The organism is Klebsiella sp. HMSC16A12 (genome assembly GCF_001808265.1).
Taxonomy (GTDB): domain Bacteria; phylum Pseudomonadota; class Gammaproteobacteria; order Enterobacterales; family Enterobacteriaceae; genus Klebsiella; species Klebsiella pneumoniae.
Genome location: NZ_KV792568.1, coordinates 34,508 through 90,198, shown reverse-complemented (window position 1 = coordinate 90,198; position 55,691 = coordinate 34,508). Strand labels below are relative to the sequence as shown.

At 60.3% G+C, this 55,691-nt stretch carries 53 protein-coding genes; 26 read left to right on the top strand and 27 right to left on the bottom strand.

The genetic code is table 11. The annotated features are described in order from the left end of the window. Positions 1-19: 19 nt before the first annotated feature. From HMPREF3140_RS08065 to HMPREF3140_RS08025, 9 genes are all read right to left on the bottom strand, one after another. Complete coding sequence (locus HMPREF3140_RS08065; RefSeq protein ID WP_002915035.1) at positions 20-874, bottom strand: metal ABC transporter permease; 855 nt, start codon at positions 872-874, stop codon at positions 20-22. Next, the gene (sitC, locus tag HMPREF3140_RS08060) at positions 868-1,716 is read right to left on the bottom strand and encodes an iron/manganese ABC transporter permease subunit SitC (RefSeq protein WP_004145794.1); all 849 of its coding nucleotides are present in this window, start codon (positions 1,714-1,716) and stop codon (positions 868-870) included. Before sitC ends, HMPREF3140_RS08065 begins: the two co-directional genes overlap by 7 nt. Continuing rightward, on the bottom strand, positions 1,713-2,534 hold the full coding sequence (locus tag HMPREF3140_RS08055) for a manganese/iron ABC transporter ATP-binding protein (RefSeq protein ID WP_032412227.1): 822 nt from the start codon (positions 2,532-2,534) through the stop codon (positions 1,713-1,715). The genes sitC and HMPREF3140_RS08055 overlap by 4 nt, the downstream gene beginning before the upstream one ends. Further along, positions 2,531-3,448: a metal ABC transporter substrate-binding protein gene (locus HMPREF3140_RS08050; RefSeq protein WP_032412225.1), complete on the bottom strand. Its 918-nt coding sequence runs from the start codon at positions 3,446-3,448 to the stop codon at positions 2,531-2,533. Before HMPREF3140_RS08050 ends, HMPREF3140_RS08055 begins: the two co-directional genes overlap by 4 nt. A gap of 178 nt (positions 3,449-3,626) precedes the next feature. Then, on the bottom strand, positions 3,627-4,589 hold the full coding sequence (locus HMPREF3140_RS08045) for a LacI family DNA-binding transcriptional regulator (protein ID WP_002915031.1): 963 nt from the start codon (positions 4,587-4,589) through the stop codon (positions 3,627-3,629). Between the two features lie 56 nt (positions 4,590-4,645). Next, entirely contained in the window at positions 4,646-5,560 is a 915-nt protein-coding gene (locus HMPREF3140_RS08040) for an ROK family protein (RefSeq protein ID WP_070552912.1), read from the bottom strand. 50 nt (positions 5,561-5,610) lie between these two features. Next, positions 5,611-5,925, bottom strand: a complete 315-nt coding sequence (locus HMPREF3140_RS08035) for a PTS lactose/cellobiose transporter subunit IIA (RefSeq protein WP_002914983.1) — start codon at positions 5,923-5,925, stop codon at positions 5,611-5,613. Between the two features lie 23 nt (positions 5,926-5,948). Continuing rightward, positions 5,949-7,271: a PTS sugar transporter subunit IIC gene (locus HMPREF3140_RS08030; RefSeq protein ID WP_070552911.1), complete on the bottom strand. Its 1,323-nt coding sequence runs from the start codon at positions 7,269-7,271 to the stop codon at positions 5,949-5,951. A gap of 9 nt (positions 7,272-7,280) precedes the next feature. Beyond that, on the bottom strand, positions 7,281-7,595 hold the full coding sequence (locus tag HMPREF3140_RS08025; protein WP_032412222.1) for a PTS sugar transporter subunit IIB: 315 nt from the start codon (positions 7,593-7,595) through the stop codon (positions 7,281-7,283). A 177-nt stretch (positions 7,596-7,772) separates the two neighbouring features. On the opposite strand from HMPREF3140_RS08025, the gene HMPREF3140_RS08020 reads away from it, so the two are divergent. The 4 genes from HMPREF3140_RS08020 (at position 7,773) to HMPREF3140_RS08005 (ending at position 14,300) form a co-directional block, all read left to right on the top strand. Next, entirely contained in the window at positions 7,773-9,044 is a 1,272-nt protein-coding gene (locus HMPREF3140_RS08020; RefSeq protein ID WP_032412219.1) for a PTS sugar transporter subunit IIC, read from the top strand. Between the two features lie 262 nt (positions 9,045-9,306). After that, complete coding sequence (locus tag HMPREF3140_RS08015; protein ID WP_002914972.1) at positions 9,307-10,644, top strand: maltoporin; 1,338 nt, start codon at positions 9,307-9,309, stop codon at positions 10,642-10,644. Positions 10,645-10,656: 12 nt separating this feature from the next. Beyond that, the gene (locus HMPREF3140_RS08010) at positions 10,657-12,849 is read left to right on the top strand and encodes a CBM35 domain-containing protein (RefSeq protein ID WP_032412216.1); all 2,193 of its coding nucleotides are present in this window, start codon (positions 10,657-10,659) and stop codon (positions 12,847-12,849) included. A 50-nt stretch (positions 12,850-12,899) separates the two neighbouring features. Further along, entirely contained in the window at positions 12,900-14,300 is a 1,401-nt protein-coding gene (locus HMPREF3140_RS08005) for a glycoside hydrolase family 1 protein (RefSeq protein ID WP_002914970.1), read from the top strand. Between the two features lie 53 nt (positions 14,301-14,353). Here the strand turns inward: HMPREF3140_RS08005 and flhA are convergent, their stop codons facing one another. The 6 genes from flhA to hypA all read right to left on the bottom strand — a co-directional run bounded on the left by flhA (position 14,354) and on the right by hypA (position 20,274). Next, positions 14,354-16,426, bottom strand: coding sequence for a formate hydrogenlyase transcriptional activator FlhA (flhA, locus tag HMPREF3140_RS08000; protein WP_004185384.1), 2,073 nt, complete (start codon positions 16,424-16,426; stop codon positions 14,354-14,356). 236 nt (positions 16,427-16,662) lie between these two features. Next, positions 16,663-17,673 (bottom strand): hydrogenase expression/formation protein HypE, encoded by a 1,011-nt coding sequence (gene hypE / locus HMPREF3140_RS07995; RefSeq protein ID WP_004174678.1) that lies wholly within the window; start codon positions 17,671-17,673, stop codon positions 16,663-16,665. Continuing rightward, the gene (gene hypD, locus HMPREF3140_RS07990) at positions 17,670-18,791 is read right to left on the bottom strand and encodes a hydrogenase formation protein HypD (protein ID WP_032412213.1); all 1,122 of its coding nucleotides are present in this window, start codon (positions 18,789-18,791) and stop codon (positions 17,670-17,672) included. Before hypD ends, hypE begins: the two co-directional genes overlap by 4 nt. Next, a complete protein-coding gene (locus HMPREF3140_RS07985; RefSeq protein ID WP_002914934.1) occupies positions 18,791-19,063 on the bottom strand; it encodes a HypC/HybG/HupF family hydrogenase formation chaperone in 273 nt (90 codons plus the stop codon). Before HMPREF3140_RS07985 ends, hypD begins: the two co-directional genes overlap by 1 nt. Beyond that, positions 19,054-19,926, bottom strand: a complete 873-nt coding sequence (gene hypB / locus HMPREF3140_RS07980) for a hydrogenase nickel incorporation protein HypB (protein ID WP_004890205.1) — start codon at positions 19,924-19,926, stop codon at positions 19,054-19,056. Before hypB ends, HMPREF3140_RS07985 begins: the two co-directional genes overlap by 10 nt. 3 nt (positions 19,927-19,929) lie before the next feature. Then, the gene (gene hypA, locus HMPREF3140_RS07975) at positions 19,930-20,274 is read right to left on the bottom strand and encodes a hydrogenase maturation nickel metallochaperone HypA (protein ID WP_004145778.1); all 345 of its coding nucleotides are present in this window, start codon (positions 20,272-20,274) and stop codon (positions 19,930-19,932) included. Between the two features lie 209 nt (positions 20,275-20,483). Here hypA and hycA point away from each other — a divergent pair, with 209 nt between their 5' ends. The 9 genes from hycA (at position 20,484) to hycI (ending at position 28,288) form a co-directional block, all read left to right on the top strand. Next, positions 20,484-20,933, top strand: coding sequence for a formate hydrogenlyase regulator HycA (gene hycA, locus HMPREF3140_RS07970; protein ID WP_070552910.1), 450 nt, complete (start codon positions 20,484-20,486; stop codon positions 20,931-20,933). Positions 20,934-21,015: 82 nt separating this feature from the next. Then, the gene (locus HMPREF3140_RS07965; RefSeq protein WP_004151047.1) at positions 21,016-21,624 is read left to right on the top strand and encodes a 4Fe-4S dicluster domain-containing protein; all 609 of its coding nucleotides are present in this window, start codon (positions 21,016-21,018) and stop codon (positions 21,622-21,624) included. After that, on the top strand, positions 21,621-23,447 hold the full coding sequence (gene hycC / locus HMPREF3140_RS07960) for a formate hydrogenlyase subunit 3 (protein WP_004890213.1): 1,827 nt from the start codon (positions 21,621-21,623) through the stop codon (positions 23,445-23,447). Before HMPREF3140_RS07965 ends, hycC begins: the two co-directional genes overlap by 4 nt. A gap of 2 nt (positions 23,448-23,449) precedes the next feature. Further along, positions 23,450-24,373 carry a respiratory chain complex I subunit 1 family protein gene (locus tag HMPREF3140_RS07955; RefSeq protein ID WP_004149485.1) on the top strand — a complete coding sequence of 308 codons (924 nt, stop codon included), beginning with the start codon at positions 23,450-23,452 and terminating at the stop codon, positions 24,371-24,373. Between the two features lie 16 nt (positions 24,374-24,389). Continuing rightward, positions 24,390-26,099: a formate hydrogenlyase subunit HycE gene (hycE, locus tag HMPREF3140_RS07950; protein WP_070552909.1), complete on the top strand. Its 1,710-nt coding sequence runs from the start codon at positions 24,390-24,392 to the stop codon at positions 26,097-26,099. Between the two features lie 9 nt (positions 26,100-26,108). After that, a complete protein-coding gene (locus HMPREF3140_RS07945; protein ID WP_032412212.1) occupies positions 26,109-26,651 on the top strand; it encodes a formate hydrogenlyase complex iron-sulfur subunit in 543 nt (180 codons plus the stop codon). Next, positions 26,651-27,418: an NADH-quinone oxidoreductase subunit B family protein gene (locus HMPREF3140_RS07940; RefSeq protein WP_002914891.1), complete on the top strand. Its 768-nt coding sequence runs from the start codon at positions 26,651-26,653 to the stop codon at positions 27,416-27,418. Before HMPREF3140_RS07945 ends, HMPREF3140_RS07940 begins: the two co-directional genes overlap by 1 nt. Beyond that, positions 27,415-27,825, top strand: a complete 411-nt coding sequence (locus HMPREF3140_RS07935; protein WP_002914887.1) for a formate hydrogenlyase maturation HycH family protein — start codon at positions 27,415-27,417, stop codon at positions 27,823-27,825. The genes HMPREF3140_RS07940 and HMPREF3140_RS07935 overlap by 4 nt, the downstream gene beginning before the upstream one ends. Continuing rightward, entirely contained in the window at positions 27,818-28,288 is a 471-nt protein-coding gene (gene hycI, locus HMPREF3140_RS07930) for a hydrogenase maturation peptidase HycI (RefSeq protein ID WP_032412209.1), read from the top strand. Before HMPREF3140_RS07935 ends, hycI begins: the two co-directional genes overlap by 8 nt. Here the strand turns inward: hycI and HMPREF3140_RS07925 are convergent. The 3 genes from HMPREF3140_RS07925 to ascF all read right to left on the bottom strand — a co-directional run bounded on the left by HMPREF3140_RS07925 (position 28,285) and on the right by ascF (position 31,668). Next, positions 28,285-28,593 carry a SymE family type I addiction module toxin gene (locus tag HMPREF3140_RS07925; protein ID WP_002914883.1) on the bottom strand — a complete coding sequence of 103 codons (309 nt, stop codon included), beginning with the start codon at positions 28,591-28,593 and terminating at the stop codon, positions 28,285-28,287. The genes hycI and HMPREF3140_RS07925 overlap by 4 nt on opposite strands. 181 nt (positions 28,594-28,774) lie before the next feature. Continuing rightward, positions 28,775-30,199 carry a 6-phospho-beta-glucosidase gene (locus tag HMPREF3140_RS07920; RefSeq protein WP_023286813.1) on the bottom strand — a complete coding sequence of 475 codons (1,425 nt, stop codon included), beginning with the start codon at positions 30,197-30,199 and terminating at the stop codon, positions 28,775-28,777. A 26-nt stretch (positions 30,200-30,225) separates the two neighbouring features. Then, positions 30,226-31,668 carry a PTS cellobiose/arbutin/salicin transporter subunit IIBC gene (ascF, locus tag HMPREF3140_RS07915; protein WP_002914879.1) on the bottom strand — a complete coding sequence of 481 codons (1,443 nt, stop codon included), beginning with the start codon at positions 31,666-31,668 and terminating at the stop codon, positions 30,226-30,228. Positions 31,669-31,935: 267 nt separating this feature from the next. Between ascF and HMPREF3140_RS07905 the strand changes: the two genes are divergently transcribed. The 4 genes from HMPREF3140_RS07905 to HMPREF3140_RS07890 all read left to right on the top strand — a co-directional run bounded on the left by HMPREF3140_RS07905 (position 31,936) and on the right by HMPREF3140_RS07890 (position 36,866). Continuing rightward, positions 31,936-32,949, top strand: coding sequence for a LacI family DNA-binding transcriptional regulator (locus HMPREF3140_RS07905; protein ID WP_032412204.1), 1,014 nt, complete (start codon positions 31,936-31,938; stop codon positions 32,947-32,949). 136 nt (positions 32,950-33,085) lie between these two features. Then, positions 33,086-33,613: an electron transport protein HydN gene (gene hydN / locus HMPREF3140_RS07900; RefSeq protein WP_002914875.1), complete on the top strand. Its 528-nt coding sequence runs from the start codon at positions 33,086-33,088 to the stop codon at positions 33,611-33,613. Positions 33,614-33,621: 8 nt separating this feature from the next. Next, positions 33,622-35,856: a carbamoyltransferase HypF gene (gene hypF / locus HMPREF3140_RS07895; protein WP_032412202.1), complete on the top strand. Its 2,235-nt coding sequence runs from the start codon at positions 33,622-33,624 to the stop codon at positions 35,854-35,856. Then, positions 35,853-36,866, top strand: a complete 1,014-nt coding sequence (locus HMPREF3140_RS07890; protein WP_032412200.1) for a HoxN/HupN/NixA family nickel/cobalt transporter — start codon at positions 35,853-35,855, stop codon at positions 36,864-36,866. Before hypF ends, HMPREF3140_RS07890 begins: the two co-directional genes overlap by 4 nt. Positions 36,867-36,962: 96 nt before the next feature. Here HMPREF3140_RS07890 and norW read toward each other — a convergent pair whose 3' ends face one another. Together norW and norV are read right to left on the bottom strand one after the other, a co-directional pair. Continuing rightward, entirely contained in the window at positions 36,963-38,096 is a 1,134-nt protein-coding gene (gene norW, locus HMPREF3140_RS07885; RefSeq protein ID WP_009485496.1) for an NADH:flavorubredoxin reductase NorW, read from the bottom strand. Beyond that, a complete protein-coding gene (gene norV / locus HMPREF3140_RS07880; protein ID WP_032412197.1) occupies positions 38,093-39,535 on the bottom strand; it encodes an anaerobic nitric oxide reductase flavorubredoxin in 1,443 nt (480 codons plus the stop codon). The genes norW and norV overlap by 4 nt, the downstream gene beginning before the upstream one ends. A gap of 187 nt (positions 39,536-39,722) precedes the next feature. Here norV and norR point away from each other — a divergent pair, with 187 nt between their 5' ends. Continuing rightward, a complete protein-coding gene (norR, locus tag HMPREF3140_RS07870) occupies positions 39,723-41,273 on the top strand; it encodes a nitric oxide reductase transcriptional regulator NorR (RefSeq protein WP_004890240.1) in 1,551 nt (516 codons plus the stop codon). Here norR and gutQ read toward each other — a convergent pair. The 7 genes from gutQ to HMPREF3140_RS07835 form a co-directional block, all read right to left on the bottom strand. After that, positions 41,236-42,201 carry an arabinose-5-phosphate isomerase GutQ gene (gene gutQ, locus HMPREF3140_RS07865; protein ID WP_023158607.1) on the bottom strand — a complete coding sequence of 322 codons (966 nt, stop codon included), beginning with the start codon at positions 42,199-42,201 and terminating at the stop codon, positions 41,236-41,238. The two genes, norR and gutQ, sit on opposite strands and share 38 nt — an antisense overlap. Continuing rightward, positions 42,194-42,967 carry a glucitol operon DNA-binding transcriptional repressor SrlR gene (gene srlR / locus HMPREF3140_RS07860; protein WP_002914817.1) on the bottom strand — a complete coding sequence of 258 codons (774 nt, stop codon included), beginning with the start codon at positions 42,965-42,967 and terminating at the stop codon, positions 42,194-42,196. The genes gutQ and srlR overlap by 8 nt, the downstream gene beginning before the upstream one ends. A gap of 66 nt (positions 42,968-43,033) precedes the next feature. Continuing rightward, a complete protein-coding gene (gene gutM / locus HMPREF3140_RS07855) occupies positions 43,034-43,393 on the bottom strand; it encodes a transcriptional regulator GutM (RefSeq protein ID WP_070552908.1) in 360 nt (119 codons plus the stop codon). A gap of 157 nt (positions 43,394-43,550) precedes the next feature. Beyond that, positions 43,551-44,330 (bottom strand): sorbitol-6-phosphate dehydrogenase, encoded by a 780-nt coding sequence (srlD, locus tag HMPREF3140_RS07850; RefSeq protein ID WP_002914815.1) that lies wholly within the window; start codon positions 44,328-44,330, stop codon positions 43,551-43,553. Positions 44,331-44,342: 12 nt separating this feature from the next. Further along, entirely contained in the window at positions 44,343-44,705 is a 363-nt protein-coding gene (gene srlB, locus HMPREF3140_RS07845; RefSeq protein WP_004174693.1) for a PTS glucitol/sorbitol transporter subunit IIA, read from the bottom strand. Between the two features lie 13 nt (positions 44,706-44,718). Next, positions 44,719-45,699, bottom strand: a complete 981-nt coding sequence (locus tag HMPREF3140_RS07840; RefSeq protein WP_004890251.1) for a PTS glucitol/sorbitol transporter subunit IIB — start codon at positions 45,697-45,699, stop codon at positions 44,719-44,721. After that, on the bottom strand, positions 45,696-46,259 hold the full coding sequence (locus HMPREF3140_RS07835; protein WP_002914812.1) for a PTS glucitol/sorbitol transporter subunit IIC: 564 nt from the start codon (positions 46,257-46,259) through the stop codon (positions 45,696-45,698). The genes HMPREF3140_RS07840 and HMPREF3140_RS07835 overlap by 4 nt, the downstream gene beginning before the upstream one ends. 276 nt (positions 46,260-46,535) lie before the next feature. Here HMPREF3140_RS07835 and mltB point away from each other — a divergent pair, with 276 nt between their 5' ends. From mltB to alaS, 8 genes are all read left to right on the top strand, one after another. After that, positions 46,536-47,615 (top strand): lytic murein transglycosylase B, encoded by a 1,080-nt coding sequence (gene mltB, locus HMPREF3140_RS07830; RefSeq protein ID WP_004174694.1) that lies wholly within the window; start codon positions 46,536-46,538, stop codon positions 47,613-47,615. A gap of 340 nt (positions 47,616-47,955) precedes the next feature. After that, entirely contained in the window at positions 47,956-48,666 is a 711-nt protein-coding gene (locus HMPREF3140_RS07825; protein WP_072201132.1) for a metal ABC transporter ATP-binding protein, read from the top strand. Further along, a complete protein-coding gene (locus HMPREF3140_RS07820; protein WP_002914775.1) occupies positions 48,663-49,526 on the top strand; it encodes a metal ABC transporter permease in 864 nt (287 codons plus the stop codon). The genes HMPREF3140_RS07825 and HMPREF3140_RS07820 overlap by 4 nt, the downstream gene beginning before the upstream one ends. 7 nt (positions 49,527-49,533) lie before the next feature. Beyond that, complete coding sequence (locus tag HMPREF3140_RS07815; protein ID WP_004174698.1) at positions 49,534-50,412, top strand: metal ABC transporter substrate-binding protein; 879 nt, start codon at positions 49,534-49,536, stop codon at positions 50,410-50,412. Between the two features lie 139 nt (positions 50,413-50,551). Continuing rightward, the gene (pncC, locus tag HMPREF3140_RS07810) at positions 50,552-51,049 is read left to right on the top strand and encodes a nicotinamide-nucleotide amidase (protein WP_002914771.1); all 498 of its coding nucleotides are present in this window, start codon (positions 50,552-50,554) and stop codon (positions 51,047-51,049) included. A gap of 90 nt (positions 51,050-51,139) precedes the next feature. Next, positions 51,140-52,198, top strand: coding sequence for a recombinase RecA (recA, locus tag HMPREF3140_RS07805; RefSeq protein WP_002914769.1), 1,059 nt, complete (start codon positions 51,140-51,142; stop codon positions 52,196-52,198). 67 nt (positions 52,199-52,265) lie between these two features. Beyond that, positions 52,266-52,766, top strand: a complete 501-nt coding sequence (gene recX / locus HMPREF3140_RS07800) for a recombination regulator RecX (protein WP_004181008.1) — start codon at positions 52,266-52,268, stop codon at positions 52,764-52,766. 250 nt (positions 52,767-53,016) lie between these two features. Further along, entirely contained in the window at positions 53,017-55,644 is a 2,628-nt protein-coding gene (alaS, locus tag HMPREF3140_RS07795) for an alanine--tRNA ligase (protein WP_004174700.1), read from the top strand. The last annotated feature ends 47 nt before the right edge of the window (positions 55,645-55,691 follow it).

Below are 55,691 nucleotides of genomic sequence, written 5' to 3'. Positions count from 1 at the left end.
TTGTAGCCCCGGCAAGGCGTTAGCCGCCACCGGGGATAATTGCTGAAGTTTTCTGTTTCTGACTATCGCGGATCGTGCTTGCGACAAAGGCGACCACAAACAGCGCGGTAAACAGCACTACGATAGTCGGCGCTGGCGCGCTGTCGAGATAGAACGCCAGCCACACCCCTCCCGCCGAGCAGCCGATGGCCACCGCTACCGCCAGCAGCAGGGCGTGGATAAAGCGTCTCACCAGCAGAAGCGCGATCGCCCCGGGGGCAATCAGCAGCGAAATCGACAGAATAATCCCCACCGACTGCAGCGTCGCGACGATGGTCAGGGCGATCATGCACAGCAGGCCGTAGTGCAGCAGTCCGCCGCGCAGGCCGCTGGCTTTGGCCTGCGTCGGGTCAAAGGCGTGCAGCAAAAAATCCCGCCATTTGAGACCGATAATCAACGCAATCACCAGTGCGATCGCCGTCGTTTGCCCAATATCGCGGAGGGATATTCCCAGCATATCGCCGAACAGGATATGGTCGAGATGAACATCGGACTGGATCGCTACGTACAGCACCAGTCCGGCGCCAAACATGCCGGAGAAGACAATCCCCATGATGGTATCGCGCTTGAGTCGGCTGTTATCGTCGAGAAAACCGGTCGTCACGGCGCACAGCAGACCGGCGATAAACGCGCCGATGGCGAAGGGGATGCCGATAATGTAGGCCAGCACCACGCCCGGAAAGACCGCGTGGCTCATGGCGTCGCCCATCAGCGCCCAGCCTTTGAGCACCAGAAACACCGACAGCAGCGCGCAGGGAATGGCGACGACGATCGATATCGCTATCGCATTGACCATAAAAGGAAACTGGAACGGGGCCAGGAACAGGTTCAGCATGCGGCCTCCCTGGCGCGGCGGCGGCTGGCCAGCAGGCCGTGCTTCGGCGCGAAGATAAAGGTGATGAGGAACAGCAGCGTTTGCGCGACCACGATAATGCCGCCGGTGGCGCCGTCGAGATAGTAGCTGAGCCAGGCGCCGAAGAAACTGGTCAGGCTGCCGATAGCCACGGCGATAGCCAGCAGGCGCGGGAAGCGATCGGTTAACAGCCACGCGGTGGCCCCGGGAGTGACCACCAGGCAGATGACCAGAAAGGCGCCGACGGTCTGCAGCGCCGCCACGGTGCAGGCGGCCAGCAGGGTAAAGAACAGCAGCTTCAGGCCGCGGGTGTTCAGGCCAATCGAGCGGGCGTGGTGTTCATCAAAGAAGGTCACCATCAGGTCTTTCCATTTCAGCAGCAGAATCGCCATTGAGATAAAGCCGATCGCCGCCAGCTGGATAATATCCTCCGGGGCGATGGCCAGAATATTGCCGAGGATGATGGTCTGAATATTCACCGACGTCGGATTCAGCGACACCATAAACAGCCCGATCCCGAAGAAGGAGGAGAAGATCAGCCCGATAATAGCATCCTCTTTTAGCCGCGAGCGCTGCTGCAAAAACAGCATGCTGCCTGCCGCCAGACCGCCGGAGAGAAATGCGCCGAGCGCGAAGGGCAGGCCGAGCATATAGGCCCCGGCGACGCCGGGTACAATCGAGTGGGAGAGGGCGTCGCCAATCAGCGACCAGCCTTTGAGCATCAGGTAGCAGGAGAGAAAGGCGCAGACGCCGCCCACCAGCGCCGACACCCACATCGCATTGAGCATATAGTGATAGCCAAACGGCTCCAGCAGCCAGCTCATCGTGGGCCTCCCGCCGCGCGCCGGCTGATAAACGGCCGCTCGTCATCGGTGATAACCTGCGCTTCCCCGCCTGTGAGCGCGACGTGGCGCAGCACGCCGCTGAAAGCCCGCTCCAGATTCTCGGCAGTGAAGGTGGTTTCTGTCGGGCCGCTGGCCAGCACGGTGCCTTTCACCATCACCGTATAATCACAAAATTCACTCACTGACCCGAGGTTGTGGGTGGAGACCAGCATGGTACAGCCCTCATCGCGGAGCTCGCGCAGCAGGCTGATGATCCGCGCTTCGGTCTGCACATCGACGCCGGTGAAAGGTTCATCCAGCAGGATCACCTGACCCTGCTGAGCGATGGCGCGGGCAAGAAAGACGCGCTTTTTCTGCCCGCCGGAGAGCTCGCCAATCTGCCGATGGCGGAACTCGCTCATGCCCACGCGGGCCAGCGCGGCATCGACAATCTCGCGATCGCGCGGCTTTGCCCGCCGCAGCCAGCCCATATGGCCGTAGCGGCCCATCATCACCACATCCTCCACCAGCACCGGGAAGGACCAGTCCACCTCTTCCGACTGCGGGACATAGGCGACCAGGTTTTGGCGCAGCGCGCGGTTGACCGGCTGGTCGAGTATGGCGATCTCGCCGTGACCAACGCGGACAAAGCCCATCAGCGCTTTAAACAGCGTGGATTTACCCGAGCCGTTAACCCCCACCAGCGCGGCAATGGAGCCGCGCGGCACGCTGAACGAGGCGTCGCGCAGGGCAGTGTGGCCGTTGCGCCAGGTGACGGTGAGCTGGTCGACATACAGTCCCGCTTGCGCTGCATTCATGGCTGCTTCCTCATCCCGTCCTGGATACCGTTGACGATGGTTTCGGTGGTGACGCGCAGCAGGTCGAGCCAGGTCGGCACCGGGCCGTCGGCGGCGCTCAGCGAATCGACATACAGCACGCCGCCGTAGTGGGCCCCGGCTTCCCGCGCCACCTGACGCGCCGGTTTATCGGAGATGGTGCTTTCGCTGAAGATGGTCGGGATGCGTTCTTTCTTCATGGTGTCGATAACCTTGCGCACCTGTTGCGGGGTGCCCTGCTGATCGGCATTGATCGGCCACAGATACAGTTCGCGCAGGCCATAGTCGCGGGCCAGATAGGAGAAGGCTCCCTCGCTGGTGACCAGCCAGCGCTTATCCGCCGGCAGCTGCGCCAGTCTGGCCTGCAGCGGCGCCATCGTCTGACGGATCTTCTCTTTGTAGGCCTCGGCGTTACGGCGATAGGTGTCGGCGTGAGGCGGATCGTACTTCACCAGCGCATCGCGAATGTTATCGACATAGATCAGGGCGTTATCTGCCGACATCCAGGCATGGGGATTGGGCTTCCCGCTATAGGGGCCCGCGCTGATGCCCATCGGCTGGATCCCCTCGCTGACCACCACCTCCGGAACGCCCTGTAAGTGCTGATAAAAACGGGCAAACCACCGTTCGAGATTAAGCCCATTGCTGAGGATCAGCTGCGCCCCCTGCGCGCGTTTGATATCGCCGGGCGTGGGCTGGTAATCATGGATCTCCGCGCCCGGTTTAGTAATGGAGCTGACGACGGCGGCGTCGCCGGCCACGTTCTGCGCCATATCGGCGATAACCGTGAAGGTGGTGATAACCCTGAATTTCTCCTGCGCCGAGGCCGGCGTCGCGGCCAGCAGAGCCAGCGCGTTGGCCAGCAGCAATGATTTCAGCGATGTCAGGTGTAGCATAGGATCCCTCGCAATGGTGTGGTTAATTTCCCAGCGTTTATAGCCATTGCTATGTTATATAGCACAAGCTATTTATAAATGAAAATAATTCTTATTTGCATGCGTGGGTAATAATGAGCCGGGAAACGAAAGCGCGAAAAGGGGAGGTAAGTCTGGCCCGGCGCCAACCGGGCGAAGATCAAGAGATATCGGCGACCGACTGGCGCGGGATCAGGCGGCCAGCCAGCGAGCGGCCCTCGGCGGTGAAGGTTGGCCGGTCGTCAATCAGGCTGCGAATACGCTGAATACAGTTATCCAGCAGCGCCTCCAGTGGCCAGGAGATGCAGGTCAGCGGCGGGTAGAGCAGCGAGGCGAGCGGGGAATCCTCAAGGCTCAGCAGGGAGACCTCCTGCGGGACGGCGATGGTGAATTCGCGCAGCAGACGCATCGCCTCTGCCGCGTAGCGGTCGCGTTTAACGATGATGACTGAGTATTTACTGAAGCTGTTAATTAAGGTCAGCAGCGCCTGCTCGACGTCATCGTTGGCCGTCAGCACTAGCTGGCGGTTAAAAGGAATGGAGTAGTTCTGCAGGACGTTGCGGTAGCCTTCCAGCATCTGACGGCTGGCATCGTCGCTATCGCTGTCCACCAGCAGGGCGATGTTGCGGTGTCCCTTGCCAATCACATAGCGGCAGGCGCTTTCGGTGGCAAAGGCGAAGTCATAGCCCTGGCTGTTGCTCCCGGCGACGCCGAAGCGGTCAAAGGCGATAACGTTGCGCGGCGCGTCGGCGGCAACGGCGCCCAGCACCACCACCGCCACGCACTGGCGCTGCAGATCGTCGATTACCGCCGCCTGCTCTACCGGGTCGCTGACGTACTGGACCAGCAGGCTTTTATTCAGCCCTTTCAGCGCCTGAGAGAGCAGCGGCAGCAGACGTGCGCCGTGGCTTTCGTCCTGCGCGGAAATCACCAGACCAACGTGGCTGGATGTCTGACTGGCGAGGTTTTGCGCGGCAAAGCTCGGGCGATAGTTGAGTTCTTCAACGGCCCGCAGCACAGCTTCCCGGCTCTCTTCGCGCACGCCCCGGGTGCCGGTCAGCACGCGGGATACCGTCGCTCTTGAGACATTCGCTAATCTTGAAACATCATCAATCGTTGGCATGGCTTTTTCTGTCTGAACATTTTCGCCTAGCTTAACATACCTGCTGAAAAAAGTGTCTACCGCTGCCCTTGCGCGGCGCCGGGAAGCCGGGGCAGCCAGGCCGCGCCGCGCACGCCGCTGGCGTCGCCGAAACGGGCCGGTTTGATCTGCGTGCGGCAGGTGTCGGAGAAGATCCACGGCACGATGGCGGCAGGCAGATCGCGATAGATCTGGCTGACGTTGGACAGACCGCCGCCCAGCACAATCACCTGCGGGTCGAGAATATTGATCACCGACGCCAGGCTGCGGGCAAAGGCATCGATAAAGTGTCGCCAGTGGGCCAGCGCGCGCGGATCGCCGTTTTGCGCCGCGGCGACAATGGCTTCCGCACGGGCTTGTTCCCCATAGCGGCGGGCGAAGCCGGTGCCGGAGAGAAAGCTTTCGATGCAGTTCGTTTTGCCGCAGTAGCAGGGCTGCGGCGGGCCATCGCGCTCAGGAGTATAGCCCGGCAGCGGATTATGCCCCCACTCCCCGGCGATAGCGTTGGGGCCGCTGAGCAGCTGTTGATGAACGGCGATCCCGCTGCCGCAGCCGGTACCGATAATCACCCCGAAGACGGTGGTAGCTCCGGCGCCGGCGCCATCCACCGCCTCCGAAAGGGTGAAGCAGTCGGCATCGTTTGCCATCCACACCGGCTGGCCAAGCTGCTGCATGATATCCCGGCGCAGATCGTGACCGTTGAGCACCAGGCAGTTGCAGTTTTTAATGCGTCCGCTTTGCGGATCGATAGCCCCGGGCAGGCCGATCCCCAGGGTGAACGGCTGCGGGCTGACCGCGCGAATATCGGCAATCAGGGTCAGCAGCTGACGCATAAAGGCGTCATAGCTCTCTTTGTGGGTCGGCCGGCGCAGGCGCTGGACGCATTCGCCCGCCGGGTCCAGCAGTACGGCTTCCATTTTGGTGCCGCCAATATCTATTCCAAGATGTAACATAGTGACCTCGGGGAATCAGGCCCGGCCAGCGCGTCTGGCCGGGCAAGGCGCTAGGCGTGAAGCGGCTGCGCGCGGTAAATCGCAATCAGTTCGGCAATCAGCTCTTTCGCCAGAATGGATGTCATCAGGTGATCCTGAGCATGGACCATTACCAGCGTCATTTTGGTTTTTCCCTCGCCTTCGTCAGCTTCGATAAGCTGGGTCTGTACAAGGTGAGCTTCGCGGGAATAGTGCGCCGCTTCCTGCATTTTGGCGTCGGCGGTGGCGAAATCACCCGCTTTAGCGGCGTGCAGCGCTTCGTAGCACAGGCTACGTGACTGGCCGGCATTGATGATGATCCCCATCACCTGTTCTTCTAATTCCATGATTATCCTCTGAATCGTTAGCGTTAAGCGGTCTGCGCCGCGTTGTCAGCCTGGCCGACGGCGTTTTCACGCTCCTGGGCCAGCAGCTGTTTTTCGTAAGCTTTGAGAAATGGCAGGTAGATCACCATGGCGGTAGCCATACAAATGAGGCACAGGATCACCGGGCTAAAGCTCCAGTTCGCCGCCCACGAGGCGCCGATAGGCGCCGGCGTTGTCCACGGCGTCATCGACACTACGCGGCTGACCAGGTCCAGCTTCAGCGCGAAGTACGCCAGGGTCGCGTTGACCATCGGTACCAGCACGAACGGCAGGAAAAACAGCGGGTTCATGATGATTGGCGCGCCGAAGAGGATCGGTTCGTTGATGTTAAATACGCCCGGCACGACCCCCATCCGGCCGATCGTCCGCAGATGCACGGCCTTGCTGCGCAGCAGCATCAGCGCCAGCGGCAGGGTGGAGCCGACGCCGCCGATCAGCAGATAGTGATCCCAGAAGCCCTGGACATAGATGTGCGGGATAGCGGTGCCAGCGGCCATGGCCGCCTGATTGACCGACAGGTTGGCCATCCAGAACGGGTTCATGATCCCGGTGACGATCAGCGCGCCGTGGATCCCGGCGAACCACAGCACCTGACAGACCAGCACCGACAGCAGGATCGCCGGCAGCGTATCGGAAGCCGCGACCAGCGGCTTCACCAGCGACATGATCGCTTCCGGAATGATCATCCCCAGCTGGGCTTCGATAAACAGGTTCAGCGGATGCAGCGTCAGAATGATCGCCAGCACCGGGATCAGGATTTCAAACGAGCGCGCCACCCCGGCAGGCACTTCCGGCGGCAGGCGAATGGTGATGTTATGCCGTTTGAGGAAGGCGTACAGCTCGGTGGAATAGATGGCCACCAGAATGGCGGTAAAGATCCCCTGACCGGAGAAGTAGGCAGTAGAGATCTGGCCATCTTTCAGAGGCGCGGCTACCAGCAGAAACGACATCAGCGACAACATCCCGGCGGTCAGCGAGTCCAGATGATGGTGTTTGGCGAGGCTGGCGGCGATCCCGACGGCGATAAACAGGGTCATCACCCCCATGCTGAAGTTGAACGGCAGCATCAGCGCATCGCGATGATCGAGCGAAAATTGCAGCCAGGCGCGGGCAAACCCCCACGTCGTATCCGGAGAAAACGGCGGGAAGATAAACACCAACAGGAACGAGCCGACGATCATAAAGGGCAGGGCAGTGATAAAGCCATCGCGGATCGAGGTGACATATTTTTGCTGGCCGATCGCGCCGGCCAGCGGCGTGATCTGCCGTTCGATCACGTCGATCAGTTTAGCGTACAGAGAGCTCATGATCTTTCCTTAGTTCTTTTTTTCGATAAGGGAAAGGGCGAAATCAAGGACCGCGGCGCCTTTTTGCATGCCGTAGTCCATCATATTGATGGGTTCGACGCGGATACCGTATTTATCCGCCTGTTTTTGCAGGTCCTGCTGCATGTATTTCACCTGCGGCCCCAGCAGCACCACCTGATAATGGCCGACCTGTTCGGCAAACTCCGCTACGCCATAGGCGTTGATCTCTACCGGCAGGCCCCGCTGTTCGGCTTCCGCAATCATTTTTTTCATCAGCAGGCTGGTGGACATGCCTGCCGAACAACACAACATAATTTTTTTCATAATTACCGCTCCTGATGAGGTTGGATGAGCGGACTATAGTCAAAATGGATGCATTACGGAAAGCGCTTTCCGTTTGTGGATTTATTAATTGTGACCATGATCACCTATGGCAGGCTTTCACTTTCCGGTGTTGTGGGCGATCATCCCGGCGAGACAACCATTCGCAAAGGTAGGAGTATGAACATTCAGTTAATGAATGTGGCCGTGGACATCATCGAGCAGCGGCTGGCGCCGCTGGCGAATGTTCTGACGCGCAACAACCACATTACGGCGATGCGCGATAGCTTTGCGCTGGCTATGCCCTTTGTGATTGTTGGCAGCCTGTTAGTTCCCATTTTGTTTCCGCCCGTTTCCATCGACGGCGCCTCGCGTTTCGGCCAGGTCTATTTGCTGCTGCGGCCTATCCTGCAGCCGACCTTTCAGCTAACTATTGGCCTGGTGGCGCTGATTGTCGCCTTCGGCGCCAGCGCCAGTCTCGCCAAGCAGTACCGTCTGCCGGAACGGCTCTGCGGTTTAACCGGGTGTCTGGCTTTTCTGCTGTTTATCGGCTTTCGCGAGACTGCGGTGAGCAATGTTTATCTCGGCGGTATGGGGATATTTACCGCCCTGATATCCAGCACCTATTCCATTGAGATAATTCGTTTTTTCTACAAAAAAGGCTGGTGCATTCGCTTGCCTGATGAAGTGCCGCTGATGACCCGCAATGGCTTTCAACTGCTGATCCCGCTGCTGGTGGTGATGCTGTCGATAAGCGTGATGAATGCCATACTGCTGCAGACCACCGGACGCATCGTACCGGAGTTGATCAGCGAAGCGGTGCGGCCGCTGGTGCTGGCGTCCGACACGCTGATGGCGGTACTTATCTCTTTATTTATCTGTAACTTACTCTGGTTTATCGGTATCCACGGCGCGCTGATCATCACCGGGATCATGAACCCCTTCTGGATGACCTATCTGTTTGAAAATCAGCAGGCGCTGGCGGCGGGTTCGCCAACGCTGCCGCATATTTATCTGCAGGGGTTCTGGGATTTTTACCTGCTGATCGGCGGTATTGGCTCCACTTTGCCTCTGGTGCTGATGGCGATGCGCAGCCGCTCGCGGCAGCTGAAAAGCGTGGCCAAGATTGGCCTGCTGCCGTCGCTGTTTAATATCAACGAGCCGATACTGTTTGGTTTTCCGGTGATCATGAACCCGGTTTTTTTACTGCCGTTTCTCTTTGTTCCCCTGATAAACGCCTGTATCGCATGGTATTTAACTCAGCTGGGTATCCTCGATCGCGCGGTGGCGATGCTGCCATGGTCGATGCCTTCCCCGCTGGGGGCGGCATGGTCGGCGAACGGCAGCTGGAAAAATTTGTGCATGAGCCTGTTCGCGATGTTTAACGCCTGGATGCTCTATCGCCCCTTCTTCAAAGTGTACGAACGTCAGCTCGCGGAAATCGAACGCTGATCCTCTCGCCGTCGGCGGCTTATCCCCCGGCGGCACCTGCTCATCTCCTCCTCCTTCCGCTCCACTGCTGGCTCCCGGCGTCATTCTTGTAATTTTATGTGATCAGTCTCACGAATATATTCGCCGCAGAGCTAATTTTGTGAACCAGATAGGCAATTATGGAAAGCGCTTTCCGTAAGTGGATGTACATTTCCGTTTTTGATCCGTAAATTTCCCCTCCGTTATCGGTTCGTGTTAACAAACATAACGTGGGAAAAAAATAATGATAAAGCTGAAACACTCAATACCTCTGGCTCTCCTCTCGCTGGCAGGGGCCAGCAGCCCGGCCTGCGCCGATCCGAAGTATGATTTTGCGCTGCATGGCTATATCCGCTCCGGGATCCTGGCGAACTCCGATGGCAACCGCGCGGACTCCGTCGGCCTGATGCCGGACGGTAAGTGGCGACTGGGCAACGAAGAAGACACCAAGATCGAACTGATCCCCACCGTGACGCTGACGGCGGACAGCGGCGTGGTGGCGAAAGTGCAGGCCAACCTCACTCACCAGTCGAAATGCACCTCCGACTGGAACTGTCAGGATGACGATGGCCATGACGTACAGTTTCGTGAAGGGTTCGCCGAGCTGAGCAATCTGGATTTTGCGCCGGAGATGACCTTCTGGGCCGGTAAGCGCTATAGCAGCTCCAACACCTCCAGCCATCAGTTCGACTGGGAGTACATTCAGTACAACGGCACCGGAGGCGGCTTCGACAACATGGATCTCGGCTTCGCCCGCTTCGACGCCGGGGTGTACGCCTTTTCACCCACCGATGAAACCAAAGCCTACCCGGTGGATAAGGGAGATCAGGGCTACCCGGATGACTATTCTCTCAACCTGTGGCTGAAAAAGATCGCGGGGACAGGCTTCGATCTGGAGCTGATCGGCCACCACATGAACCGTAACGAAAACCATCCAACTTCCGCCGAGAAGGGCTATGGCGTGACCGGTATTTATAACTTTGACGGCTTCTATGGTCTGACCGGAGGATACTCCCGCCTCGCATTGCAGTACGGGAAAGGGCTGGCGGCGGGTGACTCGCTGGGTAAAAACGGCTGGGGCTGGGCCAACCTGGAAAACACCCAGTCCTGGCGAGTGGTGCTGGATAGCGTGGCCTCGATGGGCGACCTGGAGATCTCGACCTTCGCTTTCTGGCAGAAAGATAAAAACTACCGCTGGTGGACAGAAGATGAAAATGGCTGGGGACGCTCGATGTGGGTCGCTGGTATCCGCCCTTATCATCAGATCACCCGCAACTTTGCCATGCAGTACGAGCTGGGCTACGAATACCTGGATGACAAAAACTACAAAGGGGTAAACGGCAAAGGCAAAGGCGGCCTGACCAAAGTCACCGTTGCGCCAACCCTGACCTTTGACTCCGGTTTCTGGGCGCGTCCGCAGCTGCGCTTCTTCGTCACCTACGCGAAGTGGGATAAAGGTGTCTCCGATGCATTAGACGGTAACTACAACTGGGATACCAATACCATCACCGCCGGCGGGTATTCCCGCAGTGGCTCTACCGATACCGTTAACTTCGGCGTACAGGCCGAGGTCTGGTTCTAAGGAGAGAGAACGATGAAGCCGATGAAAAACCTGCTGCTGATGGGGCTGCTGTCCGCGCTGGGGGCCGGCGGGGCGCTGGCCGCCGAGCGCTCGCACTTTACGCACTTTATCACTCGCGACGGCGCCACCCTCAAGGACGGCGACAAGGTGTTTCGTTTCGCCGGGATCCACGCGCCGGAGCTGCACCGCATTGAAGACGACGCCCGCGGCCCCTGCAGGGCAGACCCGCGCGGCTGGGGACAATACTTTAAATGGCCAACGGCCCAGGAGCAACAAAACTGGATCCAGGCGATGGTGCAAACCGGGGCGAAAGCCCAGCGCGTCTACGTGCTGTCGGTGCAGCAGGAATTTGATAAGGCCTGCGGGCGCGAGACCCATATTCTGGCGCCGGAAACGGCGGACGGCATGCCGCGGCTGAATGAGAAAGCCATGCGGGTGTATGACAACATGATTGCCGAAGCGGATAAACAGGGATTGCGTCTGATCCTGCCGTTTATCGACCACTGGTGGTGGTGGGGCGGGCGCGAGCAGCTGGCGGCGTTCTACCACGAAAAAGCGGAAGACTTTTATCGGACCGATAGCAAGACCTTCAAAGCCTATCTGGATGTGATCCGCCAGGTTATCACCCGGACAAATACCGTCACCGGCCGCGCCTATTATGATGAAAAGGCGATCATGGCCTGGGAAACCGGTAACGAGCTGGAGGATACCAACGCCGATTTCCTGCATCAGACCGCGGCGTGGATTAAAAAGTGGGCCCCTCATCAGCTGGTGGTGGATGGCACCTATAAGAAAATTAATCCGTTTGCGTTGACCGACCCCAATGTGGATATCGTCAGCAATCACTATTACACCAATGCCGATAATAACCATCCCGGGCAGGTGACGCAGGATCTGCGCGCCGTCGGCGGGCAAAAAGTCTATCTCGTCGGCGAGTTTGGCCTGCTGCCGGCGGATCAACTGAACGCCATTATGCAGTCGATTGTTCACAGCGAGGTCAACGGGGCGCAAGCCGCCGGCGGGCTTATCTGGGGCTTCCGCGGCCATCGTCACGACGGCGGCTTCTACTGGCATAAGGAGTCGACCGGGCACTACAGCTACCACCTGCCGGGGTTTGCCAAAGAAGGCGAAGCGAACCAGGAGCAGGCGGTGGTCGATCTGGTGCGCACCGCCGCGGCGCAGATGGCCGGGCAGCAGACGATGGCGCCGCTGCCGAAGCCGGACGCGCCTTTGCTGCGCGAAACCACCTCGCCCTTCGCGATCAACTGGATGGGCGCTGCGGTAGGACGCAGCTACGATGTCGAACGCGCCGCCTCACCGACCGGGCCGTGGACGGTGGTGGGCCGGGATATCTCCGATGGCGTTAACGAATGGAATCCGGAAACCATGGTTCTGTTCCGCGACGATTATCGTCAGCTTCAGCTCGGGCATACGTATTACTACCGGGTGACGGCGAAAAACGAGAGCGGTCGTTCGGCTCCTTCCAATGTGATTAGCGTGCAGCATAGCGAGGAGAATCAGCCGCCGGTTGTCACGCTGGAACCGGCCCTAACCACCACGCAGGACCAGGGCGTCGAGCTTACGGCCAGCTGGCAGGACGATGGCCTGCCGTCGCGAGAGGTTAAGGTGGGCTGGCAGCACGCCGGCGATGGCCAGGTGCATTTCTGCCATGCCGATCGGGCTCAAACCCGGGCCTGGTTTACGACGCCAGGCACCTATGCGCTGACGTTCACGGCGGACGATGGGCTGTTGAAAAGCAGCAAAACCGTGACCGTGACGGTGGGCGAGGCGGCGGGGAAAGCGCCAGCGGATTTTTGTCGTTATCACGGCGAAGTTTATGGCGTGGCTGAGAGGCGGCTGACGGTGATGAAGAGTGATAAAGACGCGCTGACAGTTGGTGAGGACGGCTTCCTCGGCCCATTTGCCAACGAGGGGGATAAGGTCAGCTGGCAGGTGCAGGCGCCGTGGAGCGGTCAGTTCCTGCTCAATGTAACCTTCAACGGCAAATGGGGCGGTAAGCAGAACTCATTTGTCGTCAACGGGGGCGCTCCGCAGACCGTGGCCTTCCCGCAGACGGATGAGCAGGGCCAGCAGCTGCGGATACCGGTGACGCTTAAAGCCGGGACTAATCAGATTGACTTCGGCCGCTTCGCCGGCGACTGGGGCTATATGTTCATTAAATCGATCGAAGTGGTCGCTGAGTAGTACGTTCAGGCTGCGCCAGACGGGCGCAGCCTTTTTTCGAAGGAGAGGTTATGCAGCAGTATCAGTTTCCGCAAGGGTTCCTGTGGGGGGCGGCGGCGTCCGGCCCGCAAACGGAAGGGGTCACCAATAAGCGCCATCGTTCCATCTGGGACAGTTGGTTTGCCGAACAGCCGGAGCGATTTTATCAGCAGGTAGGGCCGCAGACCGTGTGTGATACTTATCATCAGTATCCGCAGGACGTGGCGCTGATGAAACAGACCGGCTTCAACTCATTTCGTACCTCGATACAGTGGTCACGACTGATCGCTGATTTGGAAACCGGCGCGCCGGACCCGGACGCGGTGCGTTTTTATCACGCCTATCTGGATGAGATGATCGCTAACGGCATTGAGCCGATGATCAATCTCTACCACTTTGATATGCCGGAAGCGCTGCAGAAACAGTACGGCGGCTTTGAATCGGCGCACGTAGCCGAGCTGTTTGCCCGCTTTGCCCGCACCGCCTTTAGCCTGTTTGGCCATAAGGTTAAATACTGGATAACCTTCAACGAGCCGATTGTGCCGGTTGAGGGAGGCTACCTGTACGACTTCCACTATCCGTGTAAGAAAGATGGTCGGCTGGCGGCGCAGGTGGCGTTTAACATTATGCTGGCGCACGCCAAAGCGGTAACGGCTTATCGTGAACTGGCGCTGGCGGGCGAGATCGGCGTGGTGCTCAACCTGACCCCGAGCTATACCCTCACCGACAGCGACGCGGATAAAAAAGCCGCCGGGTATGCCGACCTGTTTTTTAACCGCAGCTTCCTTGACCCGCTGGTAAAACATGAATTCCCCAAAGCGCTGTGCGAGATCCTTGCCGCCCACGACTGCCTGCCGACGACCAGCAAAGACGACGCGGCGTTGATCCTCAGCGCGGATATCGATTTTCTTGGGGTAAACTATTACGTGCCGCGGCGGGTAAAAGCGCGTGAGAGCGAATATGACCTCGATTATTTCACCCCGGAATACTATTTCGAAAACGCGGTGAACCCGCAGGGCCGCTTTAATCCTTATCGTGATAACAACGAGATCCTGCCGCAGGCGATCTATGACATTGCCGCCAATATTCGCGATAACTACGGCAATATTAAGTGGTATCTCGCGGAAATCGGCATCGCGATGGATCGACAATCAGAGGGCGAGCCCGGGGCGGACGGGGTGATAGACGATACTTTCCGCATCCAGCTGATGGAGGAGCATCTGGTGCAGCTGCATCGGGCGATAGCCGACGGCGCGAACTGCTTTGGCGTGCACCAGTGGACGTTTATCGACAACTGGTCGTGGATCAATGCCTTCAAACGGCGCTACGGCTTCTGGCGACTGGATCTGGAGACCGGCGAGCGACAGATAAAACGCAATGCGCTGTGGTTTGCCGAACTGGCGACCAGCAACGGTTTTACCAGCGATAAATAGCGCGCTGCGCCAGCGCTCCCTCTCACCGGCGCGGAAAGGGGGAGCGCGCGAGGTTACACCAGCTCGTCTTTATTAATACCCAGCCGCTTCATGCGTGACAGGAGCGTGGTGCGCTTGAGCCCCAGCCGCTGGGCGGCGCCTTTCGGCCCGGCCACCACGCCGTTGCTCTCCTTCAGCACCCGGACGATCAGCTGATATTCATCCTCACCTTCCTCAGGCAGGACCGCCGGCGTCCGCGGGGCTTCCACGATATCCCGCTCCGGCAGGGAGAGCTGCAGTACGTTGCCGCGGGTGAGCAATACCGCCCGTTCGATAACGTTTTCCAGCTCGCGCACGTTGCCCGGCCACTCCATACGCGTCAGAGTGCGCAGGGTTTCCGCCGGAATGCTGTCGATATTGCGCCCCATGCGGCGGGCGATTTTAAAGGTAAACGCCTTCACCAGCAGCGGGATATCGTCGGGACGTTCGCGCAGCGGCGGCAGGTGGATCGGGAACACGTTGAGCCGGTAGTAGAGATCGCTGCGGAATTCCCTGTCGATAACCATCTGCTTGAGATCGCGGTTGGTGGCGGCGATCAATCGAACGTCGGTCTGAATCAGCTTGTTGCTCCCCAGACGTTCGAACTCCTGCTCCTGGAGGACGCGCAGCAGTTTGGGCTGCAGTTCCAGCGGCATATCGCCCACTTCATCGAGGAACAGGGAGCTTTTGTCCGCCAGTTCGAAGCGGCCGATACGCTGGGCGCTGGCCCCGGTGAACGCGCCGCGTTCGTGGCCGAACAGATCGCTCTCCAGCAGCCCGGCGGGCATCGCCGCGCAGTTCATCTTCACCATCCGCCGACCGTTGCGTCCGCTGAGGTTGTGGATAGCGCGGGCGATAAGCTCTTTGCCGGTGCCGGTTTCGCCGAGGATCAGCACGGTGCTGTCGCTCTGCGCCACCATCTCTACCTGCTTGAGCACATTGTTCATCGCCTCGCTGCGGCCGATAATCTCCCCGAATTCGCTCTCGACATTATTGAGCTGCTCGGTGAGGGCGAGGTTCTCATCCACCAGCCGCTCTTTCAGGCGCTGAATTTCACGGTAGGCGAGGGCGTTATCGATAGCGATCGACACCCGCTCGGCGATCTGCCGCAGCAGCTTGAGATTGGTGGTGGTGAAGACCTGTTCGTCGCACTGCGCCAGCTTAAGCACCCCGAGCAGGGTATTGCCGGACATCAGCGGCAGCAGGCATAGGGTCTGGATCTTATTGCCCCACATCTCGAAGAGCATTTTCTCATACGGCGCGAGAGTGTCATGTTCGTGCAGATTAAGCAGCAGCATCTCTTTGCTTTTGAACACGCGCTCGGTGAGGGTGCCGGCTTCATCCACCTCGCTCTGGTCGTGAACCGGGTGGCTGGCGTCAAGATAATGCGTGGAATAGATGTTGAGCTTCCCCTTGCGGTCGCTGCGCAGCACCACGCTGATGGCGTCGATCCGGAAGTAGCGATGGATCTCTTTCGCCACCTCGCTGACCAGCTCGTCGATATCCAGTCGCGAGAGCACCGCGTTGGTGATCGCCACCAGGATGCGAAAGTTGTCGCGCTCGTGGCACAGCAGATCGTAATCGACGTTATTGCTGACCCGGTTCTGAATCTGTTCGGTGACGACGGCGACGATCTGCGCGAAGGTATGCAGCCGCTGGAACTCTTTCTCGCTCCACGGCCGGTTGTCACGGCGGAGGAATTCGCAACCGCCGAAGATCCGCCCGTCCGCCGCCAGCGGCAGCAGCGAATAGTATCCGAACGGGCGATAGAGCCCGCTGCGGATAAGCTGCGGCCAGGTGTCGGCAAAGGTTTCATGATCGCAATGCAGGGCATCCGGCCGGGAGAGTAAGCGACGCACCGGACCGTGGGCCAGGACGGTTTCATCCTCGTAGCTTACCGGATGGCCGGCCTCATCGCAGGCGTACCTGGCCGCGCGGTGATTACCCGCGTTCCACAGGATGATGGCCGCCTCATCGGCCAGCGCGGACTGTTGCACCAGACGGGTCAGGGTTTCGCTTAGCGCGGCCAGATCGGGCTGCTGTAATAAAAGCCGGGTGATATCGAACAGCCCCTGCTGGCCGAGATCGCTCATCGGTGTATACGACATTGCTTACGTCCAAAACGCGCCGACAACGCGGCGCATAAGAAAATGATGGTACAAATAATAGTATGTTAATAAAGCGGTTATTGCCGCTTTAACCCATCCATGGGCGCCCGCTGGTTTGGGCAAAATAATTACGCTGGCTTTTTCCCGGCTCGCGCTGCGCTTAGCCGGGCTACATGTGCGCGCAGTTTTGTAGCCCGGAAAAGGCGCCAGCCGCTATCCGGGACCCGATGCCGTCGTTAACAAATTCTCGGCAGCGGTTCGGCGTGGGGAAGATCGAGCGTCCGCTTCACGCCGTACAGCCCAACGGAACGTACGCCCGGGCGGACGACCACTTCGCCGATTATCGCCGCATCGCGTCCTAACGCGTGAGACCGCAAATGCGCCAGCACGTTTTCCGCCTCGTCGCGGGCGACGGCGAGCACCAGCTTGCCTTCATTGGCGAAGTTCAGGGCGTCCAGACCAAGCAGCTCGCAGACGCCGCGCACCGTGTCGTTGACCGGCAGCGTTGCCTCCTGCAGTTCGATGCCGCAGCCGCTGGCGGCGGCGAACTCATGGGCGACCGCGTTAACCCCGCCGCGGGTGGCGTCGCGCAGGGCTTTCACTCCGCTCAGCGGGCGCAGGGTCTGGATAAGCGGCGTCAGCACCGCGCAGTCGCTGGACAGCGCGCCGTCCAGCCCCATCTGCTCGCGCAGGTTAAGGATGGTGGCGCCATGATCCCCCAGCGTGCCGCTGACCAGCAGCACATCACCGGCGCTAATCTGCTGCGTCCCCCAGTGAACGTCCGCCGGGATGGCGCCGATGCCGGCGGTGTTAATAAACAGCTTATCCGCCGCGCCGCGCGGCACCACTTTAGTGTCGCCGGTGACGATGGCGATCCCTGCCGCCCGGGCGGTGTCGGCCATGCTGGCGACCACCGCTTCCAGGGTGGCCATCTCCAGCCCCTCTTCGAGAATAAAGCCGCAGGAAAGATAGCGCGGGATGGCGCCGCTGACCGCCACATCGTTGGCGGTACCGCAGACGGCAAGCTTGCCGATATTGCCGCCGGGAAAGAACAGCGGGTCAATCACGTAGCTGTCGGTGGAGAAGGCGAGGCGGTCCCCCTGGGCGGCGAGCGCCGCCAGATCGAGGCGCGCCTGATCCTCCTGCTCCGCCAGCCAGGGGTTGGCGAAGGCCTGCATAAACAGGTCGCCGATCAGCTGCTGCATTGCCTGTCCCCCGCTACCGTGGGCTAACTGGACGCTTTTCATACTTCATTTTCCTGACTGCGATATTGATACCAGGCGGCGCAGGCCCCTTCAGAGGAGACCATTAGCGCGCCAAAGGCGCTTTGTGGATTGCAGGTGCTGGCGAAGAGCGGGCACTGGTGCGGTTTACAGCGGCCGGTCAGCACCTCGCCGCAGCGGGCGCGCGGGTCGTCGCACACGCGCTGCGGCGCCGGGCGAAAATGCGCCTCGGCATCGAAGCGCTGATAGGCTGGCGTAAGCTGCACGCCGGAGTCGCTGATGACCCCCAGGCCGCGCCATTCGCTGTCGCCATCCAGGCGGAAGACGTCGGCCATCGCCGCCTGCGCCAGCGGGTTGCCCTCATCCGGCACCACGCGACGGTACTGATTTTCCACATCGCTGCGCTGCGCTATTGTCTGCTCAACCAGCATCACCGCGCCTTGCAGTAGATCAAGCGGTTCGAAACCGGCGACCACTAAAGGACGGTGATAGTCGCTGGCGATAAAGCCGTAGGCCTCGGTGCCGATCACCATACTGACGTGGCCCGGGGCGAGAAAGGCGTCGATACTGTTGTCCGGCTGGTCCAGCAGGCTGCGCAGGGTCGGCAGCAGGGTGATGTGCTGGCAGAAAAAGTAGAAGTTATCGACGTTGCGCTCTCGCGCCTGACGCAGGGTCAGGGCGGTAGCGGGCATGGTGGTTTCGAAACCAAGACCAAAAAAGACCACCTCGCGCTGCGGATTTTGCTGCGCCAGCCGCAGAGCGTCCATCGGCGAGTAAACGATGCGGACATCGGCGCCGCGGGCTTTCGCCTGCAGAAGCGAGCCGTTTTTACCCGGCACGCGCATGGCGTCGCCGAAGGTGCAGAAGATCACTCCCGGGCGGCTGGCAATCTCAATGCAGGCGTCGATGCGCCCCATCGGCAGGACGCACACCGGGCAGCCGGGACCATGAATAAATTCGATGTTCTCCGGCAACAGCTGGTCGAGCCCGAATTTAAAAATGGCATGGGTATGGCCGCCGCAGACCTCCATGATGCGCAGCGGTCGCGCGGCGGTGTGCGGCAGCAGAAGAGCACGCTGCTGAAGATGGGCCACCAGCTGCATCACCTGTTCGGGGGCGCGGTATTCATCTACGTAACGCATTATCGTTCCTCGCCGTACAGCAGCGCGCCGACGTCCGGCTCCACGTCAAACATATTTTGCAGCGCCTCGAGGGTGTCGCGGGCTTCGGCTTCATTAATGACGCTCATGGCGAAGCCGACGTGCACCAGCACCCACTGGCCGAGCCGCGGCTGGCCCTGCTCATCAACGGCGCCGACCAGCGTCAGGTCGACGTCGCGCTGAATACCGCAAACTTCCACCTTCGCCAGCACGCCGTCGATGGCGCAAATTTGTCCCGGAATGCCTATGCACATCGCTGCGTCTCCAGCCAGGTGAGCCACTGCTCCATGCCTTCGCCGCTGGTGGCGGAGACAAGAATAATTTCAATATGCGGATTGACCTCGCGGGCGCAGGCCAGGCACCGCTCAACGTCGAAATTGAGATACGGCAGCAGGTCGACTTTGTTGAGCAGCATCAGGCTGGCGGCGGCGAACATATGCGGATACTTCAGCGGTTTGTCTTCGCCTTCGGTGACCGACAGCACCGCCACCTTATGGCGCTCGCCGAGATCAAAGCTGGCCGGGCAGACCAGGTTGCCGACGTTTTCGATAAACAGAATGCCGCGGTCAGCCAGCGGCAGGCGCGGGGCGGCGTCGGCGATCATCTGGGCGTCGAGATGGCAGCCTTTCCCGGTATTGACCTGAATCGCCGGGGTGCCGGTGGCGCGAATGCGGGCGGCGTCATTGACCGTTTGCTGATCGCCTTCAATCACCGCGCAGTCGGCGCGTCCTTTCAGCCGGGTGAGGGTTTCGGTGAGCAGGGTGGTTTTGCCGGAGCCGGGGCTGGAAACCAGATTCAGCACCAGCTGCTGTTTTGCTGCGAAGCGTGCGCGGTTGCGTGCCGCCAGGCGGTTGTTTTTATCCAGCACGTCGATCTCCACTTCCAGCATCCGCCGCTGGCTCTGCCCCGGGGCGTGGGTACCCGCTTCGCCGTGGCCGTAATGCAGGTCGCCCTCTGGCGTGCGGGTGGGGGCGAAGTGGTCGATTTTGACACCGGTGATGGTCATCGTCTGGCGTGGGGCGGGCGCGAAGGGGGCGCTGCGGAACGCGGAATGCGGGTTTCGTTCGTCTCCTTCAATATAGAGGTTGCCTTCGCCACAGCCGCATGTTGTACACATAATTTACTCCAATTCTAAACGCTGAATCTGTAAGCCGTCATCCGCCACGATCTGCAGCTGGTCGTTATTGCAGTGCGGGCAGCGGCGAACGTGCTGCGAGACAAGATGGACGTACTGCTGACAGCGATCGCACCAGCATTCAGCCTGTTGTTCGGTGATATGCAGTTCGCACCCCTCCGCCAGCGTGCCGCGGCAGACCAGCTCAAAGCAGAAGGTCAGGGCGCTGGCTTCCACGCAGGAAAATGCGCCGACCTTAAGCCACACGCCGGTAACCCGCCGCGCGCCGGCCTGCTGCGCCTGTTGTTCAATAATTTCCAGCGCCCGCTGGCTGAGGGTGATTTCGTGCATAGTCGCCTCCGTATCGCGATGCGCCTTCTATGCAATAACGATGCCAGAATGAAATCGTCGTGGCAGTCAATGTCGATGTCGACGCCCCGGGGCTGTCATCGACATGTCGTATCGGCAGAGGTCTATACAAAAACATAGTTAAATCAATTAAATAAAACCTGGCATGAAAAATGCTTAGAGGGTGCATCTCATGCTACGGAGAAACCGATATGACTATTTGGGAAATAAGTGAAAAGGCGGATTACATCGCCGACCGTCACCGGCGGCAGCAGGAGCAGTGGCACATCTACTGTAACTCGCTGGTTCAGGGGATCACCTTGTCGAAGGCCCGCCTGCATCACGCGATGAGCTGCGCGCCGGACAAAGAGCTGTGCTTCGTGCTGTTCGGCCATTTTCAGGTGTTCGTCGCCCTCGCGGAAGGCTTCAACAGCCACACCATCGAGTACTACGTCGAAAACAAAAACGGCGGTGATAAGTATCTGATTGCTCAGGCCACCCTCGCAATGGATGGCACGGTGGACGGCCGCATCAGCAACCGCTCCCGCGACCAGGTGCTGGAGCACTATCTGGCGATTATCGCCACCGTCTATGACCGTCTGTATGACGCCATGGAACAAGACCAACCGGTGGATTTAAGCCATCTGGCGCTGACCCACTGATCGTAAGGTGTCGACACGTGTCGAAAATGACACCTGCGCAACCTGATTTCGTCAAAAATGACTTTCACCCGAGGATGACCCGGTGAACCGTTTTGTAATTGCTGACTCCACTGTCTGTATCGGCTGCCGCACCTGCGAAGCCGCCTGCTCTGAGACGCATCGCCAGCACGGCCTGCAGGCTATGCCGCGGCTGCAGGTGATGCGTAATGAAAAAGAATCGGCACCGCAGATGTGCCACCACTGTGAAGATGCTCCCTGCGCCACCGTCTGCCCGGTTAACGCCATCCAGCGCGTCGATGGCGCGGTCCAGCTCAACGAGAGCCTGTGCGTAAGCTGCAAACTGTGCGGCATTGCCTGCCCGTTCGGCGCCATTGAATTTTCCGGCAGCCGCCCGCTGGATATCCCGGCGAATGCCAATACCCGGCTGGCGCCCCCCGCGCCGCCGGCGCCGGCGCGCGTCAGCTCGCTGCTCGACTGGGTACCGGGCGTGCGCGCTATTGCCGTGAAATGCGACCTCTGCCACTTCGATGACCAGGGCCCGGCCTGCGTGCGGACCTGTCCGACCAACGCGCTGATGCTGGTGGATAGCCGTGATATCGCCCAGGCCAGCAAGCGTAAACGCCAGCTGACCTTTAATACCGACCTTGGCGACTTGTCGCTGTTCCAGGCGCAACAGGGGGAGAGGGAATGAGTGTAATTGGATTAGTGAATCAGGCGGTGGCGTGGTATGCCGCCAGCGCCGTACTGGCCTTTCTGTTTGCCATGCGCAAACCGCTCAGCGGCGCCATTGCCGGGATCGGCGGCGCGGTGGCCAGCGCCATGCTGGTGGTCGCCGGCGGCGCCGCGCTGCTGATGCCGGAGCGGATCCACGGCGGCATGCTGCAGTTTCTCCACCTGACGATACGGGTGGGGGGCGTCAACGCGCTGTGGCTGCTGGCCATCGGCCTGTCGGCGCTGCCGGTGTCGCTGTTTAATATTAGCTGGCATCGCCACCCGCAGGTGAAGGCCAACGGCCCGCTGGTCAACCTGCTGCTGGCCGCCGCGACCTGCGCGGTGGTGGTGACCAATATCGGTTCACTGGTGGTGATGGCGGAGATCATGGCGCTCTGCGCGGCGTTTCTTACCGGCTGCGCCGCCTCCGGTAAGCTGTGGTTTGCCCTGGGGCGTCTCGGTACTCTGCTGATGGCCTGGACCTGCTGGCTGGTGTGGTCAACCTACGGCACCCTCGAGCTGGCGCAGATCAACCTTCAGGCGGTGGATATGATGCAGAACCCGCTGCTCTGGCTGCCGGGTCTGGTGGGGTTCGCCCTGCTGGCCGGGGCGATCCCGCTGCACGGCTGGGCGCCGCAGGCTCACGCCGGGGCCAGCGCGCCGGCCGCCGCGCTGTTTTCCACGGTGGTAATGAAGGTTGGTCTGTACGGCATGCTGACCGTTTCGCTGGCCGGCGGCGTGCCGCCGCTGTGGTGGGGCGTGATGCTGCTGGCGCTGGGGATGATCACCGCCTTTATCGGCGGACTGTATGCGCTGATGGAGCATAACATTCAGCGCCTGCTGGCCTATCACACCCTGGAGAATATCGGCATTATCCTGCTGGGGCTGGGCGCCTTCGTCACCGGCGTGGCGACCCGCAACAGCACGCTGATGGTGCTGGGCTTTATCGGCGGCATGTATCACCTGATTAACCACAGCCTGTTCAAAACCACGCTGTTCCTCGGTGCCGGAGCGGTGTGGTTCCGCACCGGTCATCGCGATATCGAGAAGCTGGGCGGCATCGGTAAAAAAATGCCGCTGATCTCCCTCGCCATGCTGGTGGGGCTGATGGCAATGGCGGCCCTGCCGCCGCTGAACGGCTTCGCCGGCGAGTGGGTTATCTATCAATCCTTCTTCAAAATGAGCACTGGCGACCTGTTTATCGGCCGTCTGCTGGGGCCGCTACTGGCCGTTGGCCTGGCGATCACTGGCGCACTGGCGGTGATGTGTATGGCGAAAGTCTACGGCGTGACCTTCCTCGGCGCGCCGCGGACGAAAGAGGCGGAAAACGCTACCTGCGCCCCCTGGCTGATGACCCTGAGCGTGGTGCTGGCGGCGGTGTTCTGCCTCGTTGGCGGCATCGCCGCGCCGTGGCTGCTGCCGCTGGTGAGCGGCGCCTTCCCGGTGCAGGCGCAGGTATCGAGCGTGGTGTCGCAGCCGATGATCGCGCTGCTGCTTATTGCCTGCCCGCTGCTGCCGTTCCTGCTGATGATCTTCTTTAAAGGCGATCGCCTGGCGGCGCGCTCGCGCGGCGCGGCGTGGGTCTGCGGTTACGACCACGAGCAGTCGATGGTGGTAACGGCCCACGGCTTTGCCATGCCGGTGAAAGAGGCCTTTGCGCCGTTGCTGAAGCTGCGTCACTGGCTGAACCCGGTGCGTCTGGTGCCGGGCTGGCAATCGGCCTCGGCGCCGGCGCTGCTGCGCGGGATCGCGCTGGTTGAGCTGGCGGTGCTGGTGGTGATTGTCATTTCGCGAGGAGCCTGAGAATGAGTCTGTTAATTGCATTGCTACAGGCGCTGGTGCTGTTTGCCGTCGCGCCGCTGTTGTCCGGGATCGTTCGCGTCGCCCGCGCGCGGCTGCATAACCGCCGTGGACCGGGGGTACTGCAGGAGTATCGCGATATCCTGAAACTGCTGGGCCGCCAGAGCGTCGGTCCTGACGCCTCGGGCTGGGTGTTTCGCCTGACGCCGTACGTCATGGTGGGCGTGATGCTGACCATCGCCACCGCGCTGCCGGTGGTGACGGTAGACTCCCCGCTGCCGGTGCTGGGGGATCTCATCACCCTGATCTACCTGTTCGCCATCGCCCGTTTCTTCTTTGCCATTTCCGGTCTGGACACCGGTAGCCCGTTTACCGCGCTGGGCAGCAGTCGCGAAGCGATGCTCGGCGTGCTGGTGGAGCCGATCCTGCTGTTGGGCCTGTGGGTGGCGGCGCAGGTCGCCGGCTCGACCCATATCAGCGCCATCACCGATACCCTTTACCACTGGCCGGCGGCGCGCAGCATTCCACTGATTCTGGCGTTATGCGCCTGCGCCTTCGCCACCTTTATCGAGATGGGCAAACTGCCGTTCGATCTGGCGGAAGCGGAGCAGGAGCTGCAGGAAGGGCCGCTGTCGGAATACAGCGGCAGCGGCTTTGGCATCCTGAAGTGGGGCATCAGCCTCAAACAGCTGGTGGTGCTGCAGATGTTTGTCGGGGTCTTCTTTCCGTGGGGCCAGATGACCAGCTTCAGCGTCGGCGGCCTGCTGCTGGCGCTGGTGGTCGCCATCGTTAAGCTGGTGGTTGGGGTGCTAATTATCGCGCTGTTTGAAAACAGCATGGCGCGTCTGCGTTTTTGTGCCACCTCCCGCGTCACCTGGGCCGGGTTTGGTTTCGCCTTTTTAGCTTTCGTCTCCTTGCTGGTGGCGTGATTAAGAGAGTTTGAGCATGTCTGAAGAAAAAATCGGTCAACACTACCTTGCGGCGCTGCACCAGGCCTTTCCCGGCGTGGTGCTGGACGAAGCCTGGCAGACTAAAGACCAGTTAACCATCACCGTGAAGGTCAACTACCTGCCGGAAGTGGTGGAGTTTCTCTACTACCAGCAGGGCGGCTGGCTGTCGGTGCTGTTCGGCAACGATGAACGTAAGCTCAACGGCCACTACGCGGTCTATTACGTGCTGTCGATGGAGCAGGGCACCAAATGCTGGATCACCGTGCGCGTGGAAGTGGACGCCAACAAACCGGAATACCCGTCGGTGACGCCGCGCGTCCCGGCGGCGGTATGGGGCGAGCGCGAAGTGCGTGATATGTACGGCCTGGTGCCGGTCGGCCTGCCGGACGAACGCCGGCTGGTGCTGCCGGACGACTGGCCGGACGAACTCTATCCGCTGCGCAAAGACAGCATGGATTATCGCCAGCGTCCGGCGCCGACCACCGACGCCGAAACCTACGAGTTTATTAACGAGCTCGGCAGCAAGAAAAACAACGTGGTGCCGATTGGCCCGCTGCACGTCACCTCTGATGAACCTGGCCACTTCCGCCTGTTCGTTGACGGCGAGAACATTATCGACGCCGACTACCGCCTGTTCTACGTCCATCGCGGGATGGAAAAGCTGGCGGAAACCCGCATGGGTTATAACGAAGTGACCTTCCTGTCGGACCGGGTGTGCGGCATCTGCGGCTTCGCCCACAGCACCGCTTACACCACCTCGGTGGAGAACGCGATGGGCATCGTGGTGCCGGAGCGGGCGCAGATGATCCGCGCCATTCTGCTGGAGGTGGAACGCCTGCACTCGCACCTGCTGAACCTCGGTCTGGCCTGCCACTTTACCGGCTTTGATTCCGGCTTTATGCAGTTCTTCCGCGTGCGCGAAACCTCGATGAAGATGGCAGAGATCCTTACCGGCGCGCCTAAAACCTACGGCCTGAACCTGATCGGCGGGATCCGCCGCGACCTGCTGAAAGAGGACATGATCCAGACCCGTCAGCTGGCGCAGCAGATGCGTCGCGACGTGCAGGAGCTGGTGGATATGCTGCTCAGCACGCCGAATATGGAACAGCGTACCGTCGGTATTGGCCGTCTGGACCCGGAAATCGCCCGCGACTTCAGCAACGTCGGCCCGATGGTGCGCGCCAGCGGCCACGCCCGCGACACCCGCGCCGACCACCCGTTTGTCGGTTACGGCCTGCTGCCGATGGAAGTTCACAGCGAACAGGGCTGCGACGTGATATCTCGCCTCAAGGTGCGGATCAACGAGGTTTACACCGCGCTGAATATGATTGATTTCGGTCTCGATAACCTGCCGGGCGGCCCGCTGATGGTGGAGGGGTTCACCTATATTCCGCACCGCTTCGCGCTGGGCTTCTCCGAGGCGCCGCGCGGCGACGATATCCACTGGAGCATGACCGGCGACAACCAGAAACTGTACCGCTGGCGCTGCCGGGCGGCGACTTACGCCAACTGGCCGACCCTGCGCTATATGCTGCGCGGCAACACCGTTTCCGATGCGCCGCTGATCATCGGCAGCCTCGACCCGTGCTACTCCTGTACTGACCGCATGACCGTGGTCGATGTACGCAAGAAGAAGAGCAAAGTGGTGCCATACAAAGAGCTGGAGCGCTACAGCATCGAGCGTAAAAACTCGCCGCTGAAATAAGGAATCGCCATGTTTACCTTTATTAAAAAAGTTATTAAGACCGGCACCGCGACGCACGCCTACCCGCTGGAGCCGATGCCGGTAGACAAAAACTTTCGCGGCAAGCCGGAGCATACGCCACAGCAGTGTATCGGCTGCGCGGCCTGCGTGAACGCCTGCCCGTCGAACGCCCTGACGGTCGAGATCGATCTGGCCACTAACCAGCTGGCGTGGCAGTTTAACCTCGGGCGCTGCATCTTCTGCGGTCGCTGTGAAGAGGTGTGCCCGACGGCGGCGATTAAGCTGTCGCCGGAGTATGAGCTGGCGGTGTGGAAGAAAGAGGATTTCCTCCAGCAGTCGCGCTTCACTATCTGCCACTGCCGGGAGTGCCAGCGTCCGTTCGCGGTGCAGAAGGAGATCGACTACGCCATCGCGCTGCTCAAGCATAACGGCGATACCCGCGCCGAGCTGCACCGCGAAAGCTTCGAAACCTGCCCGGAATGCAAGCGCCAGAAATGCCTGGTGCCGTCCGATCGTATTGAACTGACCCGCCACATGAGGGAGGCCAGCTGATGAGCACTTTACTTGGCCCGCGCGATGAAAACGGTATTCCCGTGCCGATGACGGTGGATGAATCCATCGCCAGCATGAAGGCCTCGCTACTGAAGAAGATTAAACGTTCGGCCTACGTCTACCGCGTCGACTGTGGCGGCTGCAACGGCTGCGAAATCGAAATTTTCGCCACCCTTTCGCCGCTGTTCGACGCTGAACGCTTCGGGATTAAGGTGGTGCCTTCGCCGCGCCATGCCGATATTCTGTTGTTTACCGGGGCAGTGACTCGCGCGATGCGCTCCCCGGCGCTGCGCGCCTGGCAGTCGGCGCCGGATCCGAAGATCTGTATCTCCTACGGCGCCTGCGGCAACAGCGGCGGCATCTTCCACGACCTGTACTGCGTCTGGGGCGGTACCGATAAAATCGTACCGGTCGACGTCTATATTCCGGGCTGCCCGCCGACGCCAGCCGCCACGCTGTACGGCTTCGCCATGGCGCTTGGCCTGCTGGAGCAGAAAATTCATGCCCGTCTGCCGGGTGAGCTCGACGAACAGCCGACCGAGCTGCTGCATGCCGATATGGTGCAGCCTCTGCGGGTGCGCATCGATCGCGAAGCGCGGCGTCTGGCGGGCTATCGCTATGGACGGCAGATTGCCGATGACTATATGCGTCTGCTTGGCCAGGGCGACAGCCAGGTGCTGCGCTGGCTGGAGGCGGAGAAAGATCCGCGTCTGACCGAGATCGTCACCCATCTCAACCAGGTGGTCGAGGGGGCGCGTATCCGATGAGCGAGACGGTGGTGTTCAGTCAGCTGAGCCGTAAATTTATTGATGAGAACGACGCCACGCCGGATCAGGCGCAGCAGGTGGTCTATTACAGCCTGGCGATTGGCCACCACCTCGGCGTCATCGACTGTCTGGAGGCGGCGCTGAGCTGCCCATGGGACGCGTATCTGGCATGGATCGCCACCCTTGAGGCCGGAAGCGCCGCGCGGCGCAAAATGGAGGGCGTGCCGAAGTATGGCGAAATCGTCATCGACAGCAGTCATGTGGCGATGCTGGCCAACGCCTTTGATAAAGCGCAGTCCGCGCAGACCCCGCAGCAGCAGGCGTGGAGCAAAACCCTGCTCAGCATGCTGCATGATATTCACCAGGAGAGCGCCATCTACCTGATGGTGAGGAGATTACGTGACTGACGTTTTACTCTGTGTCGGCAACAGCATGATGGGCGACGACGGCGCCGGCCCGCTGCTGGCGGAGATGTGCGCGGCGAACCCGGCCGGCCAGTGGGTGGTCATCGACGGCGGCAGCGCGCCGGAAAACGACATCGTGGCGATCCGCGAATTACGCCCCGAACGCCTGCTGATTGTCGATGCCACCGATATGGGCCTAAACCCCGGCGACATTCGCATCATCGATCCCGACGACATCGCCGAGATGTTTATGATGACCACCCATAACATGCCGCTCAACTATCTGGTCGATCAGCTGAAAGAAGACGTCGGCGAGGTGATTTTCCTCGGCATTCAGCCGGATATCGTCGGTTTTTATTATCCGATGACCCAGCCGGTGAAAGAGGCCGTTGCCCGGGTGTATCAGCAGCTGGCAGGCTGGCAGGGCAAGGGCGGCTTTACTCAGCTGGAGGCCTCGGACGACTAGCCCTGCGGCGAACCGGGCTCTCCGCCGGCGCACGACTGGCCGGAAGGGAGCCCCGTTCCCGGCGCTGCCAGCTCAAGATTCTCTATCACTAATTTACCGGGCGACACCGAGACTCTGACCTGCGTGCCGACCGGAAACCCCGCCTGCTCCAGCCAGTCGCCGTTTAAGCTTAATGCCGCGTGGCGGGTGTAGCGCCGCGTCTCCCGCGTTTTGCGGTCCTCATGGCGTTTTCTGACATATCCCACGGTTAACTGGCGAATGGCCCTGGCTATCCCTCTGGCTGCGGTAGGGTGCTGTGCGCTCATGATGTGCTCCTTGCTGAAGATACCCCGGTAAAAGTACTGGATAAAATACCAGTTATTGTAAACAGGTGGCAAACCAGAAACTGGAATCAGGCTCGAGAAAAAAGCATGTAATGGATGCAACAGATAGCCGACGTCCGTCCCCCGGTTATCGCGGGGAACGGGCGCGCGTGGGCGAGGGTGCTTAGTCGAGATCGGCGCCGTTACTGGCTATCACCTTCTGGTACCAGAAGAATGACTTTTTACGCTTACGCGCCAGGGAGCCGTTGCCGGCATCGTCGCGATCGACATAGACAAAGCCGTAGCGCTTGCTCATCTCGCCGGTGGACGCCGAGACCAGATCGATGCAGCCCCAGCTGGTGTAACCCATTACCGGAATGCCGTCGCCGATAGCATCGCGCATTGCCCTGATGTGCTCGCGCAGGTAGCTGATGCGATAGTCGTCATTGATGTCCCCATTGGCATCGATCTCATCGCGGGCGCCAAGCCCGTTTTCCACCAGGAACAGCGGTTTCTGATAGCGGTCGTACATCATGTTCATGGTGATGCGCAGGCCCAGCGGGTCGATGCCCCAGCCCCATTCGCTGGCCGGAATGTGCGGGTTCTTCAGCGACTTGACGATGTTGGCGGCATTGGTGTTGCTGGCGTTCATCTCCGCCGAGGCGCAGCGCGACGCGTAGTAGCTAAAGGAGACGAAATCGACGGTGTTTTTTAGGATCTCGTCATCGCCCGGCTGTTTCGCAATCGTGACCCCTTTTTCCCGGAACACCCGCGCGGCCCACACCGGATAGGCGCCGCGGGCCTGGACATCGATAAAGAACAGGTTTTCGCGGTCCTTCTCCAGCGCCATCCATACATCTTCCGGCTTGCAGGAGTAAGGGTAGAAATTACCGCCGGCCAGCATACAGCCGACCTGATTTTGCGGGTTAATCTCATGGGCGATTTTCGTCGCCAGCGCGCTGGCCACCAGCTCGTGATGCGCGGCCTGATACTTCACCTGCTCCTGATTTTCTCCCTCCTCAAACACCAGACCGGCGCCGGAGTAGGGGCTGTGCAGCATGATGTTGATTTCATTGAAGGTGAGCCAGTATTTCACCAGGCCGTCAAAAGCTTCAAAGCAGGTGCGGGCGTAGTGGCTGAAAAAATCCACCATTTTGCGGTTGCGCCAGGAGCCGTACTCCATCACCAGATGCATCGGCACGTCAAAATGGCACAGGGTGACCAGCGGCTCGATACCGTGCTTTTTGCACTCCTCGAACAGTGAGCGATAGAAGGCGATGCCCTGCGGATTCGGCTGCTGTTCGTCGCCGCGTGGGAACAGGCGGCTCCAGGCGATGGAGGTGCGAAAGACGCTGAACCCCATCTCGGCCATCAGGGCGATATCTTCTTTATAGCGATGGTAAAAATCGATCGCCTGGTGGCTGGGGTAAAATTCGTCTTCACGCAGCGTAAAGCGCTTCTCCAGGCCTAATTTTACCGGCAGGCGATGGGCGCCGTGGGGAAGGGTATCCACGGTGGTCAGCCCCTTACCGCCTTCAAGATAAGCGCCTTCAGACTGGTTGGCGGCCAGTGCGCCGCCCCATAAAAATCCCTGTGGGAAACTCGCCATGCATTACCTCATTATCAATAGTGTATTCAGGCGTGGGATGCCTGGGCCCGGGCCTGGCGCGCTCTGGCGTCGGCAGCGGCCTGCTCAACGGGAATGTCCTCAAAGCCAAGGATCAGCGTCAGGGCAAACGACAGCACCACCGACAGCGCCATCACGCCAAACACCCAGACGATGGTCATTGGATTGGCCGGATCGAAAAACTGCACGCTGGTAAACAGCCCCGGCGCCGCCATCGAATGGCTGGCCAGTCCGGCAATGCCTGCCACCGCGCCGCAGATAAAGCCGCTGATTAAGCTGGCGATCAGCGGGCGCTTCAGGCGCACCGCCACGCCGTACAGCGCCGGTTCGGAAATCCCGGCCAGAATCGCCGATGCCGCGGCGGCCAGCGCCGTCTGGCGCAGCTCCGGGTTTTTGGTTTTCCACGCTACCGCCAGCGAAGAGCCGCCGAGCGACAGGTTGGCGCCGATCTCCGACGGCATCACCATACCCTCTTTGCCGGTTTCGGCGATGGTCTGAATGATGGTCGGCGTAAAGACGCGGTGCATACCGGTCATCACCAACAGCGGCCACAGCCCGCCCATGATCGCCACCGACAGCCAGCCGAGATAGCTGTGGATCGTATACACCAGCGCGGAAATGGCGCTGCCGATCCAGATGCCCAGCGGGCCAATCAGCAGGATCGCCAGCGGGGCGGCGATCAGCACGATCAGCATCGGCTTCAGAAAGTTTTTCGTCACCGCCGGGGTAATGCGATCCACCCAGCGCTCGATATACGACAGGCACCAGGTCATCACCAGCGCCGGGATCACCGTGTAGGTGTATTTCACCGCGGTAACCGGAATAAAGGCGAATTCAACGTGTTCTCCCTGGGCGGCTTTGGCCATCAATTCGATAAACCCAGGATGCACCAGCACCCCGGCGATGGCGATAGCCAGCGACATATTAGTTTTGAATTTCACCGCCGCGGAGGCGGCCACCATCAGCGGCAGGAAGAAAAATGCGCCGTCGCCGATAAGCGCCAGCAGGGTCAGCGTCGGCGAGCCTTTCGGCAACGCGCCGCTCATCTCGAGGATCATCGCCAGCAGCTTGACCATCGATCCGCCGATAATCGCCGGGATCAGCGGGGACATGGTGCCGATCAGCGCGTCGAGGATCCCGGCGCCGATGCGTTTCAGGGTCAGCGGCGCTTTGCCCTGCGGCTCAGCCGGGCGCAGGTCGCCTGGCAGCAGATTCACCACCTCGCGGTAGGCCTGGGAGACAGTGTTGCCGATGATCACCTGGCACTGGTTATCGCTGCGCACGACGCCGAGCACCCCGGCCAGGCCTTTCAGGGTAGAGCTATCGACCTGTTCGTCGTCTTTAACCACGAAGCGCAGACGGGTCATGCAGTGGGTAACGGCGGCGACGTTGTCGACCCCGCCGATTGCCGCGACTATCTGTTGCGCCAGGGCTGCATAATTTTTCGACATCGGATTTTATCCTGTTTATCAATAGGGTACTGATCTGCCACCGCCCCGCATCGCCGGGCGATACCATGTTTTTATAGGAAACCGGTTCCACAAAATCATGGTGAGTTTCATTTAATTTCACAAGAAATAAAAAAATATGATCTCAATTTTGTGATTTTGATCGCTAAGCGTCGCCGTGAGCCGGATCGCGTTGGTGAACAGGGGAATGCTGTAAAAGCGGGAAACGTGCAGTACACTGCCTGCAACTTTTGCAACAGGAAGAATCACATGGCAACGATGCTGGAGGTCGCAAAGCGCGCGGGGGTATCGAAGGCGACCGTTTCGCGGGTGCTGTCGGGCAACGGCTATGTCAGCCAGGAGACCAAAGACCGGGTGTTTAAGGCGGTGGCGGAGAGCGGCTACCGGCCTAATCTGCTGGCGCGCAACCTGGCGACCAAAACCACGCAAACCCTCGGCCTGGTGGTGACCAATACCCTGTACCACGGCGTCTATTTTAGCGAACTGCTGTATCACGTGGCGCGGATGACGGAGGATAAAGGGCGGCAGCTGATCCTGGCCGACGGCAAGCACAGCGCGCAAGAGGAGCGGGAGGCGATCCAGTACCTGCTGGATCTGCGCTGCGATGCGATCATCATCTACCCGCGCTTTCTCACCGTTGATGAGATGGACGATATCGTTGAGAACCACTCGCAGCCGATCATGGTGCTTAATCGCCGCCTGCGCCGCCACGCCAGCCACTGCGTCTGGTCCGATCAAAAAGCCTCGGCGATGCGGGTAGTGGAGCGGCTGATTGCGCTTGGCCATCGCGATATCGCCTTTATTACCGGCTCCCTTGACTCTCCCACCGGCGTCGAACGCCTCGCCGGCTACAAAGACGCGCTGGCTGGCCACGGCATCGCCCTGAACGAGGCGCTTATCGCCGAAGGGCGCTGGACGCCGGAAACCGGGGCGGCGGGGGTGGAGAGCCTGCGTCAGCGCGGGGTTACCTACAGCGCGCTGGTGGCGAGCAATGACGATATGGCCATCGGGGCGATGAAGCAGCTTCACCAGCTGGGCGTTAAGGTGCCAGAACAGGTCTCGGTGGTGGGGTTTGACGATATTGCTCTTGCGCCGTATATGGTGCCGTCGCTCGCCAGCGTCCGGGTGCCGGTGACGGAGATGATTAAAGAGAGCATCAATCGGCTGATCTTTATGCTGGATGGCGGGGAATTCAACTTTCAGCAAAGCTTTCCCGGAGCGCTGATTGAACGCGAGTCGCTGGTGGCGGGCCCCTGTGCCTGACGTCGTCAGCTGTCATCGTCACTACTGACGATGACAGCAAACCGCAGCTATAATAGTCTTTATAATCAATATATTAAAAAATTGGAACGTATTATGCATACTCCGGCGCGTAACCTTCTTACTGCTGGAGAAATGGATGAACCGTTTCATTATCGCCGATGCGAGCAAATGTATCGGCTGTCGCACTTGCGAAGTGGCCTGCGTGGTATCCCATCAGGAACATCAGGACTGCGCCTCCCTGACGCCTCACACCTTTCAGCCGCGTATTCACGTGATCAAAGGGGTCAATGTTTCCACGGCGACCGCCTGCCGTCAGTGTGAAGACGCCCCCTGCGCCAATGTCTGCCCGAACGGCGCCATCAGCCGCGATAAAGGCTTTGTCCATGTGATGCAGGAGCGTTGCATCGGCTGCAAAACCTGCGTCGTCGCCTGCCCGTACGGGGCGATGGAGGTGGTGGTGCGCCCGGTGATCCGCCATAGCGGCGCCGGACTGAACGTCGTGGCGGAAAAAGCCGAAGCCAACAAGTGCGATCTCTGCTTCCACCGCGAGAGCGGCCCGGCCTGCATGGAAGTCTGCCCGACGCATGCCCTCGTGTGCGTTGACCGCAACAAACTTGAGCAGATGAATATCGAGAAACGTCGCCGTACGGCGCTGGCCTGGTAAGTCAAGGCATGAACGGGGTGCAAATCCGCATTCGCGGTAAAGTGCAGGGGGTGGGGTTCCGCCCCTTTGTCTGGCAGCTGGCCCGGGCGCAGGCCCGCTGCGGCGATGTCTGTAACGACGGCGACGGCGTACTGGTGCGGCTGGTCGGGGGCGACGACGGTTTTACAGCCGCTCTGGCTGACCACTGCCCGCCGCTGGCGCGGATCGACAGTACCGCCTGCATTCCCTATCGCTGGGCGGCCACGCCGCAGGATTTCACCATCCGCGAGAGCGGGGCGGGACGGATGCGGACTCAGATTGTGCCCGATGCCGCGACCTGCCCGGCGTGCCTCGCGGAGATGAACGATCCCCGGGCGCGCCGCTACCGCTACCCCTTTATCAACTGTACCCACTGCGGCCCGCGGTTAACCATTATTCGCGCCATGCCCTACGACCGGCCCTTCACCGCAATGGCGCCGTTCCCGCTCTGTTCCCCTTGTGAAGCGGAATTCCGCGATCCTGCCGATCGCCGTTTTCACGCCCAGCCGGTGGCCTGCCCCGACTGCGGGCCGCGACTGGAATGGCGGGCAGAGGGGGAAGCGCTGGACGGCGAGGCGGCGCTGCAGGCGGCTATCGCCCGGCTGGCGGCGGGCGACATCGTGGCGATAAAAGGCATCGGCGGCTTTCATCTGGCCTGCGATGCCGGTAACCCCGCAGCCGTTGCCACGCTGCGGGCGCGAAAACACCGCCCGGCAAAACCGCTGGCGGTAATGCTGCCGACGGCAACGGGCTTACCCGCCGCCGCTGCGGCGCTGATGGGCTCCCCGGCGGCGCCCATCGTACTGATTGCCAAAGCGCAGGTCTCCGGTCTGTGCGACGAAATAGCGCCAGGGCTTGCGGAAGTTGGGGTGATGCTGCCGTCTAATCCGCTGCAGCATTTGCTTCTGCAGGGCCTGGCGCGCCCCATCGTAATGACCTCCGGCAACCTTAGCGGCCGTCCGCCGGCGTTAAGTAATGCTCAGGCGCTCAATGAGTTAGCCGACATTGCCGACGGCTTTCTCTTGCATAATCGCGACATCGTACAGCGGATGGATGATTCACTGGTGCGCTCAAGCGGTGAAATGCTGCGCCGCGCCCGGGGCTACGTCCCGGACGCGCTGCCGCTGCCGCCGGGGCTAGGAGACATCCCGCCGCTGCTGGCTCTCGGCGCGGATATGAAAAATACTTTCTGCCTGGCGCGCGGCAGCGAAGCGGTGCTGAGCCAGCACTTTGGCGATCTTGGCGAGGAAGGTGTTGAACAGCAGTGGCGCAGCGCCCTGCAGCTGATGCAGAGCATTTACGCGTTTGTGCCGCAGCGGGTGGTGGTTGATGCCCATCCCGGCTATCGTTCAACGCAGTGGGCGGCCTCCCTGCCCCTGCCGCTGGAGACAGTGCTGCATCACCATGCCCACGCCGCGGCATGCCTGGCGGAGCACCGCTGGCCGCTTGACGGCGGGGACGTTATCGCCCTGACACTCGACGGTATTGGTATGGGGGAGAACGGCGCGCTGTGGGGCGGGGAGTGCCTGCGGGTCAACTATCGCGAATGCGAACATCTTGGCGGGCTGCCGGCCGTCGCGCTGCCAGGGGGGGACCTGGCGGCACGCCAGCCGTGGCGAAATTTGCTGGCCCACTGTCTGGCATTTGTCCCTGACTGGCAGGATTATCCGCAGGCCGCCACCCTGCGCCAGCGCAACTGGCCGCTGCTGGCGCAGGCCATCGAGCGCGGGATTAACGCGCCGCGCGCCTCATCCTGCGGACGGCTGTTTGATGCCGTTGCCTGCGCCCTGGATTGCGCGCCGGAGAGTCTGAGCTATGAAGGCGAAGCGGCCTGTCGGCTGGAGGCGCTGGCCGCCAGCTGCCCCGGCGTCAGCCACCCGGTTACGCTGCCTTGGCGCGACGACGCGCTGGATTTAGCGACCTTCTGGCGGCAATGGCTGAGCTGGCAGGCGACTCCGGCGCAGAAAGCCTGGGCATTCCACGACGCCCTGGCCTGTGGACTGGCGGCGATGGCCCGCGACTGCGCCACCGTCCGCGGCATCGACACGATGGTCTGCAGCGGCGGGGTGCTGCATAACCGCCTGCTGGCGGCGCGATTGACCTTTTATCTGGCGGATTTTACTCTGCTGTTTGCGCAGCAGTTGCCGGCCGGCGACGGCGCAATCGCATATGGTCAGGCGGTGATCGCCGCCGCCCGCGGGCAGGCTCAAGGAACACAACAATGATAATGACAGTTTTACGCCAGCAGCCGCGCGCTGCGGGTCTGGTGCTGGGGTTGATCGCGGCGAATTTACTGGCCTGGTGCTGGGCGCTGCAGGCCTTTGGCGACAGCGGCGCGCTGATGGCCGCCAGCCTGCTGGCCTGGGGCTACGGCCTGCGCCACGCGGTGGACGCCGACCATATTGCGGCGATTGATAACGTGACCCGCAAGATGATGCAGCAGGGGCGGCGGCCTTTCGCCGTCGGGGTGTGGTTTTCGCTGGGCCACTCATCGATTGTGGTGCTGGCCTCGGCGGCGATTGCCGCGACCGCCACCGCCTTCAGCACGCAGATGAGCTGGCTGCATGATACCGGCAGCGTTATCGGCACCGCCGTGTCGGCCCTGTTTTTACTGGCGATGGCCTTTATCAACCTGGTGATTTTACGCAGCGTGTGGCGCAGCTTTCGGGCATGGAAGCGCGGAGAGCCGGTGAGCGACGAAATCGTCAGCGGCGGCGGGGTGATGAGCTGGCTGTTTGGCAAGACCTTCCGTCTGATAAGCCGCAGCTGGCAGATGTACCTGGTCGGTTTCCTGTTTGGCCTCGGTTTTGATACCGCCACCGAAATCGGCGTACTGGGTATCTCCGCCGCCGGTGCGTCGAGCGGGATTTCCGTCTGGTCGATTATGGTCTTCCCGGCGCTGTTCGCCAGCGGTATGGCGCTGGTGGATACCCTCGATAACGTGCTGATGGTCGGCGCCTACGGCTGGGCGTTCAGCAAACCGCAGCGTAAGCTCTATTACAATATGACCATCACCGGTACCTCGGTGGTGGTAGCGCTGTTTATCGGCGGCCTGGAAGCGCTGGGGTTGCTGATGGATAAGTTTGCGCTCAGCGGCGGAATATGGCGCTGGGTAGGGGCGTTAAACGACAACCTCGGCGACGCCGGATTTGTGGTGGTCGGGTTGTTTGTCGCCTGTTGGGCGCTGTCGGTGCTTAACTATCGCTGGCGCGGCTACGACAATCTGGCGCGCTAGGCTGGATATGTTCCCGGCTTGCGCTGCGCTTAGCCGGGCTACCAGGACAATACCGTAGCCCGGCTAAGGCGTTTACGCCGCAAGCCGGGAAAACCATCAACTTACCAGTTGTTTGAGCAGCGCAAAGGCTTCCTTCATTTTGTCTTCGCTGACCACAAAGGCGCGCAGCTGGTTTTCGGCATCCACGCCTTTCGCCACCAGCCCCTCTTTGGCGGCCACGATGTTCCACGTCAGATCGTCGCGGCGGGTGTCGCCGGCCAGATGCAGCGGCAGATCCGGGGTTTTCACCTTCACCAGCATTGGCGGCAGCTTGAGTTCTCCCGCCTGCGCCAGCAGATTTTTACTCAGGCACATGGCGCTGAGTAAAATCGGCTGCAGGAACGGCAGTACCACGCCGTTGATTTCCGCACAGTCGCCGAGCGCATAAATCGCCGGGTCGCTGGTTTGCAGCTGGCTATTGACCACAATACCGCGGTTAATCTGCAGTCCGGCGTGGCGCGCCAGCGACGTTTCCGGGCGCAGGCCGGCGGCGGCCACCACCGCATCGACGGTTATCGCGCGCTGGCGATCGAGACTGACGCGAATGCCGTCGGCGGTTTGCTCCAGCCCCTCCAGCTGCGTTTTCAGCATCAGATGTACGCCCATCTCGGTGAGCCGATGCTGCAGGCGGCTGCTGGCCTCCGGCGGCATCAGCGCCGCCAGCACGCTGGCGGAGTTATCGACTACCGTTACCGCTTTACCGGCGCGGCAGAAATCCATCGCCAGTTCGCAGCCAATCAGGCCGCCGCCGACGATCAGCACGCGCTTCGCGTCGTGCAGCCGGCTCTGCGCCGCGCCATATTCGCGCTGGCTATTGAGCGTTAGCATCAGCTCGCGCCCCGGCACCGGCGGAATAAACGGCGTCGCGCCGGTGGCCAGTACCAGTTTGTCGTAGCGCCACTGGTTATCCTGGCTCTTCACTAACCGGTTTTCGGCGTCGATATCGCTTACCCAGGTATGGGGAAACAGACGCAGAGTGTACTGCTCGGCGAACTCGCCGGCACTTTGCAGGGTCAGATCGTCGGCCTTCTGTCCGCGGCTGATGACATGGCTGAGGTCCGGTTTGTTGTATTCATCCATGCTATCGGCGGCGATGAGGGTCAGCGGGATTTGCGCATCCTGCTTACGAATATTTTTCACCAGCTGGCGGGCCGCGAAACCCGAGCCGATGATGACGATGCCATCACTCATTTTGCCTCCGTCGCCAGTACGTCAAAGACATCTTTGCCAAGAGAACACTCAGGGCAGAGGAAATTGTCCGGCACTTCGCTCCACGGCGTACCCGGCTGTACATCCTGATTAGGTTCGCCTTTCGCCGGGTCATAGACCCACTGGCACACGCTGCACTGCATCATGGGACCGAGATCGGCGGCCGCGGCACAGGCGCAGTCCTGTGGTTCCGGCGTTGTCGCTGCTTCAGCAACCGGCAGCGGCGAGAGGGCCCATTGGCGAGCGATGTCGCGACCGTGTTGGCGGCACAGCTCCAGCGCGTCGATATCCGGGCGCCATTTGGCTTTCAGGCTCAGCGACATCTCAAAGCCGGCATCCTGCAGGCGGGTGGACAGGCGGTCTACCGCGCCGCCGCTCCAGCCGTGCGAGCCAAAGGCGCTGGCGCGTTTATTGCGAAAACGCAGCCCGGTCATCTCTTCCACCAGCCCGGCGATTTTCGGCATCATCACGTTGTTCATGGTGGACGTGCCGACAAGTACGCCTTTCGAGCGGAAAACATTGGTGAGGATGTCGTTTTTGTCGCTGCGGGCGACGTTAAAGATTTTCACCGCTACCCGTGGGTCAACCTCGGTGATCCCCTGGGCAATGGCGTCCGCCATCATGCGGGTATTATTGGACATGGTGTCGTAGAAGATGGTGATGCGATCTTCCTGATAATCCGCCGCCCACTCGAGGTATTTCTCGACGATTTGCGTCGGGTTATCGCGCCAGACCACGCCGTGGGAGGTGGCAATCATCTCCACCGGCAGGTTGAAGCCGAGGATTTCAGTAATTTTCGGCGTCACCAGGCGGCTGAAGGGCGTCAGGATGTTGGCGTAGTAGCGCTGGCACTGTTCGTACAGTTCAGTCTGGTCCACTTCATCGTTGAACAGATGTTCGTCGCAATAGTGCTGGCCGAAGGCGTCGTTGCTGAACAGCACCGCGTCGCCGGTCAGGTAGGTCATCATGCTGTCCGGCCAGTGCAGCATCGGCGTTTCCACGAAGATCAGCTGATTACCGTTACCGATGTCGAGAGTATCGCCGGTTTTCACCACGTGGAAGTTCCACTCCGGATGATGATGGTGGCCGTTGATCGAGTCGATGGCGTTGGCAGTGCAGTAGATCGGCGTATCCGGGATCTGCATCATCAGTTCGGTCAGCGCGCCGGCATGGTCCTCTTCGGCGTGGTTAATGACGATATAGTCGAGGTCGGCGAGGTCGATTTCGCGGCGCAGGTTCTGTACGAACTCGCGGCTGAATTTATGATCGACGGTATCGATCAGCACGTTTTTCTCTTCGCGGATGAGATAGCTGTTGTAGCTGCTGCCGCGCAGCGTTTTATATTCGGTGCCGTGGAAATCACGCACTTCCCAGTCACGTTGGCCAACCCAAAGAATGTTATTTTTCACCACAATAGACATAGCAACCTCAATCAATACAGTGTGTTTAAACTCAGTTGACTGGCTTATATCAAGTTGCGTGCCAACTTTTTAATTCATTGATAATTATCTGTTTTTAATTTTTTCTGATTTTGGTTGTTGTCAAAATGACAATGGTTAAAATAGTCGATATGACAATGCGTATTGTCAAAATGACAATGGAGCGGCAATGAGTTTTTCCGTCGACGAGCTGGCGAGAATCGCCATAGATTTACAAAGTGATATTGGTCACACCGACCGCTTTTCGCGCCTGATTACTACCCTGCGGCAAATTCTTGGCTGCGATGCCTCGGCGCTGCTGCGCTATGAGGCGCATCAGTTTGTGCCGCTGGCGATCGATGGCCTGGCGCAGGATGTGCTCGGTCGGCGCTTTGCCCTGGAAGGACACCCGCGGCTGGAGGCGATTGCGCGCGCCGGGGATGTGGTGCGCTTCCCGGCGGATAGCGACCTGCCCGACCCCTATGACGGGCTGATCCCCGGTCATGAGAGCCTCAAAGTCCATGCCTGCGTGGGACTGCCGCTGTTTGCCGGGCAGACGCTAATTGGCGCGCTGACCCTGGACGGCATGGATGCCGATCGTTTCGATAGCTTCAGCGATGAAGAGCTGCGGCTGATTGCCGCGCTGGTGGCCGGGGCGCTGAATAATGCGCTGCTTATCGCCCGCCTTGAAGCGCAAAACGTCCTGCCGGCGCAGGCGGTGAATTACCCGCTGCCGGAGCGCCAGGAGATCATCGGCCTGTCGGGGCCCATGCTGCAGCTGAAAAAAGAGATCGATATCGTCGCCGCCTCGGATTTAAACGTGCTGATCAGCGGCGAAACCGGCACCGGCAAAGAGCTGGTGGCGAAGGCGGTGCATCAGGGGTCGCCGCGAGCCGCCAACCCTCTGGTGTACCTCAACTGCGCGGCGCTGCCGGAAAGCGTAGCGGAGAGCGAGCTGTTCGGCCATGTGAAAGGGGCATTTACCGGGGCTATCAGCAACCGCAGCGGTAAATTTGAGATGGCGGATAACGGCACCCTGTTTCTTGACGAAATCGGCGAACTGTCGCTGGCGTTGCAGGCCAAACTGCTGCGCGTGCTGCAGTATGGCGATATTCAGCGCGTCGGCGATGACCGCAGCCTGCGGGTCGATGTGCGGGTGCTGGCGGCGACGAACCGCGATCTGCGCCAGGAGGTGGTGGAAGGGCGCTTTCGCGCCGACCTGTACCATCGGCTGAGCGTCTTCCCGCTGTCGGTTCCGCCGCTACGCGAGCGGGAAAGTGACGTGGTGCTGCTGGCGGGCTATTTCTGCGAGCAGTGCCGCCTGCGGATGGGGCTGGCGCGGGTCATTTTGGCTGAGGCGGCGCGAAACCGGCTGCAGCAGTGGTCCTGGCCGGGCAACGTGCGCGAACTGGAGCATGCTATCCATCGGGCGGTGGTGCTGGCGCGGGCCACCCAGGCCGGTGATGAAGTGGTCCTGGAGCCGCAGCATTTCCAGTTTGCGGTGGCGGCGCCGATGTTGCCGACTGAGACGGCGGCAGCGGCGCCCGCGACGGGAAACATCAATCTGCGCGAGGCGACCGACTCTTTTCAGCGAGAAGCCATTAGCCGCGCGCTGGAGGCGAACCAGGGCAACTGGGCGGCGACCGCCCGAGCGCTGGAACTGGACGTCGCCAACCTGCATCGGCTGGCGAAACGTCTGGGGCTTAAAGGATCCCCGCCTGGTAAAAGTTCTGCAGGTTAATGGCGCCGACCAGTTGGCCGTTCTCATCCACTACCGGCGCGGCGCTGATTTTGTGTTTCATCAGCCACTCTTTGGCTTCCACCGCGCGGCTATCCGCCTGCAGCGTTACGCCGTTGCGGGTCATCGCCCGAGTGACGCCATCGTTGAGCGTACCGCCAGCAACCAGCCAGCGGCGCAGGTCGCCGTCGGTGAAAACGCCCTGCACGCGGTTGGCTTCATCGCAGACCGCCACCAGGCCGAGTCCGGTTCGGCTTAGTTCGAGCATGGCGTCCATGACGTTAGCCTCGGTATTGACCCGCGGCACTTCTTCATCACGACGCATCAGGTGATGCACTTTGTTCAGCAGCCGCGCGCCGAGGGCGCCCGCCGGGTGGGAACGGGCGAAATCCTCTTCATTGAAACCGCGCGCCTGCATCACCGCCATCGCCAACGCGTCGCCCAGCATCAGCGTGTTGACGGTGCTGGAGGTTGGCGCCAGATGCATCGGGCAGGCCTCGCGCTCCACGGCGATATCCAGCACTGCTTTCGCCGCCAGCGCCAGCGGCGAGGTGGATTTGCCGGTCATCGCCAGCAGCGGAATGCCTTTTTCTTCCAGCCGCGGCACGATGAGATCCAGCTCTTTCGCGCTACCGGAGTAGGAGATAAACAGCATCACGTCGCGGCTATCGAGCATGCCGAGATCGCCGTGCAGGGCTTCCGCCGGATGGACGAAAAAGGCCGGGGTGCCGGTGCTGGCGAAGGTTGCCGCCAGCTTTTTACCGATGTGGCCGGATTTACCGATACCGGAGACAATCAGTTTGCCCTCGCAGTGGATAATGGTTTCCGCCGCGCGGATGAAGTCGTCGCCCAGGCGCTCCGGCAGGCGGCTCGCCTCCTGCAGCTCAAGCATCAGGGTCTGGCGTCCGGCCTCTAACAAAAAGTTACTCATGATGTTCTCCAGTAATAATGACTTCAATACCTTTGGCTTCCAGCGCCCGCTGGAATTCCGGGTCAATATCGGCATCGGTAATCAATTTATCCACGCGTTCAAGGCCGCAGACAATATTGGGGCTTTTACGACCAAACTTGGATGAGTCGGCCATCAGGATCACTTCGCGGGCGGCGTTGCACATCGCTTTGCTGACGGTATAGACCTCATTAAAGGTAGTGACTCCGGCGTTCAGATCGATACCGTCGGTGCCCATAAACAGCTTGTCGAAGCTGAACTGTTCGAAGGCGTTTTCCGCCAGCTGGCCGTGAAAAGAGGCCGATTTTTTACGGAAGGTGCCGCCCGGCATCAGGATGGTCTGCTCGTTATCGAACTCTGATAGCGCGTTGACGATATGCAGGCTGTTGGTCATCACCGTGATGTTATTGAAGTGACTCAGCAATGGCACCATCTGCAGCACGGTGCTGCCGGCGTCGAGGATAATTGAATCGCCATCGTGGATGTATCGCACGGCGGCCTCGGCAATCTGCGCTTTTTTATGGGTGTTGATCAGCGTCTTATGGTCAATCGGCGGATCGGCTTCATCCTTGTTGAGTACCACGCCACCGTAGGTGCGAATGACGGTGCCGGCGTTTTCCAGCGTGACCAGATCCTTGCGGATGGTGGTGCCAGTGGTATCGAAGTGTTGCGCCAGCTCTTCGACCGAGCATTTTCCCTGCGACTGCAGGAACTCGAGAATGGCTGCCTGGCGCTGACGTGGTTTCATAGGCGTCTATCCTGCGTTTAAGTTTCGAAGTGATAATTTCGCAAGATATTTACTTTTACAACGAAATTATCCATGTTTCGGATTAAGCGCTAATGATAGTGCATTCTGACAGCGCGGATCATGGGGAAAGATCACATCAGGCTGCAATTCCGCAATATGTTTGCCTGCCAGAGCCGGGATCTTTTGCGGACTGGCGAAAATGGTGAAGCCTTTCATCAGCAGCGTGTCGCTAATGCGGTCGTTATCATCGACGGCGATGGCGACGATGGCGCGCGGTTGAAAGCGCCCGGCGGAGCGGCCGACGCCCACCCGCCCCTGCTGGCACAGGCTATCAAAGGCGCGATTGAAGCGGCGGATCTGCCAGCCGCCAAAGGCCAGCTGGGTAAGCCAGGCGATGGCGGCGACGATGATTAATGCAGTAATCATAGGTCTCTCCTTAAGGGGGGCGGGAACAGCCCTGGTCACGGCGCGAGCGCCTAACCCGAGCGACCCGCGGTGCCGTTTTTTTGTCGGGTGGCGGCTAACGCCTTACCCGACCTACAGTTTTGTAGCCCGGATAAGCGCAGCGCCATCCGGGAACCTGTTAAAACATCACCTGGCCGCCGGTGACGTTGATCGACTGCCCGGTGCAGTACGACGCCTGTGGGCTAGCGTAAAACATCAATACGTTCAGCACATCCTGGTATTCGCAGCCGCGCTTCAGCGGCACCTTGTCGATGTAGTACTGCTCGACTTCGCTCTCATCGATACCGAGCTTGGTGGCATACTGCGGCAGCAGCGACTGGAACATCGGCGACTTCAGCAGATTGCCGAGCATCAGCGAATGCACGGTAATGCCATATTCCGCCAGATCCAGCGCCAGCGACTGGGTCAGCCCGACGCCGCCGAACTTCGCCGCGCTGTAGCCGGAGTTGTGCTTACTGCCGACTTTGCCGGATTTCGAGTTGATCTGAATGATCCGCCCCTTAATGCCGTCGCGGATCATCAACCGCGAGAACTCGCGGGCGCAGAGAAAATAGCCCACCAGATTGACCTGCAGCGAGCGGTCGAAATCCCCCAGCGCGAAGTCGCTAATAAACGCCGCCTTGGCGATCCCGGCGCTGTACACCAGCAGGTCGACGCGCGAAAAAATCTCATCCACCCCGTGGGCCAGGGCGGTGACGCTGGCCTCGCTGGTGGCGTCGGCGCCGAAGCCGTACGCCATACCTTCGCCATACTCAGCGTTAATCTCCTGGGCGACGCGGCTGGCTTTTTCGCTCTGAATATCGACCACCGCCACGCGGTAGCCCTCGGCGGCCAGCCCGCGGCACAGAAACTCTCCTAAGGTTTGTCCACCGCCAATGACAACAGCAACCTGATTCATCTCTCTCTCCTTTTAAGCAACAAACTTCAGTACGCAGCCGGGCGCGATGGCGTCCGGCACCGGGCCCGCCACATGGACGGTACCTGGGAACTCCGCTTCACGATGGCCGTCAAAGCGCAGGGTGATGTGGCCCAGCTCGCGCAGGTTTTGTTCAGCGACCTCGCCGACGGCGGTCACCGGGTAGCGCTGTTCGCCAAGCTGCAGCTCTGCCCCCGGCTGCAGCGTGCCAGCAAGCTCGCCGTGGTTGTGAATAAAGCAGTACTCTTCGATATCCGCCGGGGCGCCCTCGCGGAAGGTAATCAGCATTTGCTCTTCCAGCGCCATCGTCGCGCAGGCGCCGATGTGCGTAATGGTGGTCTGGTAAATCACAGTCATCTGCAGGAACCTCTTACTGGTAAATAAATCCGGAAACGAACCACGCGATCAGCACCGTTGGTGCGCCGGTCAGAAAGCGGCTGACCAGCACCGACGGCACGCCGACGCGCACGGTATCCTGGCGGGCTTCGGCTAGCGACAGGCCTACCGGAATAAAATCGCAGGCGGCCTGGGCGTTAATGGCGAATAGGGCGGGCAGGGCGAGGTGCGGCGGAATGTTGCCGAGGCCGATTTGAACGCCGATCAGCACGCCGATCACCTGGGCAATAACCGCGCCGGGGCCGAGAAACGGCGACAGCAGCGGGAAAGAGCAAATCAGCGCCAGGGTTACCAGCCCCAGCGGATGGCTGGCGAGCGGCGCCAGGCCGTGGGCGATCCAGTCGCCGATGCCGGAGGCCATGATGATGCCGATCAGCGCCGAGACGAAAGCCATAAATGGCAGAATGGTTTTCAGCACCGTATCAATGGTGTCGCGCCCGGCCTGGAACAGCACCGCCACCACCGAACCCATGCCCATCCCGACCTTCGCCAGCAGGCCATCGCTCTGTTCAGTAATCTTCTTGCTGGTGTCGTAATCGCGACCCGCGCTCTTGTTTTCCGCCGGCGGCTCGGAAACCCCTGCGCTGTCGGGAGCGATGCACTGGATGTTGTCCTCTTTGACGCCGGAGACATAAATATCTTCCGTGATGTACTGGGCCAGCGGCCCTGATTTGCCGGTGGCATGGATATTCACCGTCGGGATGCGGCGTTTAGGATAGAGCCCGCAGCGCAGGGTGCCCCCGCAGTCGATAATCGCCACGCCGATCTCGCTTTCCGCTGGTTCTCCCTCTTTAAACCCGTCCACCGGCTGCCAGCCGGTCAGGCTGGCGATGCGGTCAACGATCGCCGGGCGGGTGCCGGCGGTGATATAGACGATCTTTTTGCCTTCGACGGCGTCGAGCTCAAGCGGGCCGCCCCAGCCGCCGGTGCCTTTCTCTATACGAATACGGGTCATGATGTCGCTCCTGACAGATGCACTTTCTGGGAAAGCTGAATCGCCATTTTTCTCTCGAAAATCGAGGTGGTCAGGTCGGTGACCCAGCCGCGGAAGAAGTTAGTCACCAGCCCGACCAGCAGGTAGCTCACCGCCAGCGGACCGAGCGGTAGGCCGAGGGTAGTGAGGCCGTTGGCGATGCCGAGATAGACGAACAGCTCGCCGGGGTTGATATGTGGAAACAGTCCGTTCATTGAGTGGCAGCTATACGACGCCGCCGCGTAATAGCTGGGCTTGTACTTCTCTGGCATAAACCGACCGAGGCTTAACGTCATTGGGTTACAAAACACGAAGGTGCCGATGCAGGGTAGCAGCAGGTAACGGGAGATTGGGTTTCCGGCGCAGCGCTGCGCCAGCTTCTCGATCCGCTGCTGGCCGATAAAGTTGATCAGCGCGTTCATGATCACCAGCAGGCTGATCAGCAAGGGGAGGATCCCGGTCACCATGCCGGTAAATACCTCGCCGCCTTTCTGAAACAGGCCGATAAACCACTCCGCGCCGTGGGTCACGACGTCAATCATTGTTCTCTCCTTCAGCATGTTATTTTTCTTGCTAATCGCAGGCTGATTTTAATCATTTTGAAAGGTTTAAAAGTGTTAAATAGATCTCAAAATGAAAGATAAATATTTTATTTTGAAAGATGATGCGGGCGAGATGAAATGTTGCAGGGCATGAAAGCACGCAGGGGAGGAGCAGTTGAAGGACTATTTTGTCTACAAACAGATTGTCGCTTTCTTGTTGGTCGTCGCATGCTTTACCATAATTATCCCTTGCTGAATTTGTTAAACGGAATTCCCATGTTGAAGCGTCGCTATCTGGCTTTACTTCCCCTTTGTGTGCTCCTCGCTGCCTGCAGCAGCAAACCCAAGACCCCCGCGGAAACGGAGATGGCGAGTGGAACCGGCGGCTTTTTGCTGGAACCGCAGCATAACGTGATGCAGATGGGCGGCGACTTCGCCAACAACCCGGCGGCGGCGCAGTTTATCGATAAGATGGTGGCGAAGCACGGCTTCGACAGGCAGCAGCTGCAGGAGATCCTGTCGCAGGCAAAGCGCCTGGATTACGTCCTGCGGCTGATGGATCGTCAGGCGCCGACCGGCCTGCCGCCAACCGGGCCGACCGGCGCCTGGCTGCGCTACAAGAAACAGTTCATTACCCCGGATAATGTGCAGAACGGCGTGGTGTTCTGGAATCAGTATCAGGACGCGCTCAACCGCGCTTATCAGGTTTACGGCGTGCCGCCGGAAATCATCGTCGGCATTATCGGCGTGGAGACTCGCTGGGGCCGGGTGATGGGCAAAACCCGGATCCTCGACGCGCTGGCGACGCTGTCGTTTAGCTACCCGCGCCGCGCCGAATACTTCTCGTCGGAGCTGGAAACTTTCCTGCTAATGGCGCGCAGCGAAAGCGACGACCCGCTGGATCTGAAAGGCTCTTTCGCCGGGGCGATGGGCTACGGTCAGTTTATGCCGTCCTCCTATAAGCAGTATGCGGTCGATTTTAACGGTGACGGACATATCAACCTGTGGGACCCGGTGGATGCTATCGGCAGCGTGGCCAACTACTTCAAACAGCATGGCTGGGTGAGCGGCGATCTGGTGGCGGTGCAGGCGCTGGGGCAGGCCCCTGGGCTGGAGAATGGTTTCAAGACTAAATACAGCGTTTCGCAGCTGGCGGCCGCAGGGCTGACCCCGACCCAGCCGCTGGGTAACCATCAGCAGGCCAGCCTGCTGCGGCTGGACGTCGGCACCGGCTATGAGTACTGGTACGGGCTGCCGAACTTCTACACCATCACCCGCTACAACCACAGCACCCACTACGCGATGGCCGTCTGGCAGCTGGGTCTGGCGGTTGCGCAGGCCCGCGGCGGTTATTAATCCTTTCATCCGGCTGACAATTTCCCCAGCCTCCCCGGATAGCGGCGCGTAGCGCCTTATCCGGGCTACGGTCTGGTATCCGGTTGCTAGCCCCGGGAAGCGCAGCGCGACCGGGGGGATGACGCCGGGGAGGCCGCGCTTATCCCCCCGTTTTTTCCCGTCTCCATGCCTCTTGTTGACCTTTGTTACATTTCCGCTGACTGACGCTGATTTACATTCTTTCTTCGCCTCGTTATTGTTATGTTATAACATTAAATTGAGGCAGGGGTATGTTCACATCGATTTTTATGACATCCGCCGCGACGCGCGCGGCCATCGCAGGCGTGCTGCTGGCGGCGCTATGGTTAGCAACCTGGTGGGCGGTGACGCTGCCATGATTGAACTGGAGCAGCTGGTCGCCGGCTATGACGGGGTAGCGATCACCCCTCCGCTGAGCGGGATGATATGCCCCGGCAGCCTGACGGCGATTGTTGGCCTCAATGGCTGCGGAAAATCAACGCTGCTGAAAACCCTCGCCGGGTTTCTTCCGCCGGTCAGTGGCCGCCTGCGCTGGCAGGGAAAACGGCCGGTGATCGGCTGGCTGGCGCAGCGCCATGCCCTCGAGTCGCAGTTTCCTCTCAACGTGCAGGATGTGGTAAGCCAGGGCGCATGGCCTGGCGTGTCGCTGCTGCGCGGTCTGGGGGGCGGCACCCGGCGACGCATCGGCGCGGTGCTGGAGCGGGTCGGGCTGGCGGGCCTGGCGAAAACGCCGATCGAAGCGCTCTCCGGCGGCCAGTTTCAGCGCATGCTATTTGCCCGGGTGATGGTGCTGCAGGCGCCGCTGGTGATGCTCGACGAGCCCTTCACCGGTATCGACGAAGCGACCAGTCGCGAACTAATGGATTTGATCCTCGAGATGCACCGGCAGGGACAGACCATCCTGGCGGTGCTGCATGATAACCAGCGGGTGGCCGACTTTTTCCCCGAGACGCTGCTGCTGACTCCCCAGCGCGCCTGCTGGGGCGCTACCCGGGCGGTGCTCCCGGCCTTCAGTCATGTGAGGTCGGCATGATCTGGCACACCTTCTTTCAGCCTTTCATTGAATTCGGCTTTATGCGTCGGGCCCTCGTGGTGTGTCTGGCGCTGTCGCTGAGCACCACCATGCTGGGCGTCTTCCTGCTGCTGCGGCGCATGAGCCTGATGGGCGATGCGCTGTCGCACGCCATTCTCCCCGGCGTGGCGGTGGGGTATCTGCTGAGCGGCATGTCGCTGCTGGCCATGACTCTCGGCGGCTTCATCGCCGGCATCGTGGTTGCCCTGGTGGCCGGGTGGGTGAGCCGGCGGACACCGTTAAAAGAGGACGCCAGTTTTGCCGGATTTTATCTGGGCTCGCTGGCCCTGGGCGTCACCCTGGTGTCGCTGCGCGGCTCCAGCGTGGACCTCCTGCATCTGCTGTTTGGCTCCATTCTGGCGGTCGACCGCGATGCGGCGCTGTTTGTCAGCGGCGTCGCCAGCCTGACGCTATTGTGCATTGCGCTGTGCTACCGCGGTCTGGTCTGCGAGGCGTTCGACAGCGCCTGGCTGCAGGTGAATCACCGGCGGCTGCCTGCGCTGCTGCATGGGCTTTTTCTGGCGCTGCTGGTGCTTAATCTGGTGGCCGGGTTTCAGGTGCTCGGCACGCTGATGGCGGTAGGGGTAATGATGCTCCCGGCGGTCGCCGCACGCTGCTGGGCGCGCACGCTGCCGGGCATTCTGCTGCTGGCGGCGGGAATGGGCGCGCTCTGCGCCTGGCTGGGATTAAGCCTCTCCTGGGCGATTAGTCTTCCCGCCGGGCCCGCTATTGTGCTGACCGCCAGCGCACTGTTTTTTGTTTCGCTATTTTTTGGCACGCGCAGCCGGCTGCTGGTCGGTTGGCGCACATTGATGGGGTAAGGAAATGATGAAACGTAGTGCAATAGTGGTCGCGCTGGCCCTCGGCCTGATGGCGCAGGGGGCCATGGCGAAAACGCTGAATGTGGTAAGCAGTTTTTCGGTGTTGGGTGATATAGCGCAGCAGGTCGGCGGGGAGCATGTCCATGTGGATACCCTGGTCGGCCCGGACGGCGATCCGCACACCTTCGAACCGTCGCCGAAGGATAGCGCGCTGCTCAGCAAGGCCGACGTGGTGGTGGTTAACGGCCTGGGGCTGGAAGGGTGGCTGGATCGCCTGATTAAGGCCTCTGGTTTTAAGGGCGAGCTGGTGGTGGCATCGAAAGGCGTCAAGACCCATACCCTTGATGAAGAGGGTAAAACGGTGACCGATCCCCACGCCTGGAACAGCGCAGCGAACGGCGCATTGTATGCGCAGAATATCCTCGATGGTCTGGTGAAAGCCGACCCGGAAGATAAAGCGGCGTTGACCAGCAGCGGCAAGCGCTATATCGACCAGCTGACGTCTCTCGACGGCTGGGCGAAAGCGCAGTTCAGCGCCATTCCGCTGGCCAAGCGCAAGGTCCTGACCAGCCATGACGCTTTCGGCTATTTTGGCCGGGCTTATCACGTGACCTTCCTCGCGCCACAGGGGCTCTCTTCAGAGAGCGAGGCTAGCGCGGCGCAGGTGGCGGCGCTGATTAAGCAAATCAAAGCGGATGGCGTCCATACCTGGTTTATGGAGAACCAGCTTGACCCGCGGCTGGTGAAGCAGATTGCCAGCGCCACCGGCGCGCAGCCGGGGGGCGAACTCTATCCGGAAGCGCTATCTAAGCCGGGCGGCGTCGCCGATAGTTACGTCAAAATGATGCGTCACAACGTTGAGCTTATCGCTAACAGCATGAAGTAACAGGTTGTCTGGTCGTCCTGGTTATCACAGGACGACCCATTTCTGGATCCCCCCTCGTAAAATCGCCACTTCATCCCCATATCTCTGTCGAAAGTGCTATCTTTGATGGCCTCTTTATCCGGAGCAAAGCGGGGCGATAATGACCGATTCAGAATTAATGCAGCTAAGCGAGAAGATTGGCCGGGCGCTGAAGGCGCGTGGGGCGACGGTGACCACGGCGGAATCCTGTACCGGCGGCTGGATTGCGAAAGCGATCACCGATATTGCCGGCAGCTCGGCGTGGTTTGAACGCGGCTTTGTCACCTACAGCAACGAAGCTAAATCGCAAATGATCGGCGTCAGCGAAGCGACGCTGCGCGACAACGGCGCGGTAAGCGAACCGGTGGTGGTGGAGATGGCGATTGGCGCGCTGCGCGCGGCGCGTGCGGATTATGCCATCTCCGTTAGCGGCGTCGCCGGGCCGGATGGCGGCAGCGTCGAAAAGCCGGTCGGCACGGTATGGTTCGGCGTCGCCAGCGTGAGCGGGCAAGGGGTGACGCGGCGGGAATGCTTTGCCGGAGACCGCGAAGCGGTGCGTCGTCAGGCGACGGCCTATGCGCTAAATCTGCTCTGGCAACAATTTCTACAAAACACTTGATACTGTATGACCATACAGTATAATTGCCTCAACTGAACAAATATTAACGGCGAAGCGAACACGCTTTACCCTGCATGATTAGGAGTAACAATGGCGATCGACGAAAACAAACAGAAAGCGTTGGCGGCTGCACTGGGCCAGATCGAAAAGCAATTCGGTAAAGGCTCCATCATGCGCCTGGGTGAAGACCGCACCATGGATGTGGAAACCATCTCCACCGGCTCGCTTTCTCTGGATATCGCGCTGGGCGCCGGCGGTCTGCCAATGGGCCGTATCGTCGAGATCTACGGTCCGGAATCCTCCGGTAAAACCACCCTGACGCTGCAGGTTATCGCCGCAGCGCAGCGTGAAGGTAAAACCTGTGCGTTCATCGATGCTGAACATGCGCTGGATCCTGTCTATGCACGCAAACTGGGCGTCGATATCGACAACCTGCTGTGTTCTCAGCCGGACACCGGCGAGCAGGCGCTGGAGATCTGTGACGCGCTGGCGCGCTCCGGCGCGGTTGATGTTATCGTCGTCGACTCCGTCGCGGCGTTGACGCCGAAAGCGGAAATCGAAGGCGAAATCGGCGACTCTCACATGGGCCTTGCGGCGCGTATGATGAGCCAGGCGATGCGTAAGCTGGCGGGTAACCTGAAGCAGTCCAACACGCTGCTGATCTTTATCAACCAGATCCGTATGAAAATTGGCGTGATGTTCGGTAACCCGGAAACCACTACCGGTGGTAACGCGCTGAAGTTCTACGCCTCTGTGCGTCTGGACATTCGCCGCATTGGCGCGGTGAAAGAGGGCGACAATGTCGTCGGCAGCGAAACCCGCGTCAAAGTGGTGAAAAACAAGATCGCCGCGCCGTTTAAACAGGCCGAATTCCAGATCCTCTACGGCGAAGGCATCAACTTCTACGGCGAGCTGGTAGACCTCGGCGTGAAAGAGAAGCTGATTGAGAAAGCGGGTGCCTGGTATAGCTACAACGGCGACAAAATCGGTCAGGGTAAAGCGAACGCGATCACCTGGCTGAAAGAGAACCCGGCGGCGGCGAAAGAGATTGAGAAGAAAGTGCGCGAACTGCTGCTCAACAATCAGGATGCGAAGCCAGACTTCGTTGTTGACGGCAACGACGCAGAAGAAACCGAACAGGATTTCTGATATCGTCTGCAAGACTGACAGGGCTGCTTAGGCAGCCCTTTTGCTTTGTGAGATTATCGAGGTGCCTGTGACTGAACCTTCATCACGCCGCTCCGGCTACGCCCGCCTGCTGGACCGTGCTATCCGCATTCTGGCGATGCGCGACCACAGCGAGCAGGAGCTGCGACGCAAGCTGGTCGCTCCGGTGATGAGCAAAAACGGTCCTGAGGCGCTGGACGTCACCCCCGACGAGCTGGAGCAGGTTGTCGCCTGGTGTATCGAAAACCGCTACCTCGACGACAACCGCTTCGTCGGCCAGTTCATCGCCAGCCGGAGCCGCAAAGGCTATGGTCCGGCGCGGATTCGCCAGGAGCTCAGCCAGAAAGGCATTGCGCGCCAGGTCGTTGACCAGGCGATGCGCAAATGCGATATCGACTGGGTGAGCCTTGCCAGGGAGCAGGCACAGCGTAAATACGGCGAACCGTTACCTTCCGCCTTTACTGAAAAAGTGAAAGTTCAGCGATTCCTGCTTTACCGCGGCTACCTGATGGAAGATATCCAGGAAATCTGGCGAAATTTTGCAGATTGACCCATCCGGGATTTTACTTCGCCGTAAAGAAAACTTATCTTATTCCCACTTTATTCCGTCGGGCCGCTGGTTGTGACTGTGCAGGCAGCGGCCTGGGCGATTATTCCTTTACACAAAATCATTCAAGCTGCATCAGGGCGGCAAGAGAGACTCTCTTTCGCAACGTACGTCAGTTCGGTGCCGGAAGAGCAAGCGCAGCCAGGACAGAGGCGACTTGAAGGATGACGTGTAGCTTGATTTCAGGATAATTATGAGCAAGAGCACCGCTGAGATCCGTCAGGCGTTTCTCGACTTTTTCCATAGCAAGGGACATCAGGTAGTTGCCAGCAGCTCCCTGGTGCCGCACAACGATCCGACCCTGCTGTTTACCAATGCAGGGATGAACCAGTTCAAGGATGTCTTCCTTGGTCTCGACAAACGTAATTATTCGCGTGCGACCACCGCACAGCGTTGCGTGCGTGCGGGTGGTAAACACAACGATCTGGAAAACGTCGGTTACACCGCGCGTCACCACACCTTTTTTGAAATGCTGGGCAACTTCAGCTTTGGCGATTACTTCAAGCAGGATGCCATCAAATACGCGTGGGAACTGCTGACCGGTGAGAACTGGTTCGCGCTGCCGAAAGAAAAACTGTGGGTTACCGTTTACGAGACCGATGACGAAGCTTTCGACATCTGGGCCAATGAAGTAGGCGTTCCGCGCGAGCGTATTATCCGCATCGGCGACAACAAAGGCGCGCCGTTTGCTTCTGACAACTTCTGGCAGATGGGCGACACCGGTCCGTGCGGCCCGTGCACCGAAATCTTCTTTGACCACGGCGATCACATCTGGGGCGGCCCTCCGGGAAGCCCGGAAGAAGATGGCGACCGTTACATTGAGATTTGGAACATCGTCTTCATGCAGTTCAACCGTCAGGCTGACGGTACCATGGAGCCGCTGCCGAAGCCGTCCGTCGACACCGGTATGGGTCTGGAGCGTATTGCCGCGGTGCTGCAGCACGTTAACTCCAACTATGACATCGACCTGTTCCGCGATCTAATCGCCAGCGTGGCGAAAGTCACCGGCGCGACCGATCTGACGAACAAGTCGCTGCGCGTTATCGCCGACCACATTCGCTCCTGCGCCTTCCTGGTTGCCGACGGCGTGATCCCGTCGAATGAAAACCGCGGCTACGTGCTGCGTCGTATCATTCGCCGCGCGATCCGTCACGGCAACATGCTGGGCGCGAAGGACACCTTCTTCTGGAAACTGGTTGCCCCGCTGATCGATGTGATGGGCTCCGCCGGCGACGAGCTGAAGCAGCAGCAGGCTCAGGTTGAGCAGGTGCTGAAAACCGAAGAAGAGCAGTTTGCCCGCACCCTCGAGCGCGGCCTGGCGCTGCTGGATGAGGAGCTGTCGAAGCTGAAAGGCGACACCCTGGACGGCGAAACCGCCTTCCGTCTGTACGACACCTACGGCTTCCCGGTCGACCTGACCGCCGATGTGTGCCGCGAGCGCAACATCAAGGTTGACGAAGCTGGTTTTGAAGCCGCGATGGAAGAGCAGCGCCGCCGCGCGCGCGAGTCCAGCGGTTTCGGCGCCGACTATAATGCGATGATCCGCGTTGACGGCGCCTCTGAATTTAAAGGCTACGATCATCTGGAGCTGAACGGCAAGGTTACCGCCCTGTTTATCGACGGCAAAGCGGTGGATAGCGTTAGCGCTGGCCAGGAAGCGGTGGTGATCCTTGACCAGACCCCGTTCTATGCGGAGTCCGGCGGCCAGGTGGGCGATAAAGGCGAATTAAAAGGCGCGGGCTTCTCCTTCGCAGTCAGCGACACGCAGAAGTACGGCCAGGCTATTGGTCATATCGGTAAAGTCGCCAGCGGCTCACTGAAAGTGGGTGACGCGGTGCAGGCCGACGTAGATGAGGCTCGCCGTCAGCGTATCCGTCTCAACCACTCCGCGACGCACCTGATGCACGCGGCGCTGCGCCAGGTGCTCGGCACCCATGTGGCGCAGAAAGGTTCGCTGGTCAATGATAAAGCGCTGCGCTTTGACTTCTCGCATTTTGAAGCGATGAAGCCGGAAGAAATTCGTGCGGTGGAAGACCTGGTCAACGCGCAGATCCGTCGTAACCTGGCTATCGAAACCAACATTATGGATATCGATGCCGCGCGCGCATCCGGCGCCATGGCGCTGTTTGGCGAGAAATACGACGATCGCGTGCGCGTTCTGCGGATGGGCGACTTCTCCACGGAGCTGTGCGGCGGGACTCACGCGGCGCGTACCGGCGATATCGGCCTGTTCCGCATCACGTCAGAGTCTGGCACCGCTGCTGGCGTGCGCCGTATCGAAGCGGTGACTGGCGAAGGCGCGATGGCCATCCTGCATGCGCAGAGCGATCAGCTCAATGATATCGCTCAGCTGCTGAAGGGTGACAGCCACAATCTCGGCGAGAAGGTTCGCGCCGCGCTGGAGCGTACCCGTCAGCTGGAAAAAGAGCTGCAGCAGCTGAAAGAGCAGGCTGCGGCGCAGGAGAGCGCAAACCTCTCCAGCAAAGCGGAAGAGATTAACGGCGTTAAGCTGCTGGTCAGCGAACTGACCGGCGTTGAGCCGAAAATGCTGCGTACCATGGTTGACGATCTGAAGAACCAGCTCGGTTCGACGATCGTTGTATTAGCTACGGTAGCGGATGGTAAGGTTTCTCTGATTGCAGGTGTGTCTAAGGATGTGACAGACCGCGTGAAAGCAGGGGAGCTGGTTGGTATGGTCGCTCAGCAGGTGGGCGGTAAAGGGGGCGGTCGTCCGGATATGGCGCAGGCCGGTGGTACCGATGCGTCTGCTCTCCCTGCAGCGTTAGCCAGTGTGAAAGGCTGGGTCAGCGCAAAACTGTAATAACTATAAACGCATTTACCCTAAATAATTCGAGTTGCAGGAAGGCG

What these genes read in the sequence shown, in the direction of transcription:
- HMPREF3140_RS08065 (WP_002915035.1), bottom strand. Translation starts at nt 874, where the DNA reads ATGCTGAACCTGTTCCTGGCCCCGTTCCAGTTTCCTTTTATGGTCAAT.
- sitC (WP_004145794.1), bottom strand. Translation starts at nt 1,716, where the DNA reads ATGAGCTGGCTGCTGGAGCCGTTTGGCTATCACTATATGCTCAATGCG.
- HMPREF3140_RS08055 (WP_032412227.1), bottom strand. Translation starts at nt 2,534, where the DNA reads ATGAATGCAGCGCAAGCGGGACTGTATGTCGACCAGCTCACCGTCACC.
- HMPREF3140_RS08050 (WP_032412225.1), bottom strand. Translation starts at nt 3,448, where the DNA reads ATGCTACACCTGACATCGCTGAAATCATTGCTGCTGGCCAACGCGCTG.
- HMPREF3140_RS08045 (WP_002915031.1), bottom strand. Translation starts at nt 4,589, where the DNA reads ATGCCAACGATTGATGATGTTTCAAGATTAGCGAATGTCTCAAGAGCG.
- HMPREF3140_RS08040 (WP_070552912.1), bottom strand. Translation starts at nt 5,560, where the DNA reads ATGTTACATCTTGGAATAGATATTGGCGGCACCAAAATGGAAGCCGTA.
- HMPREF3140_RS08035 (WP_002914983.1), bottom strand. Translation starts at nt 5,925, where the DNA reads ATGGAATTAGAAGAACAGGTGATGGGGATCATCATCAATGCCGGCCAG.
- HMPREF3140_RS08030 (WP_070552911.1), bottom strand. Translation starts at nt 7,271, where the DNA reads ATGAGCTCTCTGTACGCTAAACTGATCGACGTGATCGAACGGCAGATC.
- HMPREF3140_RS08025 (WP_032412222.1), bottom strand. Translation starts at nt 7,595, where the DNA reads ATGAAAAAAATTATGTTGTGTTGTTCGGCAGGCATGTCCACCAGCCTG.
- HMPREF3140_RS08020 (WP_032412219.1), top strand. Translation starts at nt 7,773, where the DNA reads ATGAACATTCAGTTAATGAATGTGGCCGTGGACATCATCGAGCAGCGG.
- HMPREF3140_RS08015 (WP_002914972.1), top strand. Translation starts at nt 9,307, where the DNA reads ATGATAAAGCTGAAACACTCAATACCTCTGGCTCTCCTCTCGCTGGCA.
- HMPREF3140_RS08010 (WP_032412216.1), top strand. Translation starts at nt 10,657, where the DNA reads ATGAAGCCGATGAAAAACCTGCTGCTGATGGGGCTGCTGTCCGCGCTG.
- HMPREF3140_RS08005 (WP_002914970.1), top strand. Translation starts at nt 12,900, where the DNA reads ATGCAGCAGTATCAGTTTCCGCAAGGGTTCCTGTGGGGGGCGGCGGCG.
- flhA (WP_004185384.1), bottom strand. Translation starts at nt 16,426, where the DNA reads ATGTCGTATACACCGATGAGCGATCTCGGCCAGCAGGGGCTGTTCGAT.
- hypE (WP_004174678.1), bottom strand. Translation starts at nt 17,673, where the DNA reads ATGAAAAGCGTCCAGTTAGCCCACGGTAGCGGGGGACAGGCAATGCAG.
- hypD (WP_032412213.1), bottom strand. Translation starts at nt 18,791, where the DNA reads ATGCGTTACGTAGATGAATACCGCGCCCCCGAACAGGTGATGCAGCTG.
- HMPREF3140_RS07985 (WP_002914934.1), bottom strand. Translation starts at nt 19,063, where the DNA reads ATGTGCATAGGCATTCCGGGACAAATTTGCGCCATCGACGGCGTGCTG.
- hypB (WP_004890205.1), bottom strand. Translation starts at nt 19,926, where the DNA reads ATGTGTACAACATGCGGCTGTGGCGAAGGCAACCTCTATATTGAAGGA.
- hypA (WP_004145778.1), bottom strand. Translation starts at nt 20,274, where the DNA reads ATGCACGAAATCACCCTCAGCCAGCGGGCGCTGGAAATTATTGAACAA.
- hycA (WP_070552910.1), top strand. Translation starts at nt 20,484, where the DNA reads ATGACTATTTGGGAAATAAGTGAAAAGGCGGATTACATCGCCGACCGT.
- hycC (WP_004890213.1), top strand. Translation starts at nt 21,621, where the DNA reads ATGAGTGTAATTGGATTAGTGAATCAGGCGGTGGCGTGGTATGCCGCC.
- HMPREF3140_RS07955 (WP_004149485.1), top strand. Translation starts at nt 23,450, where the DNA reads ATGAGTCTGTTAATTGCATTGCTACAGGCGCTGGTGCTGTTTGCCGTC.
- hycE (WP_070552909.1), top strand. Translation starts at nt 24,390, where the DNA reads ATGTCTGAAGAAAAAATCGGTCAACACTACCTTGCGGCGCTGCACCAG.
- HMPREF3140_RS07945 (WP_032412212.1), top strand. Translation starts at nt 26,109, where the DNA reads ATGTTTACCTTTATTAAAAAAGTTATTAAGACCGGCACCGCGACGCAC.
- HMPREF3140_RS07940 (WP_002914891.1), top strand. Translation starts at nt 26,651, where the DNA reads ATGAGCACTTTACTTGGCCCGCGCGATGAAAACGGTATTCCCGTGCCG.
- HMPREF3140_RS07935 (WP_002914887.1), top strand. Translation starts at nt 27,415, where the DNA reads ATGAGCGAGACGGTGGTGTTCAGTCAGCTGAGCCGTAAATTTATTGAT.
- HMPREF3140_RS07925 (WP_002914883.1), bottom strand. Translation starts at nt 28,593, where the DNA reads ATGAGCGCACAGCACCCTACCGCAGCCAGAGGGATAGCCAGGGCCATT.
- HMPREF3140_RS07920 (WP_023286813.1), bottom strand. Translation starts at nt 30,199, where the DNA reads ATGGCGAGTTTCCCACAGGGATTTTTATGGGGCGGCGCACTGGCCGCC.
- ascF (WP_002914879.1), bottom strand. Translation starts at nt 31,668, where the DNA reads ATGTCGAAAAATTATGCAGCCCTGGCGCAACAGATAGTCGCGGCAATC.
- HMPREF3140_RS07905 (WP_032412204.1), top strand. Translation starts at nt 31,936, where the DNA reads ATGGCAACGATGCTGGAGGTCGCAAAGCGCGCGGGGGTATCGAAGGCG.
- hydN (WP_002914875.1), top strand. Translation starts at nt 33,086, where the DNA reads ATGAACCGTTTCATTATCGCCGATGCGAGCAAATGTATCGGCTGTCGC.
- hypF (WP_032412202.1), top strand. Translation starts at nt 33,622, where the DNA reads ATGAACGGGGTGCAAATCCGCATTCGCGGTAAAGTGCAGGGGGTGGGG.
- HMPREF3140_RS07890 (WP_032412200.1), top strand. Translation starts at nt 35,853, where the DNA reads ATGATAATGACAGTTTTACGCCAGCAGCCGCGCGCTGCGGGTCTGGTG.
- norW (WP_009485496.1), bottom strand. Translation starts at nt 38,096, where the DNA reads ATGAGTGATGGCATCGTCATCATCGGCTCGGGTTTCGCGGCCCGCCAG.
- norV (WP_032412197.1), bottom strand. Translation starts at nt 39,535, where the DNA reads ATGTCTATTGTGGTGAAAAATAACATTCTTTGGGTTGGCCAACGTGAC.
- norR (WP_004890240.1), top strand. Translation starts at nt 39,723, where the DNA reads ATGAGTTTTTCCGTCGACGAGCTGGCGAGAATCGCCATAGATTTACAA.
- gutQ (WP_023158607.1), bottom strand. Translation starts at nt 42,201, where the DNA reads ATGAGTAACTTTTTGTTAGAGGCCGGACGCCAGACCCTGATGCTTGAG.
- srlR (WP_002914817.1), bottom strand. Translation starts at nt 42,967, where the DNA reads ATGAAACCACGTCAGCGCCAGGCAGCCATTCTCGAGTTCCTGCAGTCG.
- gutM (WP_070552908.1), bottom strand. Translation starts at nt 43,393, where the DNA reads ATGATTACTGCATTAATCATCGTCGCCGCCATCGCCTGGCTTACCCAG.
- srlD (WP_002914815.1), bottom strand. Translation starts at nt 44,330, where the DNA reads ATGAATCAGGTTGCTGTTGTCATTGGCGGTGGACAAACCTTAGGAGAG.
- srlB (WP_004174693.1), bottom strand. Translation starts at nt 44,705, where the DNA reads ATGACTGTGATTTACCAGACCACCATTACGCACATCGGCGCCTGCGCG.
- HMPREF3140_RS07840 (WP_004890251.1), bottom strand. Translation starts at nt 45,699, where the DNA reads ATGACCCGTATTCGTATAGAGAAAGGCACCGGCGGCTGGGGCGGCCCG.
- HMPREF3140_RS07835 (WP_002914812.1), bottom strand. Translation starts at nt 46,259, where the DNA reads ATGATTGACGTCGTGACCCACGGCGCGGAGTGGTTTATCGGCCTGTTT.
- mltB (WP_004174694.1), top strand. Translation starts at nt 46,536, where the DNA reads ATGTTGAAGCGTCGCTATCTGGCTTTACTTCCCCTTTGTGTGCTCCTC.
- HMPREF3140_RS07825 (WP_072201132.1), top strand. Translation starts at nt 47,956, where the DNA reads ATGGTTAGCAACCTGGTGGGCGGTGACGCTGCCATGATTGAACTGGAG.
- HMPREF3140_RS07820 (WP_002914775.1), top strand. Translation starts at nt 48,663, where the DNA reads ATGATCTGGCACACCTTCTTTCAGCCTTTCATTGAATTCGGCTTTATG.
- HMPREF3140_RS07815 (WP_004174698.1), top strand. Translation starts at nt 49,534, where the DNA reads ATGAAACGTAGTGCAATAGTGGTCGCGCTGGCCCTCGGCCTGATGGCG.
- pncC (WP_002914771.1), top strand. Translation starts at nt 50,552, where the DNA reads ATGACCGATTCAGAATTAATGCAGCTAAGCGAGAAGATTGGCCGGGCG.
- recA (WP_002914769.1), top strand. Translation starts at nt 51,140, where the DNA reads ATGGCGATCGACGAAAACAAACAGAAAGCGTTGGCGGCTGCACTGGGC.
- alaS (WP_004174700.1), top strand. Translation starts at nt 53,017, where the DNA reads ATGAGCAAGAGCACCGCTGAGATCCGTCAGGCGTTTCTCGACTTTTTC.